At 72.4% G+C, this 46,178-nt stretch carries 39 protein-coding genes and 4 tRNA genes (1 of these 43 only partly in view); 15 read left to right on the top strand and 28 right to left on the bottom strand.

What is annotated here, in order from left to right; genetic code table 11:
• Window positions 1–201, bottom strand: partial view of a hypothetical protein gene (locus tag MHY49_RS02540; protein ID WP_239202343.1) — the 5' end (the start) only. 597 nt of this gene lie to the left of the window's left edge; the window shows 201 of its 798 coding nt (coding positions 1–201); it begins with the start codon at window positions 199–201; its stop codon lies beyond the left edge, outside the window.
• A gap of 2 nt (window positions 202–203) precedes the next feature.
• Window positions 204–1,217 (bottom strand): ABC transporter ATP-binding protein, encoded by a 1,014-nt coding sequence (locus MHY49_RS02545; RefSeq protein WP_239202347.1) that lies wholly within the window; start codon window positions 1,215–1,217, stop codon window positions 204–206.
• 199 nt (window positions 1,218–1,416) lie between these two features.
• Between MHY49_RS02545 and MHY49_RS19290 the strand changes: the two genes are divergently transcribed.
• Window positions 1,417–2,580 (top strand): histidine kinase, encoded by a 1,164-nt coding sequence (locus MHY49_RS19290; RefSeq protein ID WP_239202349.1) that lies wholly within the window; start codon window positions 1,417–1,419, stop codon window positions 2,578–2,580.
• Window positions 2,577–3,272 carry a response regulator transcription factor gene (locus tag MHY49_RS02555; protein ID WP_200502765.1) on the top strand — a complete coding sequence of 232 codons (696 nt, stop codon included), beginning with the start codon at window positions 2,577–2,579 and terminating at the stop codon, window positions 3,270–3,272. Before MHY49_RS19290 ends, MHY49_RS02555 begins: the two co-directional genes overlap by 4 nt.
• A gap of 65 nt (window positions 3,273–3,337) precedes the next feature.
• On the opposite strand, the gene MHY49_RS02560 is transcribed toward MHY49_RS02555, so the two are convergent.
• The 3 genes from MHY49_RS02560 to MHY49_RS02570 are packed head-to-tail and all read right to left on the bottom strand — an operon-like array spanning window position 3,338 to window position 5,531.
• Window positions 3,338–3,709, bottom strand: a complete 372-nt coding sequence (locus MHY49_RS02560; RefSeq protein ID WP_200502767.1) for a metallopeptidase family protein — start codon at window positions 3,707–3,709, stop codon at window positions 3,338–3,340.
• Window positions 3,706–4,470 (bottom strand): NADPH-dependent F420 reductase, encoded by a 765-nt coding sequence (locus MHY49_RS02565; RefSeq protein WP_239202351.1) that lies wholly within the window; start codon window positions 4,468–4,470, stop codon window positions 3,706–3,708. Before MHY49_RS02565 ends, MHY49_RS02560 begins: the two co-directional genes overlap by 4 nt.
• Window positions 4,467–5,531: an LLM class flavin-dependent oxidoreductase gene (locus tag MHY49_RS02570; RefSeq protein WP_239202353.1), complete on the bottom strand. Its 1,065-nt coding sequence runs from the start codon at window positions 5,529–5,531 to the stop codon at window positions 4,467–4,469. The genes MHY49_RS02565 and MHY49_RS02570 overlap by 4 nt, the downstream gene beginning before the upstream one ends.
• 166 nt (window positions 5,532–5,697) lie before the next feature.
• Between MHY49_RS02570 and MHY49_RS02575 the strand changes: the two genes are divergently transcribed.
• From MHY49_RS02575 to MHY49_RS02595, 5 genes are all read left to right on the top strand, one after another.
• A tRNA-Glu gene (locus MHY49_RS02575) sits at window positions 5,698–5,770 on the top strand.
• A gap of 154 nt (window positions 5,771–5,924) precedes the next feature.
• A tRNA-Asp gene (locus MHY49_RS02580) sits at window positions 5,925–5,998 on the top strand.
• Between the two features lie 111 nt (window positions 5,999–6,109).
• On the top strand, window positions 6,110–7,132 hold the full coding sequence (locus MHY49_RS02585; RefSeq protein ID WP_239202355.1) for an NADP-dependent oxidoreductase: 1,023 nt from the start codon (window positions 6,110–6,112) through the stop codon (window positions 7,130–7,132).
• Window positions 7,133–7,228: 96 nt separating this feature from the next.
• A tRNA-Phe gene (locus MHY49_RS02590) sits at window positions 7,229–7,301 on the top strand.
• A 94-nt stretch (window positions 7,302–7,395) separates the two neighbouring features.
• The gene (locus tag MHY49_RS02595; RefSeq protein WP_239202357.1) at window positions 7,396–8,001 is read left to right on the top strand and encodes a flavin reductase family protein; all 606 of its coding nucleotides are present in this window, start codon (window positions 7,396–7,398) and stop codon (window positions 7,999–8,001) included.
• 25 nt (window positions 8,002–8,026) lie between these two features.
• On the opposite strand, the gene mnhG is transcribed toward MHY49_RS02595, so the two are convergent.
• Genes mnhG through MHY49_RS02625 form a run of 6 tightly spaced genes read right to left on the bottom strand, consistent with a single transcriptional unit; the run spans window position 8,027 to window position 15,092 of the window.
• Window positions 8,027–8,629, bottom strand: a complete 603-nt coding sequence (mnhG, locus tag MHY49_RS02600; RefSeq protein WP_228359162.1) for a monovalent cation/H(+) antiporter subunit G — start codon at window positions 8,627–8,629, stop codon at window positions 8,027–8,029.
• Window positions 8,626–9,429, bottom strand: coding sequence for a monovalent cation/H+ antiporter complex subunit F (locus MHY49_RS02605; RefSeq protein ID WP_239202359.1), 804 nt, complete (start codon window positions 9,427–9,429; stop codon window positions 8,626–8,628). The genes mnhG and MHY49_RS02605 overlap by 4 nt, the downstream gene beginning before the upstream one ends.
• Window positions 9,426–9,962, bottom strand: coding sequence for a Na+/H+ antiporter subunit E (locus MHY49_RS02610; protein WP_200502774.1), 537 nt, complete (start codon window positions 9,960–9,962; stop codon window positions 9,426–9,428). Before MHY49_RS02610 ends, MHY49_RS02605 begins: the two co-directional genes overlap by 4 nt.
• Window positions 9,959–11,527: a Na+/H+ antiporter subunit D gene (locus tag MHY49_RS02615; RefSeq protein ID WP_200502775.1), complete on the bottom strand. Its 1,569-nt coding sequence runs from the start codon at window positions 11,525–11,527 to the stop codon at window positions 9,959–9,961. The genes MHY49_RS02610 and MHY49_RS02615 overlap by 4 nt, the downstream gene beginning before the upstream one ends.
• Window positions 11,524–12,156, bottom strand: coding sequence for a Na(+)/H(+) antiporter subunit C (locus MHY49_RS02620; RefSeq protein ID WP_370645951.1), 633 nt, complete (start codon window positions 12,154–12,156; stop codon window positions 11,524–11,526). The genes MHY49_RS02615 and MHY49_RS02620 overlap by 4 nt, the downstream gene beginning before the upstream one ends.
• Window positions 12,153–15,092, bottom strand: coding sequence for a Na+/H+ antiporter subunit A (locus tag MHY49_RS02625; RefSeq protein WP_239202361.1), 2,940 nt, complete (start codon window positions 15,090–15,092; stop codon window positions 12,153–12,155). The genes MHY49_RS02620 and MHY49_RS02625 overlap by 4 nt, the downstream gene beginning before the upstream one ends.
• Window positions 15,093–15,240: 148 nt before the next feature.
• Here MHY49_RS02625 and MHY49_RS02630 point away from each other — a divergent pair, with 148 nt between their 5' ends.
• Window positions 15,241–16,734 carry an MFS transporter gene (locus MHY49_RS02630; protein WP_239202363.1) on the top strand — a complete coding sequence of 498 codons (1,494 nt, stop codon included), beginning with the start codon at window positions 15,241–15,243 and terminating at the stop codon, window positions 16,732–16,734.
• Here the strand turns inward: MHY49_RS02630 and MHY49_RS02635 are convergent.
• The 9 genes from MHY49_RS02635 to MHY49_RS02675 all read right to left on the bottom strand — a co-directional run bounded on the left by MHY49_RS02635 (window position 16,701) and on the right by MHY49_RS02675 (window position 26,156).
• Entirely contained in the window at window positions 16,701–17,456 is a 756-nt protein-coding gene (locus tag MHY49_RS02635) for a GntR family transcriptional regulator (RefSeq protein WP_200502783.1), read from the bottom strand. The two genes, MHY49_RS02630 and MHY49_RS02635, sit on opposite strands and share 34 nt — an antisense overlap.
• A gap of 130 nt (window positions 17,457–17,586) precedes the next feature.
• The gene (locus tag MHY49_RS02640) at window positions 17,587–19,200 is read right to left on the bottom strand and encodes an MFS transporter (RefSeq protein ID WP_239202365.1); all 1,614 of its coding nucleotides are present in this window, start codon (window positions 19,198–19,200) and stop codon (window positions 17,587–17,589) included.
• A gap of 34 nt (window positions 19,201–19,234) precedes the next feature.
• Complete coding sequence (locus MHY49_RS02645; protein WP_200502787.1) at window positions 19,235–20,281, bottom strand: Gfo/Idh/MocA family protein; 1,047 nt, start codon at window positions 20,279–20,281, stop codon at window positions 19,235–19,237.
• Window positions 20,282–20,352: 71 nt separating this feature from the next.
• Window positions 20,353–21,258 carry a 5-deoxy-glucuronate isomerase gene (gene iolB, locus MHY49_RS02650; protein WP_239202367.1) on the bottom strand — a complete coding sequence of 302 codons (906 nt, stop codon included), beginning with the start codon at window positions 21,256–21,258 and terminating at the stop codon, window positions 20,353–20,355.
• Window positions 21,259–21,359: 101 nt separating this feature from the next.
• Window positions 21,360–22,325 (bottom strand): deoxyribose-phosphate aldolase, encoded by a 966-nt coding sequence (locus MHY49_RS02655; protein ID WP_239202369.1) that lies wholly within the window; start codon window positions 22,323–22,325, stop codon window positions 21,360–21,362.
• Window positions 22,322–23,347, bottom strand: a complete 1,026-nt coding sequence (gene iolC / locus MHY49_RS02660) for a 5-dehydro-2-deoxygluconokinase (protein ID WP_239202370.1) — start codon at window positions 23,345–23,347, stop codon at window positions 22,322–22,324. The genes MHY49_RS02655 and iolC overlap by 4 nt, the downstream gene beginning before the upstream one ends.
• Window positions 23,348–23,456: 109 nt before the next feature.
• Window positions 23,457–23,846 (bottom strand): tautomerase family protein, encoded by a 390-nt coding sequence (locus tag MHY49_RS02665; protein ID WP_228359173.1) that lies wholly within the window; start codon window positions 23,844–23,846, stop codon window positions 23,457–23,459.
• A 64-nt stretch (window positions 23,847–23,910) separates the two neighbouring features.
• Complete coding sequence (locus MHY49_RS02670) at window positions 23,911–24,915, bottom strand: sugar phosphate isomerase/epimerase (protein ID WP_239202372.1); 1,005 nt, start codon at window positions 24,913–24,915, stop codon at window positions 23,911–23,913.
• A gap of 47 nt (window positions 24,916–24,962) precedes the next feature.
• Complete coding sequence (locus MHY49_RS02675) at window positions 24,963–26,156, bottom strand: Gfo/Idh/MocA family protein (RefSeq protein ID WP_239202374.1); 1,194 nt, start codon at window positions 26,154–26,156, stop codon at window positions 24,963–24,965.
• 423 nt (window positions 26,157–26,579) lie between these two features.
• On the opposite strand from MHY49_RS02675, the gene iolD reads away from it, so the two are divergent.
• The 5 genes from iolD (at window position 26,580) to MHY49_RS02700 (ending at window position 33,241) form a co-directional block, all read left to right on the top strand.
• Complete coding sequence (iolD, locus tag MHY49_RS02680) at window positions 26,580–28,517, top strand: 3D-(3,5/4)-trihydroxycyclohexane-1,2-dione acylhydrolase (decyclizing) (RefSeq protein WP_239202376.1); 1,938 nt, start codon at window positions 26,580–26,582, stop codon at window positions 28,515–28,517.
• A gap of 76 nt (window positions 28,518–28,593) precedes the next feature.
• Window positions 28,594–30,087, top strand: coding sequence for a CoA-acylating methylmalonate-semialdehyde dehydrogenase (locus MHY49_RS02685; RefSeq protein WP_239202377.1), 1,494 nt, complete (start codon window positions 28,594–28,596; stop codon window positions 30,085–30,087).
• A gap of 36 nt (window positions 30,088–30,123) precedes the next feature.
• Window positions 30,124–31,095 (top strand): TIM barrel protein, encoded by a 972-nt coding sequence (locus MHY49_RS02690; protein ID WP_239202379.1) that lies wholly within the window; start codon window positions 30,124–30,126, stop codon window positions 31,093–31,095.
• A gap of 17 nt (window positions 31,096–31,112) precedes the next feature.
• The gene (locus MHY49_RS02695; RefSeq protein ID WP_239202381.1) at window positions 31,113–31,997 is read left to right on the top strand and encodes a sugar phosphate isomerase/epimerase family protein; all 885 of its coding nucleotides are present in this window, start codon (window positions 31,113–31,115) and stop codon (window positions 31,995–31,997) included.
• A gap of 5 nt (window positions 31,998–32,002) precedes the next feature.
• Window positions 32,003–33,241, top strand: a complete 1,239-nt coding sequence (locus MHY49_RS02700; RefSeq protein WP_370645954.1) for a Gfo/Idh/MocA family protein — start codon at window positions 32,003–32,005, stop codon at window positions 33,239–33,241.
• Between the two features lie 63 nt (window positions 33,242–33,304).
• Here MHY49_RS02700 and MHY49_RS02705 read toward each other — a convergent pair whose 3' ends face one another.
• The 3 genes from MHY49_RS02705 to dcd form a co-directional block, all read right to left on the bottom strand.
• Entirely contained in the window at window positions 33,305–35,518 is a 2,214-nt protein-coding gene (locus tag MHY49_RS02705) for an HNH endonuclease signature motif containing protein (protein WP_239202383.1), read from the bottom strand.
• Window positions 35,519–35,776: 258 nt separating this feature from the next.
• Window positions 35,777–36,631: a hypothetical protein gene (locus MHY49_RS02710; protein ID WP_239202385.1), complete on the bottom strand. Its 855-nt coding sequence runs from the start codon at window positions 36,629–36,631 to the stop codon at window positions 35,777–35,779.
• A gap of 31 nt (window positions 36,632–36,662) precedes the next feature.
• On the bottom strand, window positions 36,663–37,307 hold the full coding sequence (gene dcd / locus MHY49_RS02715; RefSeq protein ID WP_239202387.1) for a dCTP deaminase: 645 nt from the start codon (window positions 37,305–37,307) through the stop codon (window positions 36,663–36,665).
• Window positions 37,308–37,441: 134 nt separating this feature from the next.
• Here dcd and MHY49_RS02720 point away from each other — a divergent pair.
• A tRNA-Gly gene (locus MHY49_RS02720) sits at window positions 37,442–37,515 on the top strand.
• Between the two features lie 119 nt (window positions 37,516–37,634).
• Here MHY49_RS02720 and MHY49_RS02725 read toward each other — a convergent pair.
• Window positions 37,635–39,068, bottom strand: coding sequence for a sugar porter family MFS transporter (locus MHY49_RS02725; RefSeq protein WP_239202392.1), 1,434 nt, complete (start codon window positions 39,066–39,068; stop codon window positions 37,635–37,637).
• A gap of 68 nt (window positions 39,069–39,136) precedes the next feature.
• The gene (locus MHY49_RS02730) at window positions 39,137–39,571 is read right to left on the bottom strand and encodes a hypothetical protein (RefSeq protein WP_239202394.1); all 435 of its coding nucleotides are present in this window, start codon (window positions 39,569–39,571) and stop codon (window positions 39,137–39,139) included.
• Between the two features lie 191 nt (window positions 39,572–39,762).
• Here MHY49_RS02730 and MHY49_RS02735 point away from each other — a divergent pair, with 191 nt between their 5' ends.
• The gene (locus tag MHY49_RS02735) at window positions 39,763–40,341 is read left to right on the top strand and encodes a TetR/AcrR family transcriptional regulator (RefSeq protein WP_200502810.1); all 579 of its coding nucleotides are present in this window, start codon (window positions 39,763–39,765) and stop codon (window positions 40,339–40,341) included.
• Window positions 40,342–40,419: 78 nt separating this feature from the next.
• On the opposite strand, the gene MHY49_RS02740 is transcribed toward MHY49_RS02735, so the two are convergent.
• From MHY49_RS02740 to MHY49_RS02750, 3 genes are all read right to left on the bottom strand, one after another.
• Window positions 40,420–43,158: a pyrophosphatase gene (locus tag MHY49_RS02740; protein WP_239202396.1), complete on the bottom strand. Its 2,739-nt coding sequence runs from the start codon at window positions 43,156–43,158 to the stop codon at window positions 40,420–40,422.
• Between the two features lie 110 nt (window positions 43,159–43,268).
• Complete coding sequence (locus MHY49_RS02745) at window positions 43,269–45,260, bottom strand: thioredoxin-like domain-containing protein (protein ID WP_239202398.1); 1,992 nt, start codon at window positions 45,258–45,260, stop codon at window positions 43,269–43,271.
• A 163-nt stretch (window positions 45,261–45,423) separates the two neighbouring features.
• Window positions 45,424–46,178 (bottom strand): HAD family phosphatase (locus MHY49_RS02750; RefSeq protein ID WP_239202399.1); only part of this gene is annotated, 755 nt, incomplete at its 5' end.

Here is a 46,178-nt window from a genome sequence, read left to right on the forward strand (position 1 = left end):
CGAGTCCTCGAGCAGCAGCGGCTGCAGGGCGGTCGAGAGCAGGGCCATGCCGAGCACGGCGACGGCGCTGACGATGAGCAGGATGCGCATGGCCAGGGTGTCGAGCACCTGGCGCAGGTCCAGCAGCGGCCGGAAGGTGCCGGGACCGGAGGCGCCGGCGGAAGTGCCCGCGGTCGCGAGCGCAGGGGATGCGGTGGTCATGATCAGGCCTCCTGGGAGGTGGTCGGTGCGGCGGCTGCGGCCGGCTCCGGTGCGGGACGCGGCGCCTGGCCGTCCTCGGTGAGGGAGAAGAAGACGTCCTCGAGGGAGCCGTCGCTCAGGCGCTGCAGATCGGTGAGGACGAGGCGGTGCTCGAGGGCCAGTCGTCCCACGTCGGCCGGCTCGAGGGCGAGGGTGAAGGAGCCGTCGCTGCCGCGGGTGGCGCCGACGCCGCTGGCCTCGACCGCGCGGGCCAGGGCCTCGGGGTCGAGAGCCGCGACGCGGGTGCCGCCCTGGGCGGTGACGTCCTCGAGGCTGCCCTCGGCGACGAGCCGTCCGTGGGCGATCATGGCGACGCGGTCCACGGTGGCCTGCACCTCGGCGAGCTGGTGGCTCGAGAGCAGCACGGTGCCGCCGGCGTCGGCGAAGGAGCGCAGGAGCCGGCGCATCCAGCGGATGCCCTCGGGGTCCAGGCCGTTCGCGGGCTCGTCGAGGATGAGAGCGGCGGGGTCGCCGATGAGGGCGACGCCGATGCCGAGCCGCTGACGCATGCCGTAGGAATAGCCGCGCACGCGCTTGCGGCCGGCTCCGGAGAGGCCCACCAGCTCCAGCACCTCGTCGGCGCGGGACGCCGGCATGCCGCAGGTGCGGGCGGCCAGGCGCAGGGTCTCCAGGCCGGTGCGGCCGGGGTGCAGGGTGCGGGCGTCGAGCATGACACCGATGACGCGCCCGGGCTGCGGGATCGTGCGGAAGGGCATGCCGCCCACGAGCGCCGAGCCCGCGTCGGCCTCGGCGAGGCCGGTGAGGATCCGCAGGGTCGTGGACTTCCCGGCGCCGTTCGGGCCGAGGAAGCCGGTCACCGTGCCGGGCTCGCACAGCAGGTCGAGGCCGTCGACGGCCGTCTGCTCTCCGTAGGTCTTGCGCAGGGACTCGATGCGCAGGTCGACGCTCGCGTCGGTCCGACGGGTCCCTGCGGGCCCGGTGGCGCGGGCCGCGGTGGGTGTGCTGGTGGTGGTCATGGCTCCACCCTGTCGGTCCAGGGGCCGGGCCCGGATCCTCCCGCGGGTCCGACGGCGACCGACTTTGGTCTCCTCGCACCCCCGTGCGGGGTCGGCCGAAGGTACGGCCTCACGGTGCCTGTCCCGGTCCCGCCCCTGGTTACAGTTGCCCGATGGAGGAGTGCGGATGAAGCGGCGGGCGGCATCGGAGGAGCGCGCCGTGCGCGAGCCCAGGACCGGGGGCCGCGACCCGGACGGCGCCGGGTGGGTCGAGCGCGCCTGGGTGGATGTCGTGCTCGTCGTCGCCGTGCTCGCCGAGGCGGTCGCGCGCGCCGTCTGGCACGTGCCCTTCAGCCACGGCGACGACCCGGTCGCGATCGGCGTCGGAGTGCTGGCCGGCCTCGCCCTCCTCGCGCGGCGCCGCACCTGGCGCTGGCTGCTGCCGCTCGTGCTCGTGGTCAACGTGCTGGGCGCCTCCCAGGTGGTGCTCGCGATCGCCTCCTTCGCGCTCGCAGGCCGCCTGCGCGGACGCTGGCAGCCCCTCGGGGCGATGGCCCTCGCGGTGCTCACGGGCGTGCTCCCCCACCTCGCGAACCCGCTGCGTCCCGCGGTGGCGGGCGCGCTGGTGAGCGGTCTGGTCGCGGCGATCGCGGCGGTCGCGGGGATGTACCTGCGCGCCCGCGCCGACCTGCTCGCGGAGCTCACGGCGCGCGCGGAGGAGGCCGAGCACCGCCGGTCGACGGCCGAGCAGGACGCCCGACGGGCCGAGCGCACGCGCATCGCCCGGGAGATGCACGACATCGTCGCCCACAAGATCTCGCTGGTCGCGCTGCAGGCCGGTGCGCTCGAGGTGAACCAGAACCTCGAGCGCGAGGAGGTCTCGCGCTCGGCCGGGCTGATCCGCCAGACCGCGGCCGACGCCCTCTCCGAGCTGCGCGAGGTGCTGGGCGTGCTGCGCGGCGAGGAGGAGGTCGCCCCGCTGAACCCGCAGCCCACCTGGGAGGACGTGCGCCGCCTCGTGGAGTCGACGAAGGAGGCCGGGGTGCAGGTCGAGCTGTTCGACTTCATCGACGACCCGGTCCCCGACGCCCTCGCCCGCACCGCCTACCGGGTGGTGCAGGAGGGGCTGACGAACATCCACAAGCACGCGCGGCACACGCGGGCGCGGATCGCGCTGATCGGCGAGCCGGGCGACGACCTGCTCATCGAGATCAGTAATGTGCTCCCGAAGGGGTTCACGACGGATCTGCCCGGGGCGCGGGTGGGTCTCTCGGGCATCGAGACGCGGGTGACGCATGCCGGCGGCACGATCACGTCGGGCCCCACGGACGACGGACGTTTCGAGGTGAAGGCGGTGATCCCGTGGCCGAATCCGCAGGGATGAACGAGAGCCCGGCGGGCACCGGGGTGAAGAGGATCGCCCTGGTCGACGACGACTCCCTGGTGAGGGCGGGGCTCGCGATGATCCTGGGCGCGGATCCGGGCATCGAGGTCGTCGGCGAGGGGTCCGACGGCAACCAGGCGGTCACGCTCGTGCAGAAGCACCGGCCCGACGTGCTGCTGATGGACGTGCGCATGCCGGGCATGGACGGCATCGCCGCGACCCGCGCGGTGTGCGCCCAGTCGGAGCCGCCGAAGATCATCATGCTCACGACCTTCGACATGGACGAGTACGTCTTCGAGGCCCTCGAGGCCGGGGCCAGCGGCTTCCTGCTCAAGGACACTCCCCCGCAGGACCTGATCCGCGCCGTGCACGTGGTCGCCCAGGGGGACGCGATGCTCGCTCCCACCGTCACCCGGCGCATGCTCTCGCACTTCTCGCAGTCCAATCCCGGGACGCGCAGCGCCGAGCACGACGGCCTGGATCAGCTCACCGAGCGCGAGACCGAGGTGCTGGGGGCCGTCGGCGCCGGACTGTCGAACGCGCAGATCGGCGAGCGGCTGTTCATGAGCGAGGCCACCGTGAAGGCGCACGTGTCGAAGATCTTCGCGAAGCTCGACTGCTCGAACCGCGTCCAGATCGCGATCATCGCCCACGAGGCCGGGCTCAGTGACGGCCTCGACGCCCCCGACTGAGGGCGTCGACAGCGGGCGTCGACAGCGGGCGTCAGCAGAGAGCGTCGACCGCGGGGCCGACGGGCTCAGCCCCAGCCGAGCTCGTGCAGACGCGACTCGGAGAGCCCGAACAGATGGCCGAGCTCGTGGAGCACGGTCACCCGGATCTCGGCGACGAGCGCCTCGCGGCTCGCGCTCACGCGCTGCAGGGGTCCGCGGAAGATGAGGATCCGATCGGGCTCGATGTAGCTGTCGAAGACGCTGCGCTGGTCCAGCGGGATGCCGTGGTAGATGCCCAGCAGCTCGGTGGCCTGGTGCCCGTCTCGTGCCGGATCGGGCTCCTCCTCGATGAGGATGACGACGTTCGACTCGGCGATCAGGCGCGCGGTCTCGTCCGGGAGCGAGTCGAGGGCGTCGTCGACGGCCTCCTCGAAGTCCTCGCGGCTGATGGCGATCATGCGTCCATCGAACCATTGCCGCCCGTGCCCGTGCCGCCCGCGGCGGGTTCGAGGGCTGCGGGCTCGAGCGCGGCGAGGACCTCGCGACCGCGCTCGGTGCGGGGGAACTCCTCGATGATGCGCGCGAGGTCCTCGCGGTCGGTGGCCGCGCCGAAGGCGCCCGCGAAGGGCTGCAGCCGCACGCCGCTGCGCAGGTCTCCGATCACGAGCGGATCGAAGCCGAGGGCGTCGATCAGACGGGCCGCCCTGTCGGCGTCGGCCGGGGCGCCCGCGATCGCGATCGCGAGGCGATCGGGATCCCCGGCGGGGCGAGCCCTCTCGTCGAGGTCGTGGTAGCCCATGTGGTTCAGCGCCTTCACCACGCGGGCCCCCGCCAGATGCTCCTGCACGAGCTCGCTCGTGGACGCGGCCGGCCCGCCGAGCTCCTCGCTCGCGCCGTCGGTCTCCCACCAGTGGTTCATCGCGTCGATCACGAGCGTGCCGCGCAGCGCGTCCACCGGCAGCTCGCGGAACCTGCCCAGCGGCAGGGCGAGGATCACGGCATCCGCCTCGCGAGCGGCCTCCTCGGCGCGCACCGCACGCGCACCGGGGGCGAGCACCGAGGTGATCAGGGCGATCGCCGCCGGATCCCCGGATCCGGAGATCAGCACCTCGTACCCCGCCTCGAGCGCGCGACGGGCGAGGACCGTGCCCACCTTCCCCGCGCCGAGGATCCCGAGGGGGCGGATCGGCGCGGAGGAGCCTGCGCTATCCCCACTCATGACGCCGCGTCCTCGCCGGAGCGCTCGGAGTCGGCGAGCATCTCGCGGACCATCGGCACCACCTGCGAGCCGTAGAGCTCGACGGACTGGCGGCGCAGCGAGGGCAGGTTCTGACCCGCGGTGTAGATGAAGTCGAAGCGCTGGACGTCCAGGGCGCGGATGTTGCGCACCATCTTCTCGGCGACCGTGCGGGGAGACCCCACGTACAGCGCGCCGTGCTCGACCTCCTGGAGGAAGTGCTCCCTGGTCATGGCGGGCCAGCCGCGCTCGGCGCCGAGGCGGGCGTTGTGGGCCCGGTACGCCGGCCAGTACTCCTCGAGTGCCTGCTCGTCCGTGGCGGCGATGTGCCCGTGGGAGTGCATGCCGACCTGCTGGCGCGCCACGCCGAGCTGGTCGGCCGCGCGGTGGAAGAGGTCCACGTAGGGGGCGAAGCGCTGGGGCTCGCCGCCGATGATCGCGAGCATGAGCGGCAGGCCGTGGGCGGCGGCGCGCACGACGGACTGCGGGGAGCCGCCCACGCCGATCCAGGTGGGGATGCCGCCCTCATGGTCGGTGCGCGGATAGACCTGCGCATCCTGCAGTCCGGGACGCGTGCTCCCGGACCAGGTGACGGGCTGCTCCTTCATGAGCTCGATCCACATGCCGAGCTTCTCCTCGAAGAGCACCTCGTAGTCCTCCAGGGAGTACCCGAACAGCGGGAAGGACTCGGTGAAGGACCCTCGACCCAGGATGACCTCGGCGCGGCCGTCGGAGAGGGCGTCGACGGTGGCGAAGCGCTGGTAGACGCGCACGGGATCGTCGGAGCTGAGGACCGTGACGGCGCTCGAGAGGTGAATGCCCTGGGTGCGCGTGGCGAGGCCGGCGAGCAGGGTCTCCGGGGCGGAGATCGCGTAGTCGTCGCGGTGGTGCTCGCCGACGGCGAAGACGTCGAGCCCCGTCTGGTCCGCGATGATCCCCTCCTCGAGGACGTGCCGGAGCGACGCGGCCTCTCCGAGGGGCCGTCCCTTCTCATCGACCATGACGTCCCCGAAGGTGTCGACGCCGAGCGTGATCCGGTCCATGTGCTCTCCTCCTCGTGCCGCGGGATCCCAGCATGATGCCGGGTCGTTGACACGTCAACTATTTTGCGGGGCCGCTTCTTCCCCCGGCGGTCCCGATGTCGCGTACGCCGCATCGACCCGGAAGGCGGTCGCGACCGCCGCGGAGCGATCGGTATGCTTCCCCCGGGCCCCCATCGTCTAGCGGCCCAGGACACTGGCCTTTCACGCCGGCGACACGGGTTCGAATCCCGTTGGGGGTACGACTGGACGACTCCGGATCCGGGGTCGGGACCACCGCCGCGAACACCGGGAACGGGCACTGCGAGGTGTTTCACAGGCCGAGTGGTCGAGGGCCCCGAAAAGGTCCGGTAGAGTTGTCCAGGTCGGAAACGCGAGAGCGCGGACGACGAGAATGGCCCTGTAGCTCAGTTGGTTAGAGTGCCGCCCTGTCACGGCGGAGGTCGCCGGTTCAAGCCCGGTCAGGGTCGCCCCGCACGAGAGGCCCCGGAGCAGATGCTCCGGGGCCTCTCGTCGTATGAGGCTGTCGCCCGTCGTCCTCTGCATGCCCACCGGCGGCGCGCGCGTCCTAGGGTCGAAGGATGAGCACGCACCTCCGCAACCACCGCATCCGCCTCGCAGCGCGCCCGCATGGGGAGCCCACCGGCGAGGACTACCAGCACGACGTGGTGGAGCTCCCGTCCCCCGCCGACGGGCAGGTCCTCCTGCGCACGCGATTCCTCTCCCTCGACCCGTACGTGCGCGGGCGGATGAGCGACGCCGAGTCCTACGCCGCACCCATGGAGATCGGGGACGTGATCGTGGGCGCGACCGTGTCGGAGGTCGTCGAGTCCGCCGCCGACGGCTTCAGCGCCGGCGACACGGTGCTCTCCTACGGCGGCTGGCAGGAGTACAGCGTGGAGGCGGCGGAGGGCCTGCGCCGCCTCGACCCCGCGAGCGCGCCCGTCACCACCGCGCTCGGCGTGCTGGGGATGCCCGGCTTCACCGCCTACGCCGGGCTGCTCGCGATCGGCAGGCCGCAGCCCGGGGAGACCGTGGCCGTGGCCGCCGCCACGGGCCCGGTGGGCTCCGCCGTGGGCCAGATCGCGCGGCTCCTCGGAGCGCGCGCGGTGGGCATCGCCGGCGGCGAGCGCAAGGTCGAGCGCATGCGCGAGCTCGGATTCGACGCCGCGCTGGACCACCGGGCGCCCGACCTCGGCGACCGCCTCGCCGACGCCGCGCCCGACGGCATCGACGTGTACTTCGAGAACGTCGGCGGCGCCGTCTGGGACGCCGTGCTCCCCCACCTCAATGAGTTCGCGCGCGTCCCCGTGTGCGGCCTCGCCGCGAGCTACAACGCGACAGCCCTCCCCGCGGGGCCCGACCGCAGCGGCGAGCTGATGGGAGCGGTGCTGCGCAAGAGCCTGACGCTGCGAGGCTTCATCCAGCGCGAGTTCGCGCCCACGATGTTCGAGGACTTCCTTCGGGACATGACCGGCTGGGTCGCGAGCGGACAGGTCCACTACCTGGAGGACACCCACGAGGGACTGGACAGCGCCCCCGACGCCTTCCTGGGGATGCTGCGCGGCGCGAACCTCGGGAAGACGATAGTGCAGATCTCCTGACGCGCCGCCCCGTGGCATGCCTCTCACCCGCGCCGTCAGGTTGGGAGCACCGCACGCCGACTGCTAGCCTTGTCGTCGGTCGCCCTCGGCGATCACGGCTCTGTAGCTCAGTTGGTAGAGCGTTCGACTGAAAATCGAAAGGTCACCGGATCGACGCCGGTCGGAGCCACCGCCAGAGGCCCTCATGCACACGCGTGAGGGCCTCTTCTCATGCGCCCCCGCCACCGCAGCTCGACGCCTCCCGCGCGTGCTGGAATGGCCGGGTGACGTACTTCTACCGCCCGTCCGAGGGACACCGGCTCCCCCACGATCCGTTCAACGCCATCGTGGCACCGCGGCCCATCGGGTGGATCGCCACCGTCGACGCGCACGGCGCGAGGAACCTCGCGCCGTACTCGTTCTTCAACGCCCTGAACTACCGTCCCCCGCTGATCGGCTTCTCCAGCAACGGCTGGAAGGACACCGTGGCCAACTGCGAGGCGACCGGGGAGTTCACCTGGAACCTGGTCTCGCGTGCGCAGGCCGAGCAGATGAACTCCTCCTCGACCACCGCCGAGGTCGACGAGTTCGACGCCGCGGGCATCGTCGCCGCACCCTCGATCGAGGTCGGGCCCCCACGGGTGGCCGCCTCGCCGGTGAGCTTCGAGTGCAGGGTCACGCAGATCATCGACCTGCGGACCTCGGCCGGCGGCTCCTCGGGCTCGTGGTTCACCGTGGGCGAGGTCGTGGGCGTGCACCTGGAGGAGTCCGTCCTGGTGGACGGCGTCTTCGACACGGTCGCGGCCGATCCGGTGCTGCGCGGCGGCGGGCCCACCGCGTACTTCGGCATCGATCGGGAGCTGCGCTTCGACATGCGTCGGCCGGACTGAGCGGGCATCCGGACGGCTCCTGCCCTCAGATGCCGTCCTCGTCGCGGCCGCGACGCTCGACGACGTCCTCGAGCTCCTTCTCGGTCTCGTCCTCGAGGTCGATGTCGAGGTCCAGCGACGTGGGTCCGCTCTCGTCCTCGGGCTCGTCCCAGTTCGAGAGGTTCGAGAGGTCCGCGTGCTCGTGGGCGCCGCCCACCACGTTCTCGGGGAAGCGCTCCGGGGACTCCTCCTCCCCCAGGTGCGGGCCCTGGGACTCGTCGACGAAGCCGTCCTCGTCGTCGTCCTCGTCGAAGGTCGACGCGAGGCGCGGGGTGAGCTCGTCGATCGTGTAGGCGCTGCCGGAGACGAAGCCGCGGCGGAACGCGGCCCGCCCCACCATCGTGCTCGAGACCGTCACGGTGGCCATCTGCGCGAGCATCACCAGCAGCATCGACCCGGCGATCGTCCAGCTCCCGGCGATCAGCGCCGTCCCGGCGAGGACGAGCAGCAGGCCGACGGTCTGGGGCTTGGAGACGGCGTGCATGCGCCGCAGCACGTCGCTGAAGCGCTCGAGACCGATCGAGGCGACCAGGGCGAACAGCGCGCCGAGCGCGATGAGCACCAGTCCGATCACGTCCATCGCGCTCATCGGCCCTCACCCCCGGAGTCATCGCCGCTGCCGCCGGATGCGCGGCCGTCGGTTGCGCGGCCGTCAGATGCCTGGGCACTCGGCCCGGACTCGTCGGTGTGGTCGTCGGACTCGTGCACGTCGAGGCCCGAGGCGTGGGACCCGGCGGCCGGGCCCGGCAGGCGCGGTGCCGCTCCTCCCGCGACGTCGTGGGGCCCGACGGGGCGCGCGGAAGCGTGCGGGCCCGGCCCGTCGTCCGTGAACGGGGCGCGGACCGCCGGGGCCCCGTCGGACTCCGCGTCGTCCCGTGCCGTGCCGTCCAGCTCAGCGCCGCCCGGCTCAGCGCGGCCCGGCTCAGCGCCGTCCGGCTCCGCGCCGTCGAGCTCCGCACCGTCACCGGCGGCGTCGACCGCCTCCTCGACGGCGCCCTTGGCGTCCGTGCCCTCCGCGTCGGCGGCCTCCGCGCTGGGCGGGTCCGAGGAGAGCGTGTCCGATTGCAGCGCGTCGGGGTCCTCCGGCGGGCGGGCCACACCGGACCTGACCCGGTCGCGGGAGACGAAGCGGGCGACGGCGAGCGTGCCGACGAAGGCGAGCGCGGTCAGCCCGAGCATCGGCGCCACCCCGTAGCTCGTCCCCGTCGCCGCCGTGTACAGGGCCATCCCCGCGACCACCAGGACGATGAGCATGTCCGAGGCGACGGCGCGGTCCAGGATCGTCGGGCCGACGATCATCCGGTGCACGGCCGGCAGCGCGGCGAGCGCGAGGACCCCCGCGATCACCATCAGCACCACGTCGAGCGCGTCCGCGTTCCCGGCGATCATCGCAGCCCCGCCCCCTCGAGCACCTCGCCGCGGGCGAGTGCCCGCAGCAGGCGCAGCTCCTGGCGCCGGGCCCGCTCGCGCGCCTGCTCGGCGCCCTCCTCGTCGCCCACGCCGATGACGTGCAGGAACAGGGTCCCCGTGGCACGCTGCGCCTCGACGACCACGGACCCGGGGATCAGCGTGGACAGCGCGGCGGTGAAGGTGAGGAACAGGTCGGAGCGCGAGGCGAGCTCGACGGCGATCACGGCCGTGGGCGGCTCCGGCCCGGGCCGCACCGCCCACCAGGCGATCTGCACCGCCGAGACGGTCATGTCCCACAGGAACCGCGCCACCAGCCACACGAAGGCGAGCGGCCGCAGCGTCACCTCGCGCGCCATCGACGGCAGTGGGAAGAGCACGTAGACGAGCACGGCCACGACCAGGCCGCCCAGCACGTCGGACGCGGAGAAGCCGCCCCACAGCAGGCACCAGAACACGGTCGCGACCAGCAGGCCCAGCCAGCGGCTCGGCAGCTCGCGCAGCATCCCCCTCATCGCTCCTCCACCCGCGTGCCGTCGTCGCCGATGCGCCAGGCGAGCTGGTCGGCCGCATCGTCGCCGAGCACCGCGCTCACGTAGGGACTGCGGTCCAGCACCGAGCGGGCCGCCTCGTCGGTGAAATGCATGAGCGGTCCCGCGAGCACGGTCAGCAGCAGCGAGACCACGACGAGCGCCCCGGTCGCGCCGTACATGAGGGCCGGCACCCTCTCGCCGTCCTTCTCGATGTCCGCGCCCTGCGGCGCCTTCTGCCAGAACGCGCGGTTCCAGATCTTCGCGATCGCGTACAGCGTGAGCAGGCTCGTCAGCACGCTGATCACGACCAGGATCCACGAGGCCGTGTTGCCGCGCTCGATGCCGGCCTCCACGAGGCCCACCTTGCCCAGGAACCCGGAGAAGGGCGGGATGCCCGAGAGGTTCATCGCGGGCACGAAGAAGATGACGGCGAGCAGCGGGGCGGCCTTCGCGAGCCCTCCCAGGCGCCCCAGGTTCGTGGTGCCGGCGCGGTGCTCGATGAGCCCGGCGGCCAGGAACAGCGTCGACTGCACGGTGATGTGGTGGGCGACGTAGTAGATGGTCGAGGCGATCGCGAGGCGGGTGGTGACGCCGATGCCGAAGAGCATGAAGCCCATGTGCGAGACCAGGGTGAAGGACAGCACGCGCTTGAGGTCGGTCTGCGCGACCGCGCCCAGGATCCCGATCACGAGGCTCGCCCCGGCGGCCGCGAGCAGCAGGGTCTCCAGCTGCGAGGCCGGGAACAGCAGGGTCTCGAGCCGGATGATCGCGTAGATGCCCACCTTCGTGAGCAGTCCCGCGAACACGGCCGTGACCGGTGCGGGCGCGGTCGGGTACGAGTCGGGCAGCCACGCGCTCAGCGGGAAGATCGCGGCCTTGATCGCGAAGGCGACCAGCAGCATCAGCTCGAGCCCCATGCGCGTGGAGTCCGGCAGCTGGTCCAGGCGCACGGCGAGCTCGGCCAGGTTCACCGTGCCCACGGCCGCGTACACCGCGGCGATGCCGGCCAGGAAGATCACCGAGCTCAGCAGCGAGACGATCACGTAGGTGGTCGCGGCGCGGATGCGGCTCGCGGACCCGCCCAGGGTGAGCAGCACGTAGCTCGCGGCCAGCAGGATCTCGAAGCTCACGTAGAGGTTGAACAGGTCCCCCGCGAGGAACGCGTTGGAGACGCCCGCGACCAGCACCAGGTACGTCGGATGGTAGATCGCGACGGGCGTGCGCTCGGTGTTCTCGCTGACGGACTGCGCGCTCGAGTACACGAGCACGGCGAGGGTCACGACGCTCGAGACGACGAGCATGAGGGCCGTCAGCCTGTCGGCCACCAGCACGATCCCGAGCCGCGGGGTCCAGCTCGCGATCTGCAGCACGAGCGTGCCGTCGACCGTGACCCGGTAGCCGATGGCGAGGGCGACCGCGAGGATCGCGACCAGGGTCGTCGTGGAGACCGCGCGCTGCAGCGCCGCGTGGTGGCGCAGGATCAGCGTGAACGCGGCGCCGCCGAGCGGCAGCACCACGGGCAGGGCGAGGAGCAGGGCGACGCTCATGCGCGGTCCTCCTGGTCCTCGGTCGGTTCTCCGGAATGCTCTCCGGACTGCTCTGCGGGCTGGTCCTCGGGCCCGTCCTCGGGCTGGTCCTCGGCCTCGTCGGCCTCCGTGTAGTCCTGGGGCACGTCCTGGTCGCCCGTGAGGTCCTCTCCCAGCGGGTTCTCCTCCTCCTCGGGGGCGCGCAGCCCCTGCGACGCCTTGATAGCGCCGCGCCGGGCGTCCTCGTCGAGGGCGTCGGCCCAGCCCACCTCGATGCCCTGCCCGGTGCGGGCGCGGGAGCGGCGCAGCACGCGGCGGTCCTCGACGTCGTCGGGCACCTCGTCATGGCCGAACAGCTGCCAGGCCCGGTAGGCCAGCGCCATCACGAACGCGGTCACCCCCAGGGTGATGACGATCGCCGTGAGCACCATCGCGAAGGGCAGCGGGTCGGTCATCCGCTCCGGATCGTCGGTCCCCTCGAAGGGCGGCGAGCCCCACGGGCCCGCGGCGAGGATGAACAGGAGGTTCACCCCGTTGCCGAGCAGCACGAAGCCCAGGATGATGCGGGTCAGCGTGCGCTCGAGCACGAGGTAGACGCCGCAGGCGATGAGGACGCCGGCGGTGAGGACGAGGGCGAGGCTCACGGTCATCCGTCCTCCGCCTCCTGGTGCAGATCGATCTGGGAGCCCAGGCTGCGCAGGATGTCGAGGACCACCCCGATCACCACGAGGTACACCCCGATGTCGAACAGCAGCGCCGTGGGCAGGTGCACCTCGCCGAGCACGGGCATGTGGATCACGGGCGTCGCGGTCGAGAACACGCTGCCGCCGAAGGCGACGGGCACCACGCCGGCGAGCACGGCCGTGGCCATGCCGACGCCCAGCACGAGACCCGCCTGGACGGGAGCGGCCTCGGAGAGCTCGTAGCGGCCGCCCGCGATGTAGCGCAGGGTCAGCGCGATGCCCGCGACCAGCCCGCCCGCGAAGCCGCCGCCGGGATGGTTGTGCCCGGCCATCAGCAGGTACACCGAGAACATCATCATCAGCGGGAACGACAGCCGGGTGACGACCTCGAGGACCACCATGCGCCGCTGCGGGGCCAGGGTGCGCCCGGCCGAGAGCCACGTGCGCCAGCGGTTGCCGGCCACGTCCTCGGGCCTCGTGTCGAACTCCAGGAGGTTGCGCGGCAGCTCCTCGTCGACCCGCCGGTTCCAGATGGTCCGGCCGGACCCCACGCTGCTCACGCGCGAGATCGCCTGCTCGCGACGGGTCACGAAGATCAGGGAGGCGACGCCCGTGGCGACCACGAGCAGCACGGAGATCTCGCCGAAGGTGTCCCACACGCGGGCATCCACGAGGGTCACGTTGACGACGTTGTGGCCGCCGCCGATCGTGTACGCGGCCTCGATGAGGTCCTTGCCCAGCGGCGACTGGGTGCGCGCGGCCGCGGCGTAGACCGCGACGCCGCACATGGCGGCGGCGGTGCCGATCGCGATCGCCCAGCGCACCCAGCGGTCCAGGTCCAGCGGCCGGCGCGAGAAGTACACGGGCAGGCGGCGCAGGGCGAGCACCAGCACGACCGTCATCATCGTCTCCACGAGCACCTGCGTCATGGCGACGTCCGGCGCACCGGCGAGCAGGAAGTACACGGCCACGACGTACCCGGTGACGGTGATGAGGAAGACCGCGCGCAGGCGCCGACGGGCCCGGGCCGCGCCGATCGCGGCGACAGCCGCGACCACGAGCAGCAGGATCTCGACGGGGGTCACGAAGGGCACGAGGTTGTCCGGCACCGGGTTCTGCCAGATCAGGATGGGGGCGGCGAGCGCGATCGTCACCACGAGCATCGTGCCCAGGGTGAAGGGGAGCGAGCCCCTCTGGTAGAGCGGGGTGACGAGGATGGCGAGGCCGTCGACCGCGCGCATGATCGCGCGGAAGCCGCGCTCGGCGTCGAGCAGTACCCCGATCCGGTGCTCGCTCCAGCGCTGCGGGGAGACGGCGCGCTGGAGGCGCTCGAGCGGGCGGGCGAGGACGACGAGGACGGCGCCGAGCCCGAGGGCGAGACCGCTGAGCGCGAGGGGCACGCCCACGTGCGGGAGCATCGTGAGGTGCACTGCCCCGTGCTCCGCGTGCTCCCCCAGCGCGGGGACCGTCTCGGAGAAGCCGCGGAGCACCTGCTCGAACGGATGGCTCGCAAGTGGCAGGGCCAGGCTCGCGACGACGATCACCGCGGGCGGCGCCCAGAAGCCCCAGGGGATCCGCACGGCCCGCACGGGCGGCGCGCCGCCCGCCCGGCCGAAGGCGCCGACGACGAAGCGCCAGGAGTAGGCGACGGTGAGGATCGAGCCCGCGACCAGAGCGATCAGCAGCACCCTCTGGCCGGTCCCGCCCTCCCAGAGCGCCGTGAAGATGGCCTCCTTGGCGACGAAGCCCAGCAGCGGCGGGACCGCCGCCATGGAGGCCGCGGAGAGCACGCCGATCACGGCGACCACGGGCGCGACCCGCCACACCCCCGAGAGCATGCGCAGGTCGCGGGTGCCGAACTTCTTGTCGATGATGCCGACGGCCATGAACAGCGGCGCCTTGAAGGCGGCGTGGGCGACGAGCATCGCCGTCGCGGCGAGGGCCGCATCGGGCGTGGCCAGCCCCGCGACGGCCATCAGGAAGCCGAGCTGGGAGACCGTCCCGTAGGCCAGCAGCAGCTTGATGTCGGTCTGGCGCAGGGCGCGCCACCCGCCCAGCAGCATCGTCGCCGCGCCGAGCACCGCGATCACCGTCCCCACGGAGGGGACGTGCGCGATCGCCGGGTCGAGCCGCAGCACCATGTAGACGCCCGCTTTCACCATCGCCGCCGCATGCAGGTAGGCGGAGACGGGCGTGGGGGCGGCCATCGCCCCGGGCAGCCAGAAGTGTGTGGGGATCAGCGCCGACTTGCTCGCGGCCCCGGCGGTGATCAGCAGCAGGGCGGTCACGAGGAAGGCGTCGGGAGCACGCCACATGGGGTCCTCGACGATCGCGGCGAGGCTCAGGGTGCCCGCGCGCTCGCCGAGCATGAGCAGGCCGACGAACATCGCGAGCCCGCCGGCGGTCGTCGAGATCAGCGCGTTGATCGCGGCGCGGCGCGAGGCCTGCTTCTCGGCGTAGTGTCCGATCAGCAGGTACGAGAAGATCGTGGTGAGCTCCCAGAAGACGAACATCACCATGACGTCGTCGGCCAGGACCAGTCCCACCATCGCCCCGGCGAAGGCGGTGAGCACGCCCGCGAAGCGTCCCAGCCCCGGCTCCGTGTCCTTGAAGTAGCGCGCGCAGTAGAGCAGCACGAGGGTGCCGACCCCGGTGGCCAGCAGCGCCATCACCCAGCTGAGCGTGTCGAGCCGGAAAGTCAGGGAGATCCCGAGCTGCGGGATCCAGGGCACGGACTCGACGCGGGGCTCCTCGGCGAGGTGCGCCGGGGACATGCTCGCGAGCCAGACGGCGCTGAGCGCCGGGACCACGGCCAGCGGGTAGAACGCGTTGCGCCCGATCGCGCGCACCGCAACCGGGCCCAGGAGGGCGGCTGCGAGGTGGGCGATGAGCACAAGGAGCACACGCTCTCCGTCCGTGGTGGGGGCGGGGGATCATGAGTATTTTATCTGCTCGCCCTGGGGCGGCGCTGGGCCTTCGGATGTCGGGCATCTTGCACCGATCCGCCCACGGATCGGGAATACGGCGCGGCGCGCGCCCTAGAGTGCTCCCATGGCCTCCCCCACCGCCGGGTCCGACTCCCCCGGGCCGTCCGGGCCCGCCTCCTCCGCGCACTCCCCTGCACACTCGTCCCCCGCCTCCTCCGCGCGCGGGGGACGCCGGGCGAAGGTCTCCTTCGCGCTCTGGGACGGGGGCATGTCCGCCTTCAGCTCCGTGATCCTCACCTTCGTGTTCGCGACCTACGTGACCAATGCCGTCGCGACCGAGGGCGCCGTGGGCGCGGACGCCCTGAAGGCCGCCCAGGACCACGGCTCCCAGGTGCTCACCTCGTGGCAGGCGGTGGGCGCGGTCGCGATCGCCCTGCTCGCGCCGCTGCTCGGGAACCTCGCCGACTCCGGCGGAGCCCGCAACACCCTGCTGCGCGTCACGACCCTCGCGACCGTGGTGACCGTGGCGCTGATGCCGCTGATCGCCCGGGACCCGGCCTTCCTCACCCTGGGCGCGGCGCTGATCGCCCTTGGCGTGGTGTTCTCCGAGCTCGCCGGGGTGTTCGTGAACTCCGTGCTGCCGGAGATCTCGACGCCCGCGGACCGCGGCCGCGTCTCGGGCACCGCGTGGGCGGTCGGCTACTGGGGATCGATCGTCTGCCTGGGCCTGGTCCTCGTGCTGTTCGTGATGCCGGGGACGGGGATCCTCGGGATCACCGGGGACGAGGGCTGGAACCTGCGGGCGATCCCGGTGTTCGTCGCCGTCTGGATCCTGCTGGGCACCCTCCCGCTCATGCTGTGGGCGCCGCGGCACCATGGGAGGGCCGAGCTCGAGGGCCGGATCCCGGCCGACGGGCCCCGCGGGGCCGGTGGCGCCCGGGTCCGCTGGACCCCGTGGCAGGGCTACGCGACGATCGTGCGCCGCGTGGTCCGGGCCTTCCGCGAGGAGCCCGTGACCCTCGCCTACCTCGTCGCCTCCGCGATCTACCGCGACGGCCTCGGCGCGGTGTTCTCCGTGGCCGGTGTCCTCGCGGCCAACGCCTACGGCTTCTCGACCGTGCAGGTGATCGTGTTCGGGATCGCCGCGAACCTCGTCGCCGGGATCGGCGTCTTCGTGGGCGGCCGGATCGACGACCGCGCGGGCTCGCGCGCCGTGATCATCGCGGGCTGCGCGGCGATCGTGGTGCTGGGCCTGGTGGTCCTCGCGATCGACGCGCCGATCGTGTTCTGGGTCGCGGGGCTCGCGATCTGCCTCTTCGTCGGCCCCGTGCAGTCCTCCTCGCGGAACCTGCTCACGCGGCTCTCGGCGCCCGGCCACGAGACGGAGAACTTCGGCCTCTACGCGACCACCGGACGCGCGCTCGGCTTCCTCGGCACCGCGGCGTTCTCGCTCACCGTGTGGCTGTTCCACGACACCCGCATGGGCATCCTCGGGATCATCGTCGTGATCGCGCTCGGTCTGATCGCCTTCGTGCCGATCCGGCTCGGCGCGGCGGGGCGCGCGGGCGACCTCGCGCCGGCCGCTCAGCCGTCGACGAGCGTGACCTCGAAGGAGTAGCGCGAGGCGCGGTAGACGTGGTGGCCGTACTCGATGACGGCGCCGTCGTTCGCGAAGGACTTGCGGTCCATGGTCAGCAGCGCCGCCCCGACGGTCTCCCCCAGCAGGGCCGCGTTCTCCTCGTCGGCCGTGATCGCGCCGATCCTCTGATGGCCGACGGCCGTGGCGATCCCGCGCTCCCGCAGCGCCGCGTACAGGCCCTTCTCGAGCAGGTCCTCGCGGCTGGGGGCGATGCGCTCGGGCAGGGTGTTGCGCATGACGGCCAGCGGCTCGTCGTCCGCGTAGCGCACGCGCATGAGGTCCAGGACGAGCTCCCCGGTGTCCAGCAGCAGACGCCCCGCCGCTTCGGCCGTCGGCCGTCCGATCCGGTACTCGAGGACCTCGGTGCGCGGATGCTTGCCCTCGCGGGCGAGGTCGTCGTACAGGGACGTCAGCGCCACCGGACGGTTCACCTGGGACTCGACGACCTGGGTGCCCACCCCGCGCTTGCGCACGAGCAGCCCCTTGTCCACGAGCTCCTGGATGCCCTGGCGGACCGTGGGGCGCGAGAGGCCGAGGCGGCCGGCGAGCTGCAGCTCGTTCTCGATGCGCGAGCCCGGCACCAGGGTCCCCTCGCGGATCGCGCCCTCGATCGCCGCGGAGAGCTGGAGATACAGCGGTGTGGAGGAGCCGCGCTCGATGGGGATGCTCAGCTCGGTGGGGCGGGCGGGATCCGCGGTCATGGACGTCTCCTCCTCGGGCGCGGCTGCGACGCCGCGTGTCCGGACAAATGTACACAGGGGGTGCGGCGCCGCGGCGGGGTCGGGGTCGTCCGGGTCCCGGTCCCCGCCGCGGCCTCCGCGTGCCCGCGGGTCATTCCCCGTGGGCGGCCTGGTAGCGCTCCTCGAACTCCTCGAGCGAGACCCCGCGGGTCTCGGGGACGACGCGCCAGTAGAACAGGAAGGCGATGACGTTGATGATCGCGAAGAGCAGGTACGTCTTCGCGCCGCCGAGCCCGGCCATCATCGAGGGGAACACCGCCGCGACGATGCCGTTGAACAGCCACAGCATGCCCACGGAGATGCCCTGGGCGCCGCCGCGGATCTTCGCGGGGAAGATCTCCGCGAGCAGCACCCAGGTGACGGTGCCGGCCTGCTTGGCGAAGACGAACAGGGAGACCACCACGAGGATCAGCCACGGCACGAGCGTGGGGATGGTGTCCGCGATCGACCCGTCGGCGCTCATGTGGGGCTCGACCCCGAAGTGGAAGAGCGCGGCGAGCGCGAACAGGGCGATCGCGACGCCGAGCTCCTGGGCCATGCCCACGTGCCGGCGCGCGAAGCGGTAGACGACGTACAGCCCGACCGCCGAGCCGACGGCGGAGACGGCGCCCGTGACGACGTTCAGGGTGATCGCGTCGGCCGTGGAGAAGCCGGCCGCGCCGAGGATCGTGGGCATGTACCACATGGCCGTGTTGATGCCCGTGAGCTGGTCGAAGATCCCCAGCATGATGCCGATGAGGATGAGGCGCCGGGCCCAGCGGCGCCGGAAGCCCTGCCGCAGCGTCCACTCGACCTGCTGCGCCTGCTTCTCCTCGAGCTCGACCATCTCGACGACCTCGTCGGCGACGTCGTCCTTGGCGGGGTCGCGCAGGGTCTTGAGCGTCTCGATGACCTCGTAGTACCGCTTGTTCGCGGCGAACCAGCGGGGCGACTCCGGCATCACGCGCATGCCCACCCAGAGCACGATCGCGGGGATCGTGGCGAGCACGAGCATCCACCGCCAGGCCTCGCCGTTGCCGCTCGAGACCACCACGCCCTCGATGTGCTGGAGCACGTCCCAGGACACGGTCTGCCCCGACCGGTAGGTGCCGGAGGGGTCGTTCTCGACGACGGCCTGCGGGGCCGAGTGCATGTGGGCGATGACGGCGTTCAGCGAGTAGGCGACGAACTGGCCGAAGACGATCATGAACTGGTCGACCGCCACGAGCGGCCCGCGGATCCGCTTGGGCGCGGCCTCGGCGAGGTACAGCGGGACGGTCGAGGAGGCGCCGCCGACGGCCATGCCGAGGATGAAGCGGAAGGGCGCGATCACCGCGACGTTCGGGGCGAGCGTGCAGCCCAGCGTGCCGACGACGAACAGGATCGCCAGCAGCATGATCGCCCGGCGTCGGCCGATGCGGTCGTTGAGCTGCCCGCCCAGCAGCGCGCCCGCGGCCGCGCCGAAGGCGAGCAGCGAGGTGACCAGGCCCTCCTCCGCGGCGCTCAGTCCCAGGCCGCCGGCGGCGGTGGGCAGGTGCATGTACGGCAGGGCGCCCGCGATGACGCCGGTGTCGTAGCCGAACAGCAGGGAGCCCATGGTCGCGATGGCCGCGATCAGCAGCGGTCCGCGGCGACGGCCGGAGGCGGAGATCCGCGAGACCAGGGTCGGGATCTCGCCGGTGGACGGGACATGCCCGTCGGGCAGCTCGGAGCGGGGTGAAGACATCGTCGTCCTCCTGGGGACAGGGTCGGGGCTGGGCTCAGGGGCGCTCACGCGTGTCGACGGGGACGAACCCGTCCGCGGTGAGCGCCTTCTCGGCGGCCTCGCACGCGGCGGCGGCGAGGTAGCCGTCCCAGGCGCGGGCCGAGCGATCGGCGACGTTGGTGCCGGCGGCGACGGCCGCGACCCAGGCCTGGACCTCGGCGTCGTAGGCGTCGATGAAACGGGGGCGGAAGTCCCCGGGGATCTCCCCTCCCCACCGAGAGCCCTCGAGGTGGGTGGTGACGCGGCCGGACTCCTGGCCGATGGTGGCGATGCCCTTCGAGCCCAGCACCTCGGTGCGCACCTCGTAGCCCGAGGCGGTGTTGACGTAGAGCTCGTCGGTGACGATGCGGCCGGACGCCGTGCGGAACAGCAGCAGCATCGGGTCGTGCTGGCCCTCGTCGGCCCGCGGGCCGGGGACGGGCAGGATCGCCTGCACCGCGGTGATCGGCTCGTCGAGGAAGTAGTGGATCGCGTCGACCTCGTGGACGGCGGAGTCGTAGACCATCATCGAGTCGACGAAGCCGGGCAGGGTGGTCGCGTTGCGGTGCTTGCAGTTCACGATGCTGATCTCGCCGAGCTCGCCCGAGGAGATCGCGTCGTGCAGCTCGGCGTACCCGCGGTCGAAGCGGCGCATGAAGCCGAGCGAGAGGTACTGGCCGCCCGAGGCCTGCTCGGCCGCGACCACCTGGTAGGCGTCCTCGGGGTTCATCGCGAGCGGCTTCTCGCAGAGCACGGGCCTGCCGGCGTCGATGCAGGCGATCGCCTGGTCGCGGTGGAACTTCCCGGGGCTCGCGATGAGCACGGCGTCGACGTCGTCGGCGGCGATGAGCTCCTCGGGGGTGTCCACGACGCGCGCGCCGGGGACGGTGTCGGCGATCTCCTGGGCCTTGTCCGTGAAGTAGTCGGTCACGACGCTCACGCGCGCGCCCTTGATGCGGTCCCGGATGCGGGTGACGTGGTCGGCGCCCATCTGGCCGACGCCGATGACGCCGACGCGGACATCGGCCGGGAGGGATGCGGAGGTGCTGGGGGTGGTGCTCATGGGGTCTCTCCTTCGAAACGGGACGGATGCGGGCGGCGCGGAAGGGCCGACGGGAGGCGCGGGACGGGCCGTCAGGCCCCGTCGGCCCCGTCGACGAGGCGCGGGTCGGGTCCGAGCTCCTCCCAGGTGCCTCGCACCCAGGTCTGGTCGGGGCGGTCGGTGATGTTCCAGGCCCGCTCGGCGCCGGGACCGGCCATCACGTTGAGGTAGTACATGGCGTGGCCGGGCGCCGCGGCGCACGGGCCGTGCCAGCCGTGGGGCACGAGCACGACGTCGCCGCTGCGGACCTCGACGAGCACGTCGATCGGACGCTCGGGGTCGCTCGAGGTGGTCTGGTGGTAGCCGAAGCCGGGACCGCCGTCGGGCGCGTCCTGGATCTCGTAGTAGTAGATCTCCTCGAGCTCGGACTCGGGGCGCTCCGGGTCCTCGACCGTCTCGTCGTGCTTGTGGGCGGGGTAGCTCGACCAGTTGCCGCCGGGCGTGATGACCTCGCAGGCGATGATCGCGTCGCAGTCGTCGAAGGAGCCGACGGTGCCGAAGTTGCGCACCTGACGGGTCATGTTCCCGCCGCCGCGGATCTCCACGGGGACGTCCTTGGCGGCCACGCGGGCCGCGGGGTGGAAGGAGGTCGCGACCGCGATCGCGAGGGCGAAGCGGCCGCCCTGCTCGCTGCGCACGGTGAGGGTGGACTCGATGCCCGCGTAGGCCAGGTCGGTCGCCGAGGCGAAGACGTCGCTGCGCCCGGCGAGCTCGAACTCGTGGTCGCCGTCGCGGTCGGAGACCTGCACGCTGCAGGAGCCGCTGAGCGGCACGACCATGATCTCGGTGCGGCCGGTGCCCAGGCGCGCGGAGCCTCCCGGCTCGAGCGCGAGGACGCGCAGTCCGGTGTGGACCCAGTCCTCGCGCTCCCCGGGATCGATGACGGTGTCGTAGGGGGCCTGCGCCGAGGTCCCCGCGGGGATGTGCAGCTCGCTCATGCTCTCGCCCTTTCGTCGGGGTGGGTGTTCTCGTGTCGATGCTCGTCGATGCCGTGGGCCCGGTTCGACGCCGTGCGTCCGGCGCCGCGGACGGCCAGGCATCAGCGGATCATGCTCGCGGCGGTGCTCACGGCCCCGCGCACGTCGTCGTCGGCCGGGTAGAGCAGGCTGCGGCCGACGACGAGGCCGCGCACGTTGGGCCGGGCGAGCGCCTCGCGCCAGGTCGCGTACACCGCCTCCGGATCGGTCGCGCCGGGGTCGCCGCCGAGGATCAGGGTGGGCAGCGTGGTCGCGTCCATGACGCGGGCCATGTCCGCCACCGCGGGCAGCTTCAGCCACGTGTACGCGCTGGTCGTCCCGAGGCCCTGGGCGACATGGATGGAGCGGATGACGGCCTCGGGGCTGAGGTCGTTGACGACCCTCCCGCCCTGCCGGGAGGACCAGAAGGGCTCGATCATGGCGATGAGCTCGCGCGCGGCGAGCTCGTCGATCGCCTCGGCGCTCCACTTCAGCGTCTTCGAGGTGCGGTCGTCGTCGAGGTCGATGCGGGTGAGCATCTTGCCGCCCGCGAAGCCCGCCCGCGCGATGGACTCGGCGTCGTAGGACGTGAAGCGGTCCTCGATCTCCCAGGAGCCGCCCTGCAGCCCGCCGCGGTTCATGGAGGCGAACACGACCTTGTCCTCGAGGGCGCCCATCAGGAGGAGGTCCTCGAGCACGTCGGCCGTCCCGAGCACGCCGTCCACGCCGGGCACGGCGAGCGCCGTGCGCATGCGGTCGAGCATGTCGGTGCGGCTGGCCATCGCCTCGGTGCGCGCGCCCACGCCGAGGGCCCCGCGGGCGGGGTGGTCGGCGGCGACGATGAGCATCGAGCCGTCGGTGTCGGCGACGGTGCGCCGTGCGCGGCGCGCGAGCAGCCGGCCGATCCGGCCCGGATCCTCGATGCGCACCCGGGTGACGTCCTCGTAGGAGTCGACGAAGGCGTCGTCCCTGGTCCCCGTCGACTCCGTTGCCCCGGTCGACGCCGTGGCCCCGGTCGACGGGGTCCCGCTGGTCGGGTGTGCTGTCATCGCTGCGCGTCCTCCCCGAGGCCGCGGGAGCGGATCCCCGCGAGCATCTGGTCGATGGTCTGGCCGTGGTTGGGGTCCCCGCCGTCCAGCAGCAGGTCGATCTCCTCGGTGGTCGGCATGGCCGTCGAGCACTCCAGACGGCTGGTGGCGATCGCGCCGGCCGCGTTGCAGCGGGTGAGGGTCTCGGTGAGCGACTGGCCGCTGAGCAGGCCGTGGCACAGGGATCCGCCGAAGCTGTCGCCGGCCCCGAGCCCGTTGATCACCTGGATGAGGTTCGGGGCGACCTCGACGCGCTCGTCGCGGGTCTTGCCGAGGACGCCCTTCGGGCCCTGCTTGACGATCGCGATCTCGACGCCCGCCTCCAGGAGGGCGTCGGCGGCGCGCTCGGGCTCGGTCTCGCCGACGGCGACCTCGCACTCCTCGCGGTTGCCCACGGCGACCGTCGCGTGCTGGAGGGCGCGCCGGTACTCCTCGCGCGCCTCCTCCACCGAGGACCAGAACATCGGCCGGTAGTCGAGGTCGAAGACCGTGTGGCGGGTGCGGCCGCGGGCCTCGAGGGCCGCGTGGTGCGCGGAGCGGCTGGGCTCCTCGGAGAGCCCGGTGCCGGAGAACCAGAACAGCGGGACCTCGCGGATCGCCGCGAGATCGAGGTCCTCGGGGCGGACCTGCAGGTCAGGCGCGCTGGGCTTGCGGTAGAAGTACAGCGGGAAATCGTCGGGCGGGTAGATCTCGCAGAACGTGATGGGGGTGTTGAGGTCGTCGGCGGTGATCACGAAGCCGTCGTCCACGCCGAGGCGCACGAGCTCCTGCTTCACGTAGCCGCCGAAGGGGTCGTCCCCCACCCCGGTGATCACCGCGGGGCGGTGGCCCAGACGGGCCGCCGCGACGGCGACGTTCGCGGGGCTGCCGCCCAGGAACTTGCCGAAGCTGAAGACGTCCTCGAGCCCGGTGCCCACCGCGAGGGGGTACAGGTCCACCCCGCTGCGGCCGAAGGTGATGATGTCGAGATCTGCTGCTGCCATGGAACTGATGCCTCTCTGCGGTCGTGCGACGCTGCGCGTGCCAACATGTTCCCACGATTCGCGATCCATGTCCATACAAATGAATCGAGACCGAGGGAAGGGCCGGAGCTCAGAGCTCCCCGGTGAGGAACTGCGCGCGGCCGTGGCCGAAGGACCAGTCCTCCCGGCCGTTCTCCGCGACGGAGACGATGAGGTCCTCGGGCCGCACGAGGCCCTCCTCCCCCAGCCGCCGGGCGAGCTCGGCGAAGATCGTCTGCTTCTGCTCCTGCGAGCGCCCCTGCTGGAGGATCTGGATGATCACCACGCCGTCGCTGCGCTCGATGCCCAGGCCCGTGTCCTCGGCGATGATGCTGCCCACGGGCAGCTCCTCGAGGATCTGGTAGCGGTCCCCGGGCGGGGCCGAGAAGTGCTCGAGCATCACGTCCTGGACGACGTCGGCCAGACGCCTCTTCTGCTGGGGCGTGCGCCCCTCCTGCATGGTCATCCGCACCAGCGGCATGGGAGTCCTCCTCGTTCTCAGTGTGTCGGCGGGGTCGTCGCGACCCGCCGAGGCCTCGGGCGCCTCAGGCGCCCGAGGCCTCGGCGGCGGCGAGCAGGGTGCGGGCCCCGCGCTCGATGCCCTCGATGCGGCCGAAGGCGGCGTCCTCGTGCTCGATGTTGATGCTGAGGTCCGGGTCGACGGCCGCGAGGGCCCGCAGGAAGCGGGTCCAGTAGCCGAGGTCGTGCCCCTCCCCGAGCGCCACGAACCGCCAGGCGGGATCCTCCGGCCAGGTCGAGCACCAGTGGCCGATGCCGGTGGGCGTGCGCTGGGCCGGGTCCTCGGGCACCGGGCCGAAGTCGGTGTCGAGCACGCCGCGGGTCGCCGCCCCGGACAGCACGGCGGTGTCCTTCGCGTGGACGTGGAGGATGTGCGAGCCGAGGCGCTCGATGCAGTCGATCGGCTCCATCTGCTGCCAGAACAGGTGGGAGGGATCGAGGTTCACGCCGATGTGGGTGGGCTCGACGCGCTCCACGAACTCCTCGAAGCTGGGCGGGCTGAAGGCGATGTTGCGCGGGTGCAGCTCGAGGGCGACCTTCACGCCGCGCTCGCGGGCCAGGGCGTCGATCTGCTTCCAGAAGGGCACGGCGACCGACCACTGGTACTCGAGGATCTCGAGGTCGATGCCGTTCCAGGGGTTCACGATCCACGCCGGACAGCGGGCGCCGGGATCGGTGCCGGGCGTGCCGGACATGGCCACGACCTCGGGGACCTCGAGGGCACCCGCGAGCTCGATGGTGCGGCGCAGGTCCTCGGCGTGGCCGATGCCCTCGCTGGGCAGCGGCGAGAGCGGGTTGCCGGAGACCGTGAGCCCGGTGAGGGCCATGCCCTTGTCGGCGAAGAGCGCACGGTAGTCGCGGCGGGCCCGCTCGCTCGCGAGCAGCAGGTCGACGGGGGCGTGCGGGGAGGGGATGAAGCCTCCGGTGTTGACCTCCGCGCCGGTGAGGCCGAGCCCCGCGAGCACGTCGAGGGCCTCCTCGAGGGCGCGGTCCTGGAGGCAGGCGGTGTAGGCGCCGTAGGTGAAAGCCATGGTGGAGGGTTCCTCTCGGTCGTGGGAAGAGTGCGTCCCGGGCGGGGTCAGGCGATCTCGACGCTCGCGCCCCCGGCCCCTGCGGAGCGGGCGACGGCGTCGAGGATGCGCATCTCGCGGTAGCCGTCGGCGAAGCTCGCGCAGGGCGGCAGGGCGCCCTCGTCGACCCCGGCGACCTGCTGCAGGAAGGCGTGGGCCTGGTAGGTGAACTGCTCGATCTGGTTGAGGCCGACGCCCGCGAAGGCCATCGACGAGCCGTTGCCGAAGTACGGGAAGGCGGGGTTCGCGAGCACCTGGCGGAAGCCGCCGAGGCCCGCGGGGCTCGAGCCGTCGGCCACGCGGATCTCGCCGGTGCGGGCGAGGTCCCAGCTCGCCGAGCCGTGGCTGCCGGAGACGTCGATCATCATCTGGTTGGGACGACCGAAGGCCACGCGGGAGCAGGAGAAGGTGCCGGCGGCGCCGCTCGCGAAGTGGGCGGTGAACGTCGCGACGTCGTCGTTCTCGACGGGCTCGGTCGGATCGTCGGCGCTCGCGGTGACGCCGCGGCCGCCCGCGACCGCGCCGCTCGCGACGGGGCGCTCGGTGATCGAGGTGGTGAGCACGGCGCCGGAGACCGAGGCGATGGGGCCTCCGATGAGCTCGGCGGTGTCCACGAGGTGGCTGCCGATGTCGCCGAGGGCGCCGGTCCCCATCGGCCCCTTGTACCGCCAGGCGATCGGCACCAGCGGGTCCGCGCCGTAGTCGCACCAGTAGCGGGCGTCGAGGTGATTGACCGTGCCGAGTCCGCCGTCGGCGACGAGCCGGGCGAGCTGGGCGACCGCGGGGTTGCGGCGGAAGGTGAAGCCGGTGGCCAGCACGAGGTCGGGGTGGGCGGCCTCGAGCGCGGCCATGGCCTCGGCGTCCTCGAGGGTGCCCGCGAGCGGCTTCTCGCACAGCACGTGCTTGCCCGCGGCGACCATCGCCTCGGCGATCTCGCGGTGCAGGGCGTTGCCGACCACGATCGAGACGACGTCGATCGAGGGGTCGTCGGCGACCTCGCGCCAGTCGCCCACGGCCTTCTCGTACCCGTAGTGGGCGGCGGCGTCCTCGGCGAAGGGCAGGTGGGCGTCGGCGATCGTCGCCAGGCGCACGGGCGGCAGGCCCAGGTCGAAGACGGTGCCGGCCTGGCGCCAGGCGTTGGCGTGCGTGCGGCCGGCCATGCCGGCTCCGATGACGGCGACGGAGAGGGGTGCAGTGGTCATGGGTGGTCCTTCCGGTGGTTGCGGAGGGTTCGGCGTCGACGGCCGGCCGACGGAGCGCAGGAGAACCGAGCGGCGGGCCGGCGCGGAATCGTGGTGCCACGGTGCGCGGATCCACCCTGCCGGACGTTCCTTGTCCGGTCAAAGTGCTCGTCGCATCCGATAGCCGAGGACCGTAGCACGCCACCGCCGACCAGGGAAGGCCTGTTCGCGAGCGATCAGCAGGGCTCCGCACCTCATCGGCACGGATGTCGCTGCACGCCTCGAACTCGCCACGACATCTCGCTTGTCAATACAAAAGATTGACATGCGCATCCGGTTGTCGGCATGCTGTTCCCACGACCCACCGCCGAGTCGTCCGGTCCCGGCGGTCGCACGAATCCCGGACCGCCCAGGGCGGCCGGCCGTCCCGTCCACGGAGGCAGCATGAGTGAGCACAGCGACAGCGTCAGCGGAGCCCCGGCGGGCGCGACCATCCGCCTCACCGTCGGCCAGGCCTTCGTCCGCTTCCTCTCCGCCCAGTACACGGAGCGCGACGGCGAACGGCAGCGGCTGATCGCGGGCACCTTCGGGATCTTCGGCCATGGCAACGTGGCCGGCGTGGGCCAGGCCCTCCTGCAGAACGCGATCGACCCCGCCGACGGCGAGGCCGAGATGCCCTACTACCAGGCGCGCAACGAGCAGAACATGGTGCACGCCGCCGTCGCCTACGCGCGCACGAAGAACCGTCTGCAGACCCTCGCCTGCACGGCCTCCATCGGCCCCGGATCGACGAACATGGTCACCGGCGCGGCGCTCGCGACGATCGACCGGATCCCCGTGCTGATCCTGCCCAGCGACGTCTTCGCGAGCCGCGCCGTGGACCCCGTGCTCCAGCAGCTCGAGGACGAGCGCGCCATGGACGTCACCGTCAACGACGCCTTCCGCCCCGTCTCCCGCTTCTTCGACCGCATCTGGCGCCCCGAGCAGCTCATCCCGAGCGCGCTGGCGGCGATGCGCGTGCTCACCGACCCGGCCGAGACCGGCGCGGTCACCCTCGCCCTCCCCCAGGACGTCCAGGCCGAGGCCCACGACTGGCCGCTCGAGTTCTTCCGCGAGCGCACCTGGCACGTCGGCCGGCCCGTCCCCGAGCCCGCCGCGCTCGAGCGCGCCCTCGCGGTGATCCGCTCGGCCCGTCGGCCGCTCGTCGTCGCCGGAGGCGGCGCCGTCTACTCCGAGGCGAGCGCGGCCCTGGCCGCCTTCGCCGACGCCACCGGCATCCCCGTGGCCGATACCCAGGCGGGCAAGGGCGCGATCAGCGCCGACCACCCCGCGAGCGTGGGCGGCGTGGGCGCGACCGGCAACGACGCGGCGAACACGCTCGCCGCGGAGGCGGACGTCGTGATCGGCGTCGGCACCCGGTACACGGACTTCACGACCGCCTCGCACACCGCCTTCCGCGACCCCGACGTGCGCTTCGTGAACCTCAACGTCAAGGCCTTCGACGCCGCCAAGCACTCGGCGGAGATGCTCGTGGCCGACGCCCGCGCCGGCCTCGAGGCGCTCACCGCGGGGCTCGCGGCGGACACCGCCGCCTACCGCGCCCCGCAGGAGCACCAGGACCGGGCCCGCGAGCTCGTCGCCGCCTGGGAGGAGCGCAGCGCGCCCTGCTTCGCCCCGCACGACCAGGAGCTGCCCGCGCAGACCGAGATCTTCGGCGCCCTCAACGAGCTCATGGGCGACGAGGACATCGTCATCAACGCCGCGGGCTCGATGCCCGGCGACCTGCAGGCCCTGTGGCGGGCCCGCACTCCCCTGCAGTACCACCTCGAGTACGGCTACTCGTGCATGGGCTACGAGCTGCCCGCGTCCCTGGGCGCGAAGATGGCGGCCCCGGACAGCGAGGTCGTCGCGATCATCGGCGACGGCACCTTCCAGATGGCGCCGCAGGAGATCGCGACGATCGTCGCCGAGGACGTGAAGGTCATCCTCGTGATCCTGCAGAACCACGGCTGGTCCTCGATCGGCTCCCTGTCCGAGTCCCACGGCTCGCAGCGCTTCGGCACCAAGTACCGCATGCGCAACGAGAAGACCGGCCTGCTCGACGGCGCGAAGCTGCCGATGGACATCGCCGCGAACATCCGCTCGTACGGCATCGAGGTCAGCGAGGTCTCCTCGACGGACGACTTCCGCGCCGCCTACCGCCGGGCCGAGGACTCCGAGCATGCCACCGCGATCGTCGTGAACACCGACCTGTACGGGCCGAACCCGCCCGGCATCGGCTGGTGGGACGTGCCCGTCTCCCAGGTCTCCCGCCTGAGCTCCACGCAGGATGCCTCCGCGCGCTACGAGGCGGAGAAGGCGCCGCAGCGCCACTACCTGTGACCGGCGGTCCGCGCCCGCACGCCGCCGACAGCACCCCCTTCATCACCACACCACCCGAGACCACCACGGAGGAACCATGACCGACGTCAAGCACTGGATCGACGGCCGCGAGGCCGAGGGCACCGGCTCGACCCAGCCCATCCTGAACCCGGCGACCAACGAGGAGATCGCGACCCTGCACCTGGGCGACGCGGGCACCGTCGACCAGGCCGTGCAGGTCGCCGTCGCCGCCCAGCGCGAGTGGGCGAAGGTCTCGCTCGCCAAGCGCACCCAGATCATGTACCGGATGCGCCAGCTGCTGATCGACGCGACGGACGAGATCGCGGAGGTCATCTCCCGCGAGCACGGCAAGACCGTCGCCGACGCCCGCGGCGAGATCGCCCGCGGCCAGGAGACCCTCGAGTTCGCCACCTCGATCACCCAGGACCTCAAGGGCGGGTTCTCCGAGAACGTCTCCACCGGCGTGGACGGGTTCACCTTCCGCCAGCCGCTCGGGGTCGTCGCCGGCATCACCCCCTTCAACTTCCCGGCGATGGTGCCCTTCTGGATGCACCCGATCGCGATCGCGACCGGCAACGCCTTCATCCTCAAGCCCTCCGAGCGCGACCCCTCCGCCTCGAACATCGTGGCGCGCCTCTACCAGGAGGCCGGGCTGCCCGACGGCGTCTTCCAGGTCGTCCACGGCGGCAAGGACACGGTCGACGCGCTGTGCACGCACGAGCAGATCGCCGCGGTGTCCTTCGTCGGCTCCACCCCGATCGCGAAGCACGTGCACGCCACCGCCTCGGCCGCGGGCAAGCGGGTGCAGGCGCTCGGCGGCGCGAACAACCATGCCGTGGTGATGCCGGACGCGAACGTCGAGTTCGCCGCCGGGCAGGTCGCCTCGGGCGCCTTCGGCTCCGCGGGCGAGCGCTGCATGGCCGTCCCGGTCGCCGTGACCGTCGGCGACGCCCACGAGCCCTTCCTCGAGGCGATCGCCGCCGAGGCCGCGAAGCTCACCGTCGGCCCCGGCTCCGACCCGGCGACCGACATGCCGCCGGTGATCACGAAGGACGCCCGCGAGCGGGTCATCCGCATGGCCGACGAGGCCGAGCAGGCCGGCGGACGGATCGTCGTCGACGGTCGCGGCCTGGTCGTCGAGGGCTTCGAGAACGGCAACTTCGTGGGGCCGACGGTCGTCACCGACCTCCCCGCCGACCACCCCACGTACACCGAGGAGGTCTTCGGGCCGCTCCTGGTGGTCATGCACGTGAACAACTTCGACGAGGCCATCGAGCTCGTGAACTCCTCGCGCTTCGGCAACGGCACCGCGATCTTCACCGGCTCCGGCCACTACGCGCGCCGCTACCAGGAGGAGGTCCAGGTGGGCATGGTCGGCATCAACGTGCCGATCCCGACCCCGGTGGGCTACTACTCCTTCGGCGGCTGGAAGGACTCGCTGTTCGGCGAGCACCACGCGCACGGACCCGAGGGCCTCGAGTTCTACACGAAGCAGAAGGCGGTCACCTCGCGCTGGCCCCGCCAGGACGAGCACGTCGAGGCGTCCATGAGCTTCCCGACGCACGACTGATCTCGGCTCCCGCCGCCCATCGAAGGAGATGATCCCGTGACCTCTGCGCACTCCCCCGCGCCCGCTCCGGCGACCGCCGACCTCTCGCGCAATCCCGAGGCGCCGTTCGACCGCCTCACGATCGGCGTGTGCCCCGACCAGTGGGGCGTGTGGTTCCCCCAGGACGAGAAGCAGATCCCCTGGCGCACGGCGCTCGCGGAGATGGCCGAGGCCGGCTTCTCCGTCATGGAGACGGGCCCCTGGGGGTACTTCCCCCAGGTCGCGACCGACCTGAAGCACGTCATGGACGAGCACGGCTTCCGCGTGGTCGCGGGCACCGGCTGGGGCATCCTGCACAAGGAGGAGGCCTGGCCGGAGACGGAGCGCGCCTTCCGGGCGATCGCCGAGACCCACGCGGCCGTCGGCGCGGAGTACATGGTGCACCTGCCCCCGCTGTACCGCGACGACAAGACCTGGGAGTTCACGGACGACCGGCAGCTGACGGGCGAGGCCTGGAAGCTCTACGTCACCCACGCCAACGAGCTGGGCCGCATCCTCAAGGAGGACTACGGGCTGACGATGGTGCTGCACCCTCACGGCGACAGCCACATCGAGACGCCCGAGGAGATCGCGCGCGTCTTCGAGGCGACGGACCCGGAGCTGGTCTCGTTCTGCCTGGACACCGGGCACGTCGTCTACGGAGGCGGCGACCCGATCTCGATGATCGACGAGTACCCCGACCGCATCGGCTACGTCCACATCAAGGCCTTCGACGCCGACATCACCCGCGAGGCGCACGAGAAGGACTGGCCCTTCGGGCAGGCCGTGGCGAAGGGCGCCTCGGTGCGTCCGCCGGCCGGGCTGCCCGACATGAAGGACCTGGTGGCGAAGCTCGCGACGCTCGACAGGGACCTCTACGTGATCTGCGAGCAGGACCTCTACCCCTGCGATCCGTCGCTGCCCCTGCCCAATGCCGTGAAGACCCGCGAGTTCCTGGCCAAGTGTGGCCTGGGCCTGAAGCACGCCTGAGACGAGGGAGACGCCCCATGGTGAAGGTCCTGCTGGATCCGAGCATGTACCACCCGCAGATGTCCGTCGCGCAGGAGGTGCACAAGGCGGCCGAGCTCGGCTTCCGGTACATCGAGCTGTCCCCGCGCGCCGACTTCCACGAGTGGCACCACTACCCGAAGGTGGACCGCCACCAGATCGCCGAGGTCGCGCAGGCGATGAAGGACACGGGTGTGCGCATCTGGACGTTCAACCCCGTCTTCGACTGGTCGAACCCCGATGAGCAGGAGCGTCAGGCGCAGGTGCGCAACTGGCGGCGGCTGCTGGAGATCGCCGACGCCCTCGAGGTGCCGATGATCGCCACCGAGCTCTCCGGGGACCCGAACCAGCCGCGGCGCAGCGAGTCGCAGTTCTACCGCTCCATCGAGGAGCTGATCCCCGACTTCGAGCGCTACGGCATCGAGTGCACGGTCGAGGCGCACCCGTACGACTTCGCCGAGACGAACGAGCGCGCGGTGCAGATCGTGCGCGGCGTGGACCGGGACTGGTTCAACTACGAGTTCTGCTTCCCCCACGCCTTCCACCTGGGCGGCGGAGCACCGGGCGCGCCGGGCGCGAGCGTGCGCGACATGCTCGACTACGCGGGCGATCGCCTGCGCCACCTGCACATCGCCGACGTCTTCGACCACACCGCGAACGTGGGCAACCGCTACATCGTGAACCCGCCCGGGGTCGACGCCCGCGTGCACCAGCACAACGAGATCGGCAACGGCGAGATCGACTGGGACGACGCCTTCTCCGCCCTGCGCGAGCGCGACTACGACGGATCGGTGTCCGTGTGCGTGTTCGGCTGGGAGGAGGACGCCGACGCGATCAACCGCCGCATGCGCGAGCGGATCCTCACCGAGCTCGGAGGGGAGTGATGGCGGTGGGAACGACGAACGCGGAGAGCAGCCCGCGTCCCCTCGGGGTGGGCGTCGTGGGCCTGGGCTGGATGGGCCGACTGCACGCGAGCTCGTACCGGGGCCTGGCCGCGCGCTATCCGGAGCTGGGCCTCGCCCCGCGCCTGGTGTGCGCGGCGGACCCGCTGCCCGACAACCAGCGCGCGGCGCGCGCGCAGTTCGGCTTCGAGCGCGCGGTGGACGACGTCGCCGAGATGCTCGCGGATCCGGAGGTCGACGTGGTGTCGATCGCGACGCCGAACTTCCTGCACCGGGACGTGGCGCTCGCGGCGGCCCGTGCCGGCAAGCCGTTCTGGATCGAGAAGCCGATGGGCGTGGATGCGGCGCAGAGCCGCGAGATCCACGAGGCGGCCCGCGCGGCCGGCGTCGCGACCGCGGTCGGCTTCAACTATCGGCATGCTCCGGCCGTCGAGAACCTGCGCGCCCTGGTCGCCGCCGGCAGGCTGGGGCGGATCACGAACGTGCGCTGCTGGCTCTACGCCGACTACGCCTCCTCGCCCGACGGCCCGCTGACCTGGCGCTACGATCGCTCCCGGGCGGGCGCGGGAGTGATCGGCGATCTGCTGAGCCATGGCGCGGACCTCGTCCAGTACGTGACCGGCCAGGGCATCGCCGAGGTGAGCGCCGCGACCGACGTGTTCCTGCGCGAGCGTCCGATCCCGACGTCGGCCGGTGTGGGGCACGGCGCCGTCGAGGTCGGGACCGAGCGCGGCGCGGTCGGCAACGAGGACTGGGTGGCGGCTCTCGCGACCCTCGCGGACGGCACCCGGGCGACCCTCGAGTCCTCGCGCGTGGCGCGCGGGCATCGCAGCGACTACGCCCTCGAGGTCTACGGGACCGAGGGGTCGGCGCGCTGGTCCTTCACCCGCATGAACGAGTTCGAGGTGATGATCGGCGACGGCGGCCTCGAGCACGGGTACACGACGGTCCTCGCGGGCGCGGGACACGGCGACTACGGACGCTTCCAGCCGGGTCCCGGCATCCCGATGAGCTTCGACGACCTCAAGGCGATCGAGTGCGCGCAGTTCCTGACGGATGTGGTCGGCGGGGTCGGCGGAGTCGACGACGGCGCCCGCTCGGGCGCCGCTCCGAACACGGCCGACGGGCTCTCAGCGGCGGAGGTCACCGAGGCGATCGTGCGCTCGGCGTCCTCGCGCAGCTGGGTCGACGTGCCGCAGGTCGAGGGGCCCACCTGGGGCGCGTGATCGCGCCGGACTGCGCACGAGTGCAGGTGACGGGGAGGTGGACGTGGAGTCCCGGGCTCGGATTCAGGCGGAGTCCCTCAGCGCGCCGAGGTCCTCGTCGGGACGGCCGAGCGCGTCGAGACGGTCGAGCTCCTCGAGGATCTCGCACTCGTCGACGAAGCGCCGTCCCTCGTGCCCGCACTCCTCGAAGACCTCGTCGTCGGCTCCGAAGCTCACGAAGGCGGCGGCGGTCATCCGGTCCTCGTCCTCCGGGGAGAGGTCCGCGTAGGGATCGCGCGCGGGCAGGTCCTCCCCTTCGACGAGCATCCGCAGGTGGCGGCGGCTGCGCACGGGGTTCGCTGCGTCGGGGCAGGCCGCCGGATCGGCGTCACCGACCGCTCCCCCGCCGGCGCTGGCACTCGCTGAACCGAGGATCTTCGCGGGATCGTGGGCCAGGCCGGTGAGCGACGGCGGGGTGACGGTCGCCGTGGCGCCCAGGCGGCTGGTCCAGGTCACGTGGTGGCTGCCGTCGGCCGACGGCACGTGCTCGACACGGCCGAGCGCCTCCTTCGTGAGATTGCAGTGCGCGCACAGGCCCTGACCGTTCGCGACGCTCGTCGGCCCGCCCTCGGCGACCGGCCGGATGTGGTCGGCGTGGCGGATCGGCGCGCCGCAGTACGGGCCCACGCAGCTGACATCGCGCAGCCGCATGTACAGCTTGAGGCCCTCGGGGAAAGCGCGCGAGCGGGAGTCCATCGCGATCAGCTCGCCCGTGGTCGGGTGCGTGAAGACGCGGCGCAGGGAATCGCCCATCTGCTGCTCGAAGCGCGCGAGGTCGTGCTCGATCTGCTCGCGCGAGGGCGTGCTCCGAGCCTCTGCCGGAGAGGGCGGGTTCGGGGGTACCGGGGCGGGGCGCGGCGGCGGTTCGCTCGCGCTGATCTCACCGGTGAGGAGCGGTGGCGCACCACGGTCCCGGCGCATGATGTCGATGATGTCGAGGGTTTGCCTGCGTGGGATCGTTCCCGGACTGTGCCGATCGTGACCAGCACCGAGGCCCGTGGTTCCGTCTGCTGCGACGGCTCCGTGCACATGCTCGGGCCCCGATGCGGCTCCCTGTTCATGGACCGAGCCGGCGAGGGGCCGGCCGGAGGCGGTGCGCCGTTCCGGGAAGCGCTGGTCGAGCACGTGGTCGCGCACCTGCGTGGCCTCGACCAGGCCGTACCCCTCGACGACGGCGGGTTCCCCGTGTGTGGGCGTGAACAGGGAGCGCTCGGAGATCACCACGTTGATCGCGAAGTGCACCGGGTCCATCGTCTCGTCGCGGCCCAGCAGGGTGTCGGCGAAGAGATCGGCCATGAGCTGGCCGTGCGTGCGCTCGTCACCCTGGACCTGCAGGGATTCGGCGGCGAGGGCGAGCTTGCGGCGGATCGCGGCGCAGTCGGGGCCGGGGAGCACAGCGGTGACGGTGCCCATGCCGTGTGCACCGGGGGTGACGGTGACGCCGCGCTGCGTCGCGGCACGCCTGTGGCGCTCCGGCCCGCCGCGCGGGTCGAGCCTCTGCGCGAGCGCACCGACCTCCTGCGACCAGCGCGCGGGGGTCGAGCCGTCGAGGTCCGGCAGGTGCTCGGCGAGCACCTCGTCGATGTGGCCGCGCAGCTCGGGCTCGACGGGCCCGACGGAGCGGCCGATGGCGAAGCCCGCGTCGGCCTGCATCGTTCCGCGCGCGAGGGCCTCGAACATGCGGGGCATCTCGCGGGACATCCTCTGCCCTGCCCGCAGCCTCCGCGAGGCCGTGGCCGGGGAGACGCGCGAGGCCATCTGGATCTCGCCGGCAGTGCGTCGGCCCTGGTCCTTCACGGGAAGGCCCTCGCGCACGTCCTGTGCGCGGATCGCTTCGTCGAGCGCCGACATGGTGCGCATCTCGAGGGCGGCGAGAGCCGAGCGCATCTCGTCGATGCCCACGAGCACGCGCGAGAGGTCTGCGGCCTCGCGCGTGCCCGAGCCGTCGAGCGCCGGGCCGACGAGCGCAGCGTCAGCAAGCGCAGCGTCGGCGATCGCTGAGGCCGTCTCCCGCAGGTCGATGCGGCGCGCGTCCGTGGTGGGCGCGTCGATGCGGCGCGCGTCGATCGCCCGGCCGTCCGACGAGGGACGGAGCAGCACCGCCCCGTCGGCCGAGAGGCTGATCGAAGAGGACGGGCTCGACGCTCGCGGCCGCGCGGGCGCCGCATCCGGACGAGCGGCCGTGCCGTCCGTCCCGGGTGCGGTCGCGCCGTGCGCGCCGAGGTCTTCGTCGTCCATGGCACCCATGCTCCTCGGGGGGACCGACGAACGAAGGGTCCGTGTGGACTGCCGAAACTGTGAACTGCGTCACATCCTGGAGTGCTGGGGTCGTCGGACAGATCGCGGAGAGAGGAGGCCGACGGGGCTGCGCGAGAAGGACACCGACGCGTCGGCGACGGTGGCGATCAGAGCCCCCGGCCGACGCCCGGTCCCCTCTCGGATCAGGTCACGTCGGCCTGGATCTCCGGCGCGGGCCGGCTCCGCCGAGTCCCCTGATCAGACCAGGTCAGCCGGATCGACGAGGAAGCCCTCGAGGTCCACTATGTACCCGCCGACGGTCTCGACGATCAGGCCCGCGAGCAGTCCGATCCTGCGATAGACCTCGGTCCAGCGCGCGGCGGTCGCATCGTCGGGCACGTCGATCTCGGCATCGAGCTCGTCGAGCATCTCGTGCACGATCTCGTAGTCGACCGCGTCCTCGAGCCAGGGCAGCGCCTCGAGCGCCGTCGGCCGGGAGGTCGGGCCCACGCGCAGCAGGATCTCGTCCTGCGGATCGTCGGCCGACGGAGCGAGGAGCACCGCGCCGGCGCCCGCCGTGGCGATCCCGGACGCGTCGTCCGCGTCGCCGATCGGGATGCGCAGCATGTACCCGGTGGTGTCGGCCTCGGGCGGAGGGGTGACGAGCTCCGCGCCCGGCTCCACCGACTGCACGAGCGCGAGGAGATCCTGCGCGAGCAGTGCGTTCGGGCTGGTCACGAAGAGATCCCGCACATGACAGGGATGCGGCTCGAGCCGTGCGTGCGAATCGGTGACCACGGCGCCGTCGAGCCGGCGCGCGAGCGACCAGGCGAGATCGAGGGCCTCGCGCTCGTCGCCGAAGGGCATGCCGTCCGCGAAGGCGCGGCCGTAGCCGTGGGAGTCGGGGAGGTCCTCGGCGGGCTCGCTGTCGCGCACGCGCGGGGTGCGCAGCGTCCAGCGGCTCGGGCGTCGCGCGTCCTCGACGAGGACCGCGCCGCCGCCGATGTCGATGCCCCCGTCCTCGAGCCGGGCGTCCGGCACGACGTTGCGGATCATCGTCAGGACGGCCTCGGCGGGCGTGCCGTGGGGCAGCTGGAGCCGGTGCGAGGTCATCGCGCGGGTGCCTGGTGCCCCCGCGCCGGGCTCACTCGCCATCGTCGGGCCCCACCGTGCTCACCGGATTCTCCGGGCCGACCGGATTCTCCGGGTCCACGGGGATCAGCGTGCGGTGGAAGTTCATGTGCGAGCGGGAGGCGGTGGGCCCGCGCTGCCCGCTGTAGCGGTTGAGGTTGCCCTCGCTGCCGTAGGGGTTCTGCGAGGCCGACGAGAGCCGGAAGAAGCACAGCTGCCCGATCTTCATGCCCGGCCACAGCGCCACCGGCAGCGTCGCCATGTTCGACAGCTCGAGGGTGATGTGGCCGGTGAAGCCCGGGTCGATGAAGCCCGCGGTCGAATGTGTGAGCAGCCCCAGGCGCCCCAGGGAGCTCTTGCCCTCGAGACGCGCGGCGATGTCGTCCGGGAGGGTGACCTGCTCGTACGTCGAGGCGAGCACGAACTCCCCCGGGTGCAGCACGTAGGGCTCCTCGGGGTCGACGGCGACCTCGCGGGTGAGCGCCGGCTGCTCGACCGCCGGGTCGATCATCGGGTACTTGTGGTTGTCGAAGAGCCGGAAGAAGCGGTCGATGCGCACGTCCACGGACGCGGGCTGGACCATCGAGGCGTCGAACGGGTCCAGTCGCACCCGACCGCTGTCGATCTGGTCGCAGATGTCGTTGTCGCTGAGCAGCACGGGGCAACCCTATCGGGCGAGCGTGACGTGCACGGCAGCGTCCGCGGACGGTTTCGCACCGGCGCGGATCGCACGCTATGCTGGACCCCGTTCGACTCGCCGAGGGGCACGTTCCCGCAGGTCGAGGAGGATGCGCGGGTGTAGTTCAATGGTAGAACTTCAGCTTCCCAAGCTGACAGCGCGGGTTCGATTCCCGTCACCCGCTCCATGTGATGAGAAGGCCCCGGTGAGTGATCACCGGGGCCTTCGTCGTGGCGGCCGTCAGCCGCTCCCGCCGCAGCACCCGCCGCAGCATGGACAGCGCAGGGGCGAGCCCGCGGCCGTGCGTCAGGACGCCGTCGCGGACTCGCGCCGGTCCTCGTACCTGCGCCGGAAGTCCTGCTCGATGTCCTCGAGCGTGCGGTCCTTGGTCTCCGGGGCCACCCGCCACACCCAGATGAACGCGACCACCTGCAGGGCAACGAAGATGAGCACCGTGGCACCGGCGCCGATAGCCTCGGCGAGCACCGGGAAGGTGAGGCCCACCAGGAACGTGAACATCCACAGCACCCACGTGCACAGGCCCATCCCGGCGCCGCGCACGCGCAGCGGGAAGATCTCCGAGAGGTAGAGCCAGGTGACCGTGCCGATGCAGCACTGCATGAAGCCCACGAAGACCACGATGCACGCGAGGATCGCGAAGGGGCGCGCAGGGCTGCCCTCGGGGATCAGCTGGAAGGCCAGGGCGAAGCACGTGAGGGAGCAGATCGTGCCGCCGAGCCCGGTCAGGAGCATCCGCTTGCGGCGCGCGGTGCGCAACAGCACCATCGCCAGGCCCACCGCGCCGACGCCCACCAGACCGGGGATGATGTTCGCGTAGAAGGCGCCGTTGCCGCCGAAGCCGGCGCTCTCGAGGACGCTGACCCCGTAGTACTGGATCGCGTTGATGCCCGAGATCTGGTTGATCACCGCCATCCCGAGGCCGATGCCCAGGATCCTGCGCATCCAGGGGCTGACGAGGATGTCGCGCAGCGTCCCCGATGCGGCCTGGTAGTCCTCCCGCGCGAGCTCGCGCACCTCGTTCAGCTCGTCGGAGCTGTAGGCGTCGCCGCGGATGTCCCGCAGCACCTCCTGGACGCGGTCGTAGAGTCCCGCGCGTGCGAGCCACCGGGGCGACTCGGGGACCGCATGCATGCCGATCCACAGCGCGATCGCCGGGAGCGTCGCGAGCGACAGCATGTAGCGCCAGACGTGCCCGGTCTCCGGCATGAGCGTCGCCAGCAGGGCGTTCATCATGAACGCAAGAGCCTGCCCGGTGACGATCATGAACTCGTTCTGCGCGACGACGCGCCCCCGCAGATGGGTCGGCGCCATCTCCGCCAGGAAGACGGGGACGATCGCCGACGCGCCGCCGACCGCGAGGCCGAGGACGAAGCGGAAGAGCGCGAGGACGGCCGCGCTCGGCGCGAGGGAGCAGCCGATGGTGGCGAGCGCGAAGACCACCGCGAGGCCGACGATCGAGGGGCGCCTGCCGAAGCGGTCCGCGATCCGGCCGCCGAACACCGCTCCCCAGGCCGCGCCGAAGGGCAGGATCGAGGCCACGAGCCCCTCGGTGAGACTGGTCAGCTGCAGGTCGCTGCGGATCGACGGCAGGGCGCCGTTGATGACGCCGGTGTCGTAGCCGAAGAGCAGTCCGCCGAACGTCGCGATGGTCGCGATCGTCCGCATGCGACCGGGGAGCTTGCCCGAGGTGAGGTCCCTCCGGGATCCATGACCCGACATGTTTCGTCCTTCCGACAGCGTCGTCGTCCTTCGAGACGGAACGACACTACCTCAGAAGGAATCTTTTGTCAGGACATGCCGTGCGCGCGCTCCTCGAGCTGGACCAGCAGGGCGCCCGCGTAGGCGTCCTCGACCTTCCGGGCGCGGATCTCGCGCGACTCCTCGGGGCCGGACAGCGTCACCACGTGCACCAGGTGTCCGGAGGCGGAGCGCTCGCAGCGCAGCTGCGCGAAGTGCTCGCCGAGGGCCTCGCGCAGCTGGTCCTCGCGCGGGATCCAGACCGCCTCGTCCTCCTCGATGGAGTCCAGGGCCCACTCGGTGGTGCCGTTGAAGGTGAAGAGGGGCTCGCCGCGTCGGCCGCGACCGGGCTCGACGACCATCGAGGACAGCATGAAGGTCTGCTCCCGCAGGTCGGGCACGTCGATGGTGAAGCGGTCCCCCTCGGCGGGCTCCCAGAGGAGGCCGAGGTCCCGCAGTCGTCGGGCGATGTCCACGTCGATCACGCGTCGATTCTAGCGGCGCGGGGCGCGCGATGGCCGGTCGATGCGAGGCCCGATGGCCGCCGCTCACGGCTCCTCCCCGGCAGCGCACCGGCCGCTCACCGGACCCTCCCCGCGAGCTCACGGGCGGCTCACGGTGCACTCCGTGCGCCGATGGGCCCGGGATCGAGCTGACACGGTGCAAGAATATGTCCATGCCCAAGATCATCGGAGGCTCCCTGGAGGAGCATCGCGAGCGGACGCGCGAGAAGATCTTCTCCGCGCTCGGCGAGCTCATGGAGACCGAGCCCTTCGAGGACATCACGTTCTCCCGCATCGCCACCGTCGCCGGTGTGGGCCGCACCGCGATGTACAACCACTTCCCCGACAAGGACACGCTCCTGGTCGAGTACACGATGCACGAGACCAGCGACTACCTCGACCAGCTGCGCGAGGGCATCGAGGGCGCCTCCACGCCCGTCGAGGCGATCGAGCTCTACGTGCGCACCCAGCTGGGCCTGAGCACCTCCTTCCACCTCTCGAGCACGCGCGGGCGCGTGAACCTCGACCCGGACATCGCCCGGAAGATGCGCGAGCACGTCGTGCTCATCGAGAAGGTCCTCCACTCGATCCTGGACGACGGCGTCGCCTCCGGCGACTTCAGCGCCGACCTGGACGTGGACGCGAGCCTGCGCATCATCAACGCGATGCTCATCGGCCGCACCCTGCCCCCGGGGACCGACGAGACCGCGCTCGTGCGCTTCATCCAGAGGGCGCTCGGCGCGAGCGTCTGAGTCGGGCTCGGCGCGAGCGCCTGGGTCGGGCTCGGGTCAGGGCACCGCGCTCAGGGCGCCCCGGTCAGGGCACCGCACTCAGCGCTTCTTCTTCGCGCCGCGTCCCTTCTTCTTCCGACGGGACGAGCCCGAGGCCGCCGCCGCGCCCGCTCGCGCGGAGCCGGTGGAAGCGCCGGAGCCGGTGGAAGCGCCGACGCCGTCGGACGCATCGGTCCCGTCGTCCTCGTCGTCATCCGCCCAGTCCATGAGCAGGGGGTTCGTCGAGTCGGCGGTGTCCTCCCCGTCGTCCTCGGCGCGGGCGAAGAGAGGCTTGGAGCTCTCCCCGAAGTCGTCCTCGAGGTCCGTCTGCGGGGCGGTGATCTCGTAGAGCCAGCAGGCGCCGAGCGCGAGCAGCGCCACGAGCGCCACGCCCCAGCGCAGGAACTCGTTGGTGCCGTCGATCATCGCGTTGATCATCGAGGCCACCGAGAGCACGCCGATCAGGGAGCCGACGAGCGCGCCCATCGAGATGAAGGTGCCCAGGGCGTTCCGCAGCCCGCCCATCAGCACCGTGGTGCCGAGTGCGCCCGAATGGCCCCACGAGCCCGGGCCGCCGTAGCGGCCGCTCTCGATGACGCGCACCGAGGAGGTGCCGAGGCCCGCGGCGAGCGTCGAGGCGACGGCCGTCGCGAGGGCCACGAGCACCAGGGTCCCGACGAAGGCCGGGAGAGCCGACGGGCCCAGGCCGAAGCCCGCGACCACCGGCATCAGCGCGGCGATCGCGACCGGCGCGAGGGCGGCGCGGCGCGAGGTGAGCGGGAGGTCGTCGAAGTCCATGGTGTCGCGGCCGTCGAGGATCGCGGCGCGGGTCTCGACGACGGCGGCGACGCCCAGGCGGCGCAGACCGTGCAGCAGTGCGGAGGCGATCAGGGCGATCGTCACCACGCCCAGGGCGATCCCGCCGAGCACCGCGACCGAGTCGGGCGTCATCGCGTGCAGGGCGCGGTCCTCCCAGACGCTCTTCGCGCGCGAGGCGCCGGCGACCGCGGTGACGATCGTGGCGAGGAAGGGCAGGGCGGCGAGGGCCGCGACCAGCTGGACGCCGACGGCGGTCTCCGCGCCGCCGGTGCGGCTCGCGTCGCGCCAGGGCTCGGCCGTGCCGGGACGATCCGCGAAGGCGCCCGAGGTGTGCAGGGCGGCGCTCGCGGCGATCACCACGAGGCCGCCGAGGCCCGCGAAGGCCACGAGCGAGAGGGCGAGGGCCGGGACGCCCTCGGCGAGCACCACGAGCACCGCCAGCACGAGCGCGCCGAGCGCGAGGACGCCGGCGGCCGCGAGGGCCGCGGTGCCCAGCACCGTCATCGCGCCGAGGGCGCCGCCGGTGCGGCTGCTGCGGGCGGCGCGCAGCGAGGCGGCCTGGTGCGGGTCGAGCACGCGCGCGGCGAGCAGCTGGGCGAGCAGCGTGATCACGGCGCCGAGGGCGAGGCCCAGTGCGGCGAGCGCATTGGGGTGCGTGCCGTAGAGGGTGAGGGTGTCCAGGAAGGTGTTCGCGTAGTGCGACTCGTCGGTCGCGGTGATCCACTGCGACATGTCGGAGATCGCCGAGGTGATCTGGCTCTGCAGGTCGCTGCGGGGAACCGGCGAGTCGGACCCCGTGAGCGCCTTGTCGGTGAAGCTGCCCATGCCCACGGCGGTGAACCGCAGGTTCTGGTAGCTCGAGGGCAGCCACAGCGCGACGCCCGCGATCATCCCGCCGACGCCCAGCAGGGCCGGCACGAGCTGCCCGGCGCGCAGGGCCGTGCGCTCGCGGCCCTCGCGGCCGGTGTGCGGGAACAGGGCGACGACCAGGGCGACCGCGACGGCCACCGTGAGGGCGAGGATCGTGATGCCCAGGCCGTGCGTCGCGAAGACGGGCACGGAGACGCGGATGCCGGCGGCCGCGAGGGCCGCCGTGAGCGCGACCAGGGTGGCCGCGCGGGCGGGGCCGCGGCGCAGCAGCTGCGCGAGTCGCAGGTGGGGGCCGCCGGGGTTGGTCTCGTCCTCGGCGTGGATCTCGTTCTCGTCGGAGCCGACGAGCATGGTCGCGGCATGCCCCGTGCCGTGGGCGAGGGAGGCGATCGCGTGCAGGGCGAGCGCATAGACCGCCGCGCCCGCGGCGTAGGCGATGATCGGCGAGGCGGCGTCCTCGCGCATGAAGTACACGGACAGCGCGACGGGCAGTGCGCCGATGCCCAGGGCCGTCGCGACGAACAGGCCTCCGAAGCGGGAGATCGCGCGCGGGCGGTCGCTCGGAGCGATCCCGAAGGCGCTCATCATCATCCCGCTCCCCCGCCAGGCGGCGAGCGCTCCGGCCATCAGGCCGATGAGGAAGAAGCCGATGCGCAGGATGCGCACGTCGGTCGACCCGGGGACGAGCAGCAGCAGGAGACCCGCGGGCACGCCCACCCAGCCGGCGACGACGGTCGCCGTGGTGACGAGCGAGCCCAGTCGGCGGCCCAGGTCGCGGTCGACCGCGGGGTCGCCGGTGTCCGAGTCCTCCTCGGTGAGCAGGTCGGGGTCGTCCTCGTCGGCCGGGGCGATGCCCTCTTCCGCCTCGCGCGCCTCGAGGTCCTCAGCGCTCTCGGTGTCCCCTGCGTCGCTCCCGGCGGCGGACGCGCGGGCCGCCCCTTTCCGGCTCGCGCGGGACTCGGCGCGGCGCCGGGCCACGGCCGCGCCGTGATGGGCGAGGCGCGGGGGGATGATCGCGCCGAGCACGATCGCGGCGACGGCGAGCACGCCGAGCACCAGGAGCAGGACGGCGTTGTCCTCTCCGAGAGCGAAGTCGGTGATGAACTCCACGGGGTCTCCTGCCTGGTGGGACGGGCCGAGAGGACGGGCCCGTCGGATCGTTCCTGACGGATCGTGCCTGGGGAGGCTGGGGAGGGGCTGGGCCGGACCGGGTCAGTCCATCAGCCCAGCAGCGAGAGGTCCAGGACGTCCGGGGCGCCGTCGACGACGCGGATCGGGACGCCCCAGTCCTGCTGGTGCATGTGGCAGGCCGGGAACTCGACCGACGGATCCGCGTCGCACGAGGCGGCGCGCGCGTTCACGTGCAGCACGCCGTCCGAGTACGCCGGGTCCAGCACCACCGTGCGCTCGAGAGCGGTCGAGGTGCCCGATCCGGAGGTGAGCATCGAGGTGGGCGTCGTCGAGATCGACACCTGGGTCGAGGGGCCCAGCGAGTCGTCGAGCTTGTGCCCGGGCGGCGGGGTGAACAGCACGCGCACCGTGAGGGAGCCGGGGCCCACCTCGGTGACCGGGCGGGAGGTGCGCTGCGCGCCCTCGTCGAGCACGCGCTCGGCGGCGCGGGCCACGGGCACCCAGGTGAGGCGGTGGGCGCCGGACTCGACGACGATGAGCTGGCCGATGCCGTCGATCGGCGCGCCGATCACCGCGCCGGAGGGCTCGGCGAGATCGGTCGCGACGGTCACCACGGTGCCCTTGCCGTCGTCGCCCGTGAGGTCGATGAGGCGGATGGCGCCGTTGTAGGTGTCGCAGACGGCGAGGCGGCCGTCGGGCAGCGAGGTCACGCCCAGCGGATGCTGCAGGCGGGCGTGGTCGGCGGAGCCGTCGACGTGCCCGAAGTCGAACAGGCCCTTGCCCACGACGGTGCGCACGGTGAGGGTCTGCGGGTCCAGCAGGCGGATCGCGGAGGACTCGGAGTCGGCGATCGCGAGGGTGCCGTCGTCCATCTCGTCGATCCCGGAGGGCTGCGCCCACCAGGAGGAGACGAGGGCGCCGTCGACGAGGCCCTCCTGGGTGGTGCCCGCGAGCACGGCGAGCGAGCCGGTGCGCGGGTCGAACGTCCAGATCTGGTGGATGCCGGCCATGGTGATCACGGCGCGATCCAGGGCGTGGGACCAGGTGAGGTCCCACGGCGTCGACAGCGCGAAGTCGAGCGGGTCGCCCTCGCCCGTGGGCAGGGGCTGGCCCTGCATCCACTGCGCGCCGTCGCCCGCGACGGTGCCCACGATGCTCGTGGTGCGCGAGCGCAGCAGGCGGCTGCGGCCGAGCTCCACGGAGCGCAGGAGGTGGTTGGCGCTGTCGGCGACCAGGACCTCGTAGCCGGCCTCGTCGGCGACCTCCGGCGGGAGGACGAGCACGCCGTTGGGCTCGGCGAACAGGACGTCGGGCGCGTCGCCGTCGGCGCGGCCCCGTCGGCCCTCCCCGATGATCTCGGAGACGGTCGAGCCGTCGGGCTCGAAGACCACGAGGCGGTGCTGGCCGGCGTCGGAGACGATGAGCCGGCCGTCGTCGAGGGTCGCGACCTTCGAGGGGTAGCGCAGGGTCTGGGGCACGCGGTCGGCGATCACCGTCGGCGCGGGGCCGCGGCGCAGGGAGCCGTCGGCCTCCCCCTCGGCGACGAGCTGCGCGGCGAGAGCGTCGATGGTGTCCGCATGGCCCTCGCCCGAGAGGTTCGCGGCGATGCGGCCGTGGGTGTCCAGCACGATGAGGGTGGGCCAGGCGCGCGCCCCGTACTCGCTCCAGGTGCTGAGCTCGGGATCGTCGAGCACCGGGTGGGTGATCTCGTAGCGCTCGATGTTCGCGGCGAGGGCGTCGGCGTCCTTCTCGAACTCGAACTTCGGGGAGTGCACGCCGACGACGACGAGCTCGTCGGCCCACTTCTCCTCGATCGGACGCAGCTCGTCGAGGACGTGCAGGCAGTTCACGCAGCAGAAGGCCCAGAAGTCCAGGACGACGACCTTGCCGCGCAGGTCCTCGAGGTCCAGCTCGACGCCGCCGGTGTTCAGCCAGCCGCGGCCGCGCAGGGCGCTCCCGTGCACGCGGACGTCGCGCGCCGCGCCGCCGGCGGGGCCGGACGAGGGGCCGCCCGCGGGCGCAGCGGGGGCAGATCCGTCGCTGCTGGCAGGTCCGTCGGTCGCTTCGCCTGATGAAGTCATGGGGTCAAGTCAACACCGAGCCGCGGCGCGCGTGCCAGTCAAGCCCGCCATGCCGACGGGTCGGTCACACCCCGAGCGCGCCGACCTGGGCGTACGTCGGAGTGTGACGACGGGGTCGACGGGGTCGACGGGGCCGTCGGGCCGAGGGCGCCGACAGGCCGGCTCACCAGCTCTCGATCCAGCTCAGCAGGCCGGGGTCGGCGAGGGTGCGCAGGGAGAGGTCGGCGGGCGGGGCCTCGCCGTCCTGCGGGATCGTGATCAGGCGCAGGCCCGCCGAGCGCGCGGCCTGCGCGCCCGTGTGGGAGTCCTCGAAGGCGAGGGCCTGCGCGGGCTGGGCGCCGAGGGCGCGCGCGCCCGCCTCGTACATGTCCGGGAACGGCTTGCCGCGCGCCACGGTGTCGGCCGACTCGAGCACCCGGAAGTAGTCGCGCAGACCGGCGCGGCCCAGCTTGTCCTCGAGCATCTCGTGCCAGGAGTTCGAGGCGCAGGCGATCGGGACCCGCGCGCTCGTCGCGGCCAGGACCTCGTGCACGCCCGGGAGGACGTCGAGGTCGCCCGCGACGTCGCTGCGGAAGCGCTCGCGGGTCGCGTGGAGGACCTCCTCGTAGGGGGCGTCCGCGAGGTCGGCGATCACCCGGGAGGCGTCCTCGACGGTGAGCCCGAGCGGCAGGGCGCCCTCGGCGGCGGCCGGGTCCACGCCGTAGCGGGCGAGGATCGCGGGCTGCGTGCGGTGGCTCCACGCTGTCTCCGTGTCCAGGAGCATCCCGTCGCAGTCGAAGACGACGGCGCGCGGCGTCCAGTCGCCGAAGGCCTCGCGGAAGCGGTCGCCGGCCGTGCCGGCGGCGGCCGCGGCAGGGACCGGCGACGCGGGCGACGGCGCACCGGAGGACGGCGCTGCGGGGGACGGCGCCGTCCTCC

Source organism: Brachybacterium sp. ACRRE (genome assembly GCF_022346485.1).
GTDB lineage: Bacteria > Actinomycetota > Actinomycetes > Actinomycetales > Dermabacteraceae > Brachybacterium > Brachybacterium halotolerans.

Bases quoted from the DNA above. Each gene is read 5' to 3' on its own strand.
- MHY49_RS02645 (WP_200502787.1), bottom strand. From the start codon at position 20,281: ATGAGCACCACCCCCAGCACCTCCGCATCCCTCCCGGCCGATGTCCGC.
- MHY49_RS02655 (WP_239202369.1), bottom strand. From the start codon at position 22,325: ATGACAGCACACCCGACCAGCGGGACCCCGTCGACCGGGGCCACGGCG.
- MHY49_RS02710 (WP_239202385.1), bottom strand. From the start codon at position 36,631: ATGACCTCGCACCGGCTCCAGCTGCCCCACGGCACGCCCGCCGAGGCC.
- MHY49_RS02605 (WP_239202359.1), bottom strand. From the start codon at position 9,429: ATGATCGCCGGGAACGCGGACGCGCTCGACGTGGTGCTGATGGTGATC.
- MHY49_RS02685 (WP_239202377.1), top strand. From the start codon at position 28,594: ATGACCGACGTCAAGCACTGGATCGACGGCCGCGAGGCCGAGGGCACC.
- iolB (WP_239202367.1), bottom strand. From the start codon at position 21,258: ATGAGCGAGCTGCACATCCCCGCGGGGACCTCGGCGCAGGCCCCCTAC.
- MHY49_RS02745 (WP_239202398.1), bottom strand. From the start codon at position 45,260: ATGACTTCATCAGGCGAAGCGACCGACGGACCTGCCAGCAGCGACGGA.
- MHY49_RS02560 (WP_200502767.1), bottom strand. From the start codon at position 3,709: ATGATCGCCATCAGCCGCGAGGACTTCGAGGAGGCCGTCGACGACGCC.
- MHY49_RS02670 (WP_239202372.1), bottom strand. From the start codon at position 24,915: ATGGCTTTCACCTACGGCGCCTACACCGCCTGCCTCCAGGACCGCGCC.
- mnhG (WP_228359162.1), bottom strand. From the start codon at position 8,629: ATGAGCGCGATGGACGTGATCGGACTGGTGCTCATCGCGCTCGGCGCG.
- MHY49_RS02570 (WP_239202353.1), bottom strand. From the start codon at position 5,531: ATGGACCGGATCACGCTCGGCGTCGACACCTTCGGGGACGTCATGGTC.
- MHY49_RS02665 (WP_228359173.1), bottom strand. From the start codon at position 23,846: ATGCCGCTGGTGCGGATGACCATGCAGGAGGGGCGCACGCCCCAGCAG.
- MHY49_RS02565 (WP_239202351.1), bottom strand. From the start codon at position 4,470: ATGAGTGGGGATAGCGCAGGCTCCTCCGCGCCGATCCGCCCCCTCGGG.
- MHY49_RS02545 (WP_239202347.1), bottom strand. From the start codon at position 1,217: ATGACCACCACCAGCACACCCACCGCGGCCCGCGCCACCGGGCCCGCA.
- MHY49_RS02635 (WP_200502783.1), bottom strand. From the start codon at position 17,456: ATGACCGCGGATCCCGCCCGCCCCACCGAGCTGAGCATCCCCATCGAG.
- MHY49_RS02725 (WP_239202392.1), bottom strand. From the start codon at position 39,068: ATGTCGGGTCATGGATCCCGGAGGGACCTCACCTCGGGCAAGCTCCCC.
- iolC (WP_239202370.1), bottom strand. From the start codon at position 23,347: ATGGCAGCAGCAGATCTCGACATCATCACCTTCGGCCGCAGCGGGGTG.
- MHY49_RS02585 (WP_239202355.1), top strand. From the start codon at position 6,110: ATGAGCACGCACCTCCGCAACCACCGCATCCGCCTCGCAGCGCGCCCG.
- iolD (WP_239202376.1), top strand. From the start codon at position 26,580: ATGAGTGAGCACAGCGACAGCGTCAGCGGAGCCCCGGCGGGCGCGACC.
- MHY49_RS02610 (WP_200502774.1), bottom strand. From the start codon at position 9,962: ATGAGGGGGATGCTGCGCGAGCTGCCGAGCCGCTGGCTGGGCCTGCTG.
- MHY49_RS02555 (WP_200502765.1), top strand. From the start codon at position 2,577: ATGAACGAGAGCCCGGCGGGCACCGGGGTGAAGAGGATCGCCCTGGTC.
- MHY49_RS02675 (WP_239202374.1), bottom strand. From the start codon at position 26,156: ATGACCACTGCACCCCTCTCCGTCGCCGTCATCGGAGCCGGCATGGCC.
- MHY49_RS02705 (WP_239202383.1), bottom strand. From the start codon at position 35,518: ATGGACGACGAAGACCTCGGCGCGCACGGCGCGACCGCACCCGGGACG.
- MHY49_RS02640 (WP_239202365.1), bottom strand. From the start codon at position 19,200: ATGTCTTCACCCCGCTCCGAGCTGCCCGACGGGCATGTCCCGTCCACC.
- MHY49_RS02695 (WP_239202381.1), top strand. From the start codon at position 31,113: ATGGTGAAGGTCCTGCTGGATCCGAGCATGTACCACCCGCAGATGTCC.
- MHY49_RS02630 (WP_239202363.1), top strand. From the start codon at position 15,241: ATGGCCTCCCCCACCGCCGGGTCCGACTCCCCCGGGCCGTCCGGGCCC.
- MHY49_RS02735 (WP_200502810.1), top strand. From the start codon at position 39,763: ATGCCCAAGATCATCGGAGGCTCCCTGGAGGAGCATCGCGAGCGGACG.
- MHY49_RS02620 (WP_370645951.1), bottom strand. From the start codon at position 12,156: ATGACCGTGAGCCTCGCCCTCGTCCTCACCGCCGGCGTCCTCATCGCC.
- MHY49_RS02615 (WP_200502775.1), bottom strand. From the start codon at position 11,527: ATGAGCGTCGCCCTGCTCCTCGCCCTGCCCGTGGTGCTGCCGCTCGGC.